The 57,671-nt window shown below is 32.4% G+C and carries 45 protein-coding genes and 1 pseudogene (1 of these 46 running past the window's edge); 38 read left to right on the top strand and 8 right to left on the bottom strand.

The annotated features are described in order from the left end of the window. Positions 1-689: the 3' portion of a M48 family metallopeptidase gene (locus QZZ53_RS03875; protein WP_296381682.1), read on the top strand. 544 nt of this gene lie to the left of the window's left edge; only the last 689 of its 1,233 coding nucleotides appear in the window; its start codon lies off the left edge, out of view; its stop codon occupies positions 687-689. A gap of 20 nt (positions 690-709) precedes the next feature. Here the strand turns inward: QZZ53_RS03875 and QZZ53_RS03870 are convergent, their stop codons facing one another. After that, positions 710-1,702 carry a hypothetical protein gene (locus tag QZZ53_RS03870; protein WP_296381679.1) on the bottom strand — a complete coding sequence of 331 codons (993 nt, stop codon included), beginning with the start codon at positions 1,700-1,702 and terminating at the stop codon, positions 710-712. A gap of 279 nt (positions 1,703-1,981) precedes the next feature. Here QZZ53_RS03870 and QZZ53_RS03865 point away from each other — a divergent pair, with 279 nt between their 5' ends. The 14 genes from QZZ53_RS03865 (at position 1,982) to QZZ53_RS03800 (ending at position 19,011) form a co-directional block, all read left to right on the top strand. Further along, positions 1,982-2,827: an SMP-30/gluconolactonase/LRE family protein gene (locus QZZ53_RS03865; RefSeq protein ID WP_296381677.1), complete on the top strand. Its 846-nt coding sequence runs from the start codon at positions 1,982-1,984 to the stop codon at positions 2,825-2,827. A 112-nt stretch (positions 2,828-2,939) separates the two neighbouring features. Then, a complete protein-coding gene (locus QZZ53_RS03860; protein WP_296381674.1) occupies positions 2,940-3,248 on the top strand; it encodes a phosphotyrosine protein phosphatase in 309 nt (102 codons plus the stop codon). A gap of 230 nt (positions 3,249-3,478) precedes the next feature. Further along, the gene (locus QZZ53_RS03855) at positions 3,479-4,471 is read left to right on the top strand and encodes a T9SS type A sorting domain-containing protein (RefSeq protein WP_296381672.1); all 993 of its coding nucleotides are present in this window, start codon (positions 3,479-3,481) and stop codon (positions 4,469-4,471) included. 188 nt (positions 4,472-4,659) lie between these two features. Then, on the top strand, positions 4,660-6,867 hold the full coding sequence (locus QZZ53_RS03850; RefSeq protein WP_296381670.1) for a RelA/SpoT family protein: 2,208 nt from the start codon (positions 4,660-4,662) through the stop codon (positions 6,865-6,867). A 114-nt stretch (positions 6,868-6,981) separates the two neighbouring features. Continuing rightward, positions 6,982-7,434, top strand: coding sequence for a transcriptional repressor (locus QZZ53_RS03845; protein WP_296381668.1), 453 nt, complete (start codon positions 6,982-6,984; stop codon positions 7,432-7,434). Between the two features lie 11 nt (positions 7,435-7,445). Beyond that, positions 7,446-8,726: an adenylosuccinate synthase gene (locus QZZ53_RS03840; protein ID WP_296381666.1), complete on the top strand. Its 1,281-nt coding sequence runs from the start codon at positions 7,446-7,448 to the stop codon at positions 8,724-8,726. 7 nt (positions 8,727-8,733) lie between these two features. Continuing rightward, positions 8,734-9,303: an outer membrane beta-barrel protein gene (locus QZZ53_RS03835; RefSeq protein ID WP_296381664.1), complete on the top strand. Its 570-nt coding sequence runs from the start codon at positions 8,734-8,736 to the stop codon at positions 9,301-9,303. A 76-nt stretch (positions 9,304-9,379) separates the two neighbouring features. Then, a complete protein-coding gene (locus QZZ53_RS03830; RefSeq protein WP_296381663.1) occupies positions 9,380-11,194 on the top strand; it encodes an OstA-like protein in 1,815 nt (604 codons plus the stop codon). Next, positions 11,195-12,370 (top strand): aspartate aminotransferase family protein, encoded by a 1,176-nt coding sequence (locus QZZ53_RS03825; protein WP_296381661.1) that lies wholly within the window; start codon positions 11,195-11,197, stop codon positions 12,368-12,370. Positions 12,371-12,691: 321 nt separating this feature from the next. Next, positions 12,692-14,098, top strand: a complete 1,407-nt coding sequence (locus tag QZZ53_RS03820; protein ID WP_296381659.1) for a tetratricopeptide repeat protein — start codon at positions 12,692-12,694, stop codon at positions 14,096-14,098. 38 nt (positions 14,099-14,136) lie between these two features. Next, on the top strand, positions 14,137-15,105 hold the full coding sequence (locus tag QZZ53_RS03815; RefSeq protein WP_296381655.1) for a DUF368 domain-containing protein: 969 nt from the start codon (positions 14,137-14,139) through the stop codon (positions 15,103-15,105). Next, entirely contained in the window at positions 15,105-16,124 is a 1,020-nt protein-coding gene (locus QZZ53_RS03810) for a DUF368 domain-containing protein (protein WP_296381653.1), read from the top strand. Before QZZ53_RS03815 ends, QZZ53_RS03810 begins: the two co-directional genes overlap by 1 nt. Next, positions 16,093-16,854, top strand: a complete 762-nt coding sequence (locus tag QZZ53_RS03805; RefSeq protein WP_296381651.1) for a shikimate dehydrogenase — start codon at positions 16,093-16,095, stop codon at positions 16,852-16,854. Before QZZ53_RS03810 ends, QZZ53_RS03805 begins: the two co-directional genes overlap by 32 nt. Positions 16,855-16,932: 78 nt before the next feature. Beyond that, complete coding sequence (locus QZZ53_RS03800; RefSeq protein ID WP_296381649.1) at positions 16,933-19,011, top strand: DUF349 domain-containing protein; 2,079 nt, start codon at positions 16,933-16,935, stop codon at positions 19,009-19,011. A gap of 388 nt (positions 19,012-19,399) precedes the next feature. Here QZZ53_RS03800 and mazG read toward each other — a convergent pair whose 3' ends face one another. The 4 genes from mazG to ruvX are packed head-to-tail and all read right to left on the bottom strand — an operon-like array spanning position 19,400 to position 21,660. Beyond that, the gene (gene mazG, locus QZZ53_RS03795) at positions 19,400-20,173 is read right to left on the bottom strand and encodes a nucleoside triphosphate pyrophosphohydrolase (protein ID WP_296381646.1); all 774 of its coding nucleotides are present in this window, start codon (positions 20,171-20,173) and stop codon (positions 19,400-19,402) included. 2 nt (positions 20,174-20,175) lie between these two features. Further along, positions 20,176-20,607 carry a DUF5606 domain-containing protein gene (locus tag QZZ53_RS03790; protein WP_296381644.1) on the bottom strand — a complete coding sequence of 144 codons (432 nt, stop codon included), beginning with the start codon at positions 20,605-20,607 and terminating at the stop codon, positions 20,176-20,178. A 10-nt stretch (positions 20,608-20,617) separates the two neighbouring features. Next, on the bottom strand, positions 20,618-21,208 hold the full coding sequence (gene def / locus QZZ53_RS03785) for a peptide deformylase (RefSeq protein ID WP_296381641.1): 591 nt from the start codon (positions 21,206-21,208) through the stop codon (positions 20,618-20,620). 38 nt (positions 21,209-21,246) lie between these two features. Further along, positions 21,247-21,660, bottom strand: a complete 414-nt coding sequence (gene ruvX, locus QZZ53_RS03780) for a Holliday junction resolvase RuvX (protein ID WP_296381708.1) — start codon at positions 21,658-21,660, stop codon at positions 21,247-21,249. 520 nt (positions 21,661-22,180) lie between these two features. Here ruvX and QZZ53_RS03775 point away from each other — a divergent pair. Together QZZ53_RS03775 and QZZ53_RS03770 are read left to right on the top strand one after the other, a co-directional pair. Then, entirely contained in the window at positions 22,181-22,996 is an 816-nt protein-coding gene (locus tag QZZ53_RS03775) for a 2,3,4,5-tetrahydropyridine-2,6-dicarboxylate N-succinyltransferase (protein WP_296381639.1), read from the top strand. A 102-nt stretch (positions 22,997-23,098) separates the two neighbouring features. Next, entirely contained in the window at positions 23,099-24,160 is a 1,062-nt protein-coding gene (locus QZZ53_RS03770; protein ID WP_296381637.1) for a glycosyltransferase family 9 protein, read from the top strand. On the opposite strand, the gene QZZ53_RS03765 is transcribed toward QZZ53_RS03770, so the two are convergent. Beyond that, complete coding sequence (locus QZZ53_RS03765) at positions 24,157-24,978, bottom strand: glycosyltransferase family 2 protein (protein WP_296381635.1); 822 nt, start codon at positions 24,976-24,978, stop codon at positions 24,157-24,159. The genes QZZ53_RS03770 and QZZ53_RS03765 overlap by 4 nt on opposite strands. Before the next feature lie 29 nt (positions 24,979-25,007). On the opposite strand from QZZ53_RS03765, the gene QZZ53_RS03760 reads away from it, so the two are divergent. Next, positions 25,008-25,784: a glycosyltransferase family 2 protein gene (locus tag QZZ53_RS03760; protein ID WP_296381633.1), complete on the top strand. Its 777-nt coding sequence runs from the start codon at positions 25,008-25,010 to the stop codon at positions 25,782-25,784. On the opposite strand, the gene QZZ53_RS03755 is transcribed toward QZZ53_RS03760, so the two are convergent. Both QZZ53_RS03755 and QZZ53_RS03750 read right to left on the bottom strand, forming a co-directional pair. Beyond that, a complete protein-coding gene (locus QZZ53_RS03755; protein ID WP_365940288.1) occupies positions 25,781-26,551 on the bottom strand; it encodes a lipopolysaccharide kinase InaA family protein in 771 nt (256 codons plus the stop codon). The genes QZZ53_RS03760 and QZZ53_RS03755 overlap by 4 nt on opposite strands. Next, a complete protein-coding gene (locus QZZ53_RS03750) occupies positions 26,544-27,341 on the bottom strand; it encodes a glycosyltransferase family 2 protein (protein WP_296381630.1) in 798 nt (265 codons plus the stop codon). The genes QZZ53_RS03755 and QZZ53_RS03750 overlap by 8 nt, the downstream gene beginning before the upstream one ends. Before the next feature lie 153 nt (positions 27,342-27,494). Here QZZ53_RS03750 and QZZ53_RS03745 point away from each other — a divergent pair, with 153 nt between their 5' ends. The 20 genes and pseudogenes from QZZ53_RS03745 to QZZ53_RS03650 form a co-directional block, all read left to right on the top strand. Next, positions 27,495-28,496, top strand: a complete 1,002-nt coding sequence (locus QZZ53_RS03745; protein ID WP_296381628.1) for a glycosyltransferase family 52 — start codon at positions 27,495-27,497, stop codon at positions 28,494-28,496. A 56-nt stretch (positions 28,497-28,552) separates the two neighbouring features. Next, positions 28,553-29,743, top strand: coding sequence for a UDP-N-acetylglucosamine 4,6-dehydratase (locus tag QZZ53_RS03740; protein ID WP_296381626.1), 1,191 nt, complete (start codon positions 28,553-28,555; stop codon positions 29,741-29,743). Positions 29,744-29,746: 3 nt separating this feature from the next. Beyond that, complete coding sequence (locus QZZ53_RS03735) at positions 29,747-30,886, top strand: LegC family aminotransferase (protein WP_296381624.1); 1,140 nt, start codon at positions 29,747-29,749, stop codon at positions 30,884-30,886. A gap of 10 nt (positions 30,887-30,896) precedes the next feature. After that, positions 30,897-31,547 (top strand): acetyltransferase, encoded by a 651-nt coding sequence (locus tag QZZ53_RS03730; RefSeq protein ID WP_296381622.1) that lies wholly within the window; start codon positions 30,897-30,899, stop codon positions 31,545-31,547. After that, the gene (gene neuB, locus QZZ53_RS03725) at positions 31,540-32,541 is read left to right on the top strand and encodes an N-acetylneuraminate synthase (RefSeq protein ID WP_296381620.1); all 1,002 of its coding nucleotides are present in this window, start codon (positions 31,540-31,542) and stop codon (positions 32,539-32,541) included. The genes QZZ53_RS03730 and neuB overlap by 8 nt, the downstream gene beginning before the upstream one ends. After that, positions 32,538-33,695, top strand: coding sequence for a UDP-N-acetylglucosamine 2-epimerase (neuC, locus tag QZZ53_RS03720; RefSeq protein WP_296381618.1), 1,158 nt, complete (start codon positions 32,538-32,540; stop codon positions 33,693-33,695). Before neuB ends, neuC begins: the two co-directional genes overlap by 4 nt. A gap of 5 nt (positions 33,696-33,700) precedes the next feature. Beyond that, entirely contained in the window at positions 33,701-34,738 is a 1,038-nt protein-coding gene (locus tag QZZ53_RS03715) for a nucleotidyltransferase family protein (protein ID WP_296381616.1), read from the top strand. A 1-nt stretch (position 34,739) separates the two neighbouring features. Beyond that, complete coding sequence (locus QZZ53_RS03710) at positions 34,740-35,423, top strand: acylneuraminate cytidylyltransferase family protein (protein WP_296381614.1); 684 nt, start codon at positions 34,740-34,742, stop codon at positions 35,421-35,423. 125 nt (positions 35,424-35,548) lie between these two features. Beyond that, positions 35,549-36,964: an HD domain-containing protein gene (locus QZZ53_RS03705; protein WP_296381612.1), complete on the top strand. Its 1,416-nt coding sequence runs from the start codon at positions 35,549-35,551 to the stop codon at positions 36,962-36,964. After that, positions 36,964-37,428, top strand: a complete 465-nt coding sequence (locus tag QZZ53_RS03700; RefSeq protein ID WP_296381608.1) for a GNAT family N-acetyltransferase — start codon at positions 36,964-36,966, stop codon at positions 37,426-37,428. Before QZZ53_RS03705 ends, QZZ53_RS03700 begins: the two co-directional genes overlap by 1 nt. Then, the gene (locus QZZ53_RS03695) at positions 37,415-38,428 is read left to right on the top strand and encodes a COX15/CtaA family protein (protein WP_296381606.1); all 1,014 of its coding nucleotides are present in this window, start codon (positions 37,415-37,417) and stop codon (positions 38,426-38,428) included. Before QZZ53_RS03700 ends, QZZ53_RS03695 begins: the two co-directional genes overlap by 14 nt. A 24-nt stretch (positions 38,429-38,452) precedes the next feature. After that, the gene (locus QZZ53_RS03690) at positions 38,453-38,971 is read left to right on the top strand and encodes a hypothetical protein (protein WP_296381604.1); all 519 of its coding nucleotides are present in this window, start codon (positions 38,453-38,455) and stop codon (positions 38,969-38,971) included. 154 nt (positions 38,972-39,125) lie between these two features. Beyond that, complete coding sequence (locus QZZ53_RS03685; RefSeq protein ID WP_296381602.1) at positions 39,126-40,043, top strand: ABC transporter ATP-binding protein; 918 nt, start codon at positions 39,126-39,128, stop codon at positions 40,041-40,043. Positions 40,044-40,078: 35 nt separating this feature from the next. Further along, the gene (locus QZZ53_RS03680; protein WP_296381600.1) at positions 40,079-40,906 is read left to right on the top strand and encodes an ABC transporter permease subunit; all 828 of its coding nucleotides are present in this window, start codon (positions 40,079-40,081) and stop codon (positions 40,904-40,906) included. A gap of 105 nt (positions 40,907-41,011) precedes the next feature. Further along, positions 41,012-44,398, top strand: a complete 3,387-nt coding sequence (locus QZZ53_RS03675) for a T9SS type B sorting domain-containing protein (protein WP_296381598.1) — start codon at positions 41,012-41,014, stop codon at positions 44,396-44,398. After that, positions 44,395-46,860: a T9SS type B sorting domain-containing protein gene (locus QZZ53_RS03670; RefSeq protein ID WP_296381596.1), complete on the top strand. Its 2,466-nt coding sequence runs from the start codon at positions 44,395-44,397 to the stop codon at positions 46,858-46,860. Before QZZ53_RS03675 ends, QZZ53_RS03670 begins: the two co-directional genes overlap by 4 nt. Positions 46,861-46,898: 38 nt before the next feature. Next, positions 46,899-48,737 (top strand): gliding motility-associated C-terminal domain-containing protein, encoded by a 1,839-nt coding sequence (locus QZZ53_RS03665; RefSeq protein WP_296381594.1) that lies wholly within the window; start codon positions 46,899-46,901, stop codon positions 48,735-48,737. Positions 48,738-49,186: 449 nt separating this feature from the next. Then, positions 49,187-53,977 carry a T9SS type B sorting domain-containing protein gene (locus QZZ53_RS03660; RefSeq protein ID WP_296381592.1) on the top strand — a complete coding sequence of 1,597 codons (4,791 nt, stop codon included), beginning with the start codon at positions 49,187-49,189 and terminating at the stop codon, positions 53,975-53,977. Between the two features lie 86 nt (positions 53,978-54,063). Continuing rightward, the gene (locus QZZ53_RS03655; RefSeq protein WP_296381591.1) at positions 54,064-56,412 is read left to right on the top strand and encodes a choice-of-anchor L domain-containing protein; all 2,349 of its coding nucleotides are present in this window, start codon (positions 54,064-54,066) and stop codon (positions 56,410-56,412) included. 179 nt (positions 56,413-56,591) lie between these two features. Beyond that, a pseudogene (locus QZZ53_RS03650) lies at positions 56,592-57,671 on the top strand (hypothetical protein); the annotation flags it as partial.

The following is a 57,671-nucleotide window of genomic DNA, read 5'->3' as shown; positions in this document are numbered from 1 at the left end:
TAACAGTTTTTACCATTTTTATGAATATGTTCTATTCTAAAATTGTTGTACCAATGTTTAACAAACAAACACCTCTTGAAGACGGAGATTTACGAAATAAAATATCGGACTATGCAAAATCTGTTGGTTTTAGCCTGAATAAGATCTTTATTATCGATGGTTCAAAACGAAGTACTAAAGCTAATGCCTATTTTTCTGGTTTTGGAAGCGAAAAGCGTGTCACTCTTTATGACACTTTAGTTGAAGATTTAGAAGATGAAGAAATTGTAGCAGTTTTAGCTCACGAAGTTGGGCATTACAAAAGAAAACATATCATTTTTAATCTCGTAACCTCTATCCTACTCACAGGATTGACGCTTTACATCTTATCCATTTTTATATCAAATCCTTTATTATCTAATGCGATTGGTGTGGAAATACCAGGTTTTCATGTTGGTTTAATCACTTTTGGATTGCTCTACTCACCTATTTCTGAACTCACAGGTTTAATAATGAATTACGTCTCACGCGTTTTTGAGTACCAAGCAGACGATTACGCCAAAAACACCTATAAAGCTGAACCTTTAATTACCTCTTTAAAGAAGTTATCTAAAAATAGTTTGAGTAATTTAACTCCACATAAAGCTTATGTGTTTATGCATTACTCACATCCTACGCTTTTAGAACGGATTCGGAATTTGAAGAAGTAGTATTTTAACCTAATTTGTTGTTAATTGGGTATTACTTTTATGACCTTCTTTTTGTTAGAGCTTTCGATAACAATAAATTGGAGTTCGTTTTTATTTAGTTCTAATTCAATAGGTACATTTTCTTGTATCTGATGATCTTCTCTATAAATTTTCCTTCCAAGAATATCATAAACACTTATTGTAGTTATTTCGTTAATTCCTTTTATAAATAACTGATCATTAAAATAATTTACAGTCACATTATCAAATGAATTACTAATCTCATTTAATGTTTCGCTACAACCAGGAAAAGAGAGGTACCCATTAAATGTTATATCATCAGAACCTTCTGTTCCACTTACAATTCCGCTACCATAAGCTTCATCAGAAGAGTAAGCTGTACTACTAACATAAACTCCTACAAAATTAAAACTGTCTGAATCCGTTAATCCAATATCTGCCCAATCAAAACTAAATTCATAAAACTCTTGTGTACTAGATGATAAAGTAGAATTAACGGAAGTTATAAAATCTAATTCTCCTACTCCAATAGAGCCAGTACTTGGTATAGACCATAGGCCTCCAAAACTCACATTTATAGCCACAGCGTAAGAAGCCTCAAAACCTGTTGGAAATTCTACAATACTACCATAACCAAAAGCATTACTATTAGTTATTGCAATTCTGTGGTCGTCTTGACTATCATCAACATTAGCATCAATCTCATTGCGTCCAGATGCTCCTGTATCTATATATAAAACTAAAATATCGTTCATATCATTCGAAGAAGTGGTCATCTGAAACCATACAATGCTATTAGGATCACTATACAAAAAATGACCTTCACCCACAGCTCCTCCAAATCCGGAATTCCCATTCGCATAACAAGGTGGTGGTGGAATCTGTGAAGCATTATCAGTCATTTGAGAAGACATATAATTAGACGTCAAAAGAGTTATTATTAATATTTTTTTTCCATTAATAAAATGATTGTATTGTAATAGTTGTCTAATACGGTCTAGTATTTTTTTCATAGTGAAATTAGTTAGTACATTAAAATTACAATTTTTTCTATAATTATAACTCATAAAAGAAATTATCCAAAAACAGTTTGAGTAATTTAACGCCTCACAAAGTTTATGTATTTATGCATTATTCGCATAATCCACATTTAGAACGGGTTCGGAATTTGAGAAAGTAAACGATTAACTCTACAAAATAAAAAAATCATTAACTCAAGATATCAGTTATCTTGCACTCACGACTTGATTGAGTATTGAACGAACTCATTTTACCAAATTAACTTTATAACAATGAAAAAAAACATAAGTTTAGCTCTATTATTTTTGTTGATGAACTCATGTAGTCAGCAATTACAAAGTAGTGATTTCACAATCGAAGGAAGTTTTACAGATGGAATTGAAGGGCCTGCAACTGATTATACAGGGAATATTTATGCTGTAAATTTTGAAGAACAAGGAACAATAGGAAAAATCACATCCAGCGGAGAAAGCTCTCTATTTATTAAACTACCTAATGGAAGTATCGGTAATGGCATACGGTTTGGAAAAAAGAATCAGATGTTTGTTGCAGATTATGTAAATCATAATATCCTTGAAATTGATTTAAAAAGTAAGAAGGTTGAAGTATTTGCGAATGAATTGAAAGCAAATCAGCCAAATGACATAGCCATTTCTCCAAATAAGACACTTTATGCAAGTGACCCAAATTGGTCAGACAACACAGGTAAACTATGGAAAATAACAAAAGAAAAAGGTTTTGAATTATTAGAAGACAAAATGGGAACAACCAATGGAATTGAAGTAAGTCATGATGGCAAAAAATTATATGTAAACGAATCAATCCAACGAAAAATATGGGTTTATGATATAGTTAAAAACGATTTATTAAAAAACAAGCAAGAATTTATTTCTTTTGAAGATTTTGGATTAGATGGAATGCGTTGTGATGAAAATGGAAACTTATATGTATGCCGATATGAAAAAGGAACAATTGCAGTAATATCACCAGAAGGGGTCTTATTAAAAGAGATAAAACTAAAAGGCAAGAAACCAACAAATATTACATTTAGTAATGATTATAAGAAATGTTATATCACAATTGCAGATAGAGGTTGCATTGAAGTTGTAAAATTGTGATTACAAAGAATAAAAATTCATCAATGCTTAACAATTCACTAAGCTTCTGTTTTAATGTATTACTCGCATTCTACGCTTTTAAAGAGTGTTAAGAATTTGTAGAAGTAACATCATGCAAAAAATTCTTTTTATTTGTTCGGCTAATAAGCAACGGTCAAAAACAGCTTCAGATTATTTTTCTGAAAAATATAATCATATAGAATTTGATTCTGCTGGTACCAATCACAAAATATGCAATAAAGAAGGGACGCAACCATTAACAGAAGAGCTAATGGATTGGGCAGACCTTGTTATTGTAATGGAAGAAAAACACAAGAGAGTAATTGTAGAAAACGGAGGTTTACATTTCAGAAAAAAGATAACTGTTTTGTCTATTCCAGATCGTTTTAAATATTATCAAAAGGAATTGATTAGGTGCTAAAACAGACTTATACCACCAAGTTATGGGTAATTATGAACATACCTTTAAAAGATAAATCAAAATCGATAAGGAGAAGCCGAAAACCGCATTTTGAAAGAATAGGTAAAAAAATATTATAAATATGAAATCAAATTTACTCTTATTTATTTTACTTTTTTCATTAAAAAGTATTGCTCAAGTTCCCCAAACATATACAACTTTTCAAGGTGAAGTTTTAAATCTATATAGGTATGAATAGTTGGGTGACTGCCACAGATGACACTTATACTTTTTATTACAGTTGTACTGAACAATATCCCATCTGTTATACAAATGTCACTTGTTTTGATAGTAAATCAACCATAGCGAGGGTTGATGCAACTTGTGGTGCCGGTTGCGCTTACCTTGGATGGACCGGTATTGAATTATTAAACACCTATTTTGACAATACATATACAAAAATACTAAATGATAATCAATACGATCAAGCATTTTTTCATGAATTTGGAAGGAATTTTTGGTTTTATGATAATAAATTAAAATATACTTCTAATGACCCAATTGTTACTGGATATGCAGTTTTTATGCGGTTTATGGCTATCGAAAGCTTAGGATTAAATGGTGCACCATTTAATGGATTAGATTTTAATACGTTTAAAAATCAAGTTTGGCATTTAAGAGTTACATATATGGCAGACAGTACTTTGAACTGGACAAATACATTAGGTATTGGTCAAGGTGTGCCTTCTTCTGGTTGGGGAGCAACAGATTTATTTGCTTCTTTTTGTTTCTATTTAAAGGAAAACTATGGTGGAATGAATTGGGTACAAAATGTATGGAAGAAAGCAGCTCTAAGACCTGCTGTAAATACAACTCAAGATGCTGTCGACAATTTTATTATTGCTTCTTCACAGGCAGCTAACGTAAATTTAGTTTCATTATTTAAATATTGGAAATGGACACCATCAGCTTCTGCAATTGATTACTTAAATTTAACTTTAGGTGTTTCAGAAATTAGCACTAACATCACTAAAACTATTATGTATCCAAATCCAGTTAAGGATAAGTTGAATTTTGAATATGAACTTAAAGATATTAAAATATATTCTCAAGAAGGTAAGCTCATAAAAAATTATAACTCAACAGATTCAATAGACATTAGTAACTTAAGTAATGGAATTTATTATGTCGTTGCATTAACAATGAACAATGAACAAATTCAGAATAAAATAATAAAAGAATAACCGTCTGCAACACACACTTTATTCAATAAGGGGTTGTGTAGCTCATCACCTGTATCTAGTTTTGTGTTGGAGGATAACTTCTAAGACCCACAAACCATTCTGGTTATGGTGTCAACCGCTAAAAAATCTTCTAAAATTTCTCTCAAAAAAACCATTGCCCATTAAATAGGTTTTACTACATTAGTTCTATGACTGAGGAAGCCATAGAAATAGAAAATAAAGCCATTGCAAAAGCTTACAAAGAATTACTGAAGGTAAGCTATCAGACGTTGGGTACTGACGATAAGAAATTAATCCGTCATGCTTTTGAGGTTGCTGTAGATGCACACAAAGATCAACGACGCAAGTCTGGCGAGGCTTATATTTTTCATCCTATTGCTGTTGCTAAAATTGTGGCACAAGAAATTGGGCTAGATGCTACATCTATTGCTGCGGCTTTACTTCATGATGTTGTTGAGGACAATCCAAATTACACCATTGCAGATATGGAGCAACTCTTTGGTGAAACGGTTGCCAGAATTGTAGATGGTCTTACCAAAATTTCATCTTTAAAGAAGGACATGGATGTATCTTTACAAGCTGAGAACTTCAGAAAGATGCTTCTCACACTCAATGATGATGTCCGAGTTATCATTATAAAAATTGCAGATCGTTTGCACAATATGCAAACCATGGATTCCATGCGTGCTGACAAACAAGTTAAGATTGCATCAGAAACCTTATATATTTATGCACCACTTGCACATAGAATTGGTCTCTATAATATTAAAACTGAGCTTGAAGATTTAGGTCTAAAATATACCGAACCAGAAGTCTATAATGACATCTCAGAAAAAATACAAGAAACCAAAGAAGATCAGGATGCTTATATTAAAGCCTTTTCTAAAGTCATTGAAAACTCGCTTAACAAAGAAGGTTTAAATTACGAAATTAAAGGGAGACCAAAATCAATTTTCAGCATTAGAAGGAAAATGGTAAAACAAGGAGTTTCCTTTGATGAAGTCTATGATAAGTTTGCGGTTCGGATTATATATAAATCCGATTTAGCCAATGAAAAATTTCTGGCTTGGAAAATATATTCTGTCGTTACAGATCATTTTACACCTAATCCTATTCGACTTAGAGATTGGATATCATCACCAAAATCAACAGGTTATGAAGCACTTCATATAACAGTTGTAGGCCCAAAAAGCCGTTGGGTAGAAGTTCAGATTCGTAGTGATCGTATGAATGAGATTGCAGAAAAAGGGTATGCTGCGCACTACAAATACAAAAATAAAAATGATAAGGAAGATAATCTCGATTTGTGGATTAATAGACTACAAGAGGCTTTAGAAAACAATGAAGCAGATGCTGTAGATTTTGTAGAACAATTTAAACTCAATTTATATTCTAAAGAGATTTTTGTATTCTCACCAAAAGGAGATTTAAAATCGTTACCTAAAGGTGCAACTCCACTCGATTTTGCATTCAGTATTCATACCGAAGTTGGTATGAAAACACGTGGAGCAAAAGTCAACGGAAAATTAGTACCTCTGAGTCATGAGTTAGAAAGTGGCGATCGAATAGAAATAATGACTTCCGAAAATGCCAAGCCTAATGCCAACTGGTTGGATTATGCGACTACCGCTAGAGCACGCAGCAAAATTAAATCGGTATTAAATGCTGATACTAAAGAGGTTGCGAAAGAAGGTAAAGAAATTTTAAGACGTAAATTAAAACAACTTAAGATTGCACTGAACGAAAAATCAGTTAATGAATTGGTGAGTTATTTTAAACTGAATACCTCATTAGATTTATTCTATCGTGTTGGTATTGGCACTATAGATAATCCAAAATTAAAAGCTTTTGCTGCGTCGCGAAGTAATGCTTTTGTTAGTTATTTTAAGAACAAAATATACAAACCAACAGTTCCAAAGGATATTCATAAGGAGGAAATAACCTCAAGTTATGATATGCTAGTTTTTGGAAAAGAAGAAGAAAAACTTAACTATACATTATCAAATTGCTGTAACCCAATTCCAGGCGATAAAGTGTTTGGTTTTGTAACAATTAATGATGGTATAAAAGTGCATAAAAAGAATTGCCCTAATGCTTTGAGCCTCCAATCTAATTATGCATATAGAATAATGCAAGCCAAATGGATAGATTCTTCTCAGCAAGTTTATACATCACAAATCACTTTGTCTGGTATTGATAACTTAGGACTAGTAAATGATATTACCAATCTCATTTCACAAAACATGCATGTTAATATGAAAAGCATCAGTTTTTCTAGTGATGATGGTGTATTTACAGGTAAAATAACGGTCCAAGTAAAGAATCAAACTATGCTTAAAAAGTTGATTGATAAACTCAAAAAAATTAATGGTATCGATAAGGTTACCAGAGTATAAGACTTTTCTAAACTTTCAAAAAAAGATATTAAGAACTTGTTAATTTCTTTTGTTTTTAATACCTGCTTTTATAATTCATATCCTATTAAATTTACTTAAATTTACGCCTTAATTATGAATGCAACTACAGAAGAAAGCAACCAAGAAATTGTAAAGCGTGTCTTTACCCAGTTTCTAGAAGACAAAGGTCATAGAAAAACACCTGAGCGTTACGCTATACTTCAAGAAATTTACGATAGTGAAGACCATTTTGATATAGAATCTTTGTATATTAAAATGAAAAACAAGAACTATCGTGTTAGTAGAGCTACACTTTATAATACTATAGAATTACTTTTAGAATGTGCATTGGTTCGCAAACATCAGTTTGGACAAAGTCAGGCACATTACGAAAAATCTTATTTCGATAAAAATCACGATCATGTTATTCTAACCGATACAGGAGAAGTAATCGAATTCTGCGATCCGCGGATTCAATCTATTAAAAAGACTATCGAAGAAGTTTTTGATATTCAGATAACTAATCATTCACTATATTTTTACGGTAATCGTAAAAAAGACGACTAACTAATTTTACAATGGCAGTAGATTTACTACTTGGATTACAATGGGGAGATGAAGGCAAAGGAAAAATTGTTGATGTATTCACCTCTAACTACGATATTATTGCACGCTTTCAAGGTGGCCCAAACGCAGGACACACTTTAGTTTTTAATGGCAGAAAACATGTGCTACATACGATTCCTTCTGGAATTTTTCATGAGAACAAAGTAAATCTTGTTGGTAATGGAGTGGTTATAGATCCTGTTATTTTCAAAAAAGAACTCGATAAATTAGAGGAACAAAATGTCGATTATAAAAAATCCCTTTGCATTTCGCGTAAAGCACATATCATTTTACCTACGCATCGCTTATTGGATGCTGCGAGTGAAGCTTCAAAAGGAAAAGCAAAAATAGGTTCTACTTTAAAAGGTATTGGCCCAACTTATATGGACAAAACTGGTAGAAACGGAATTAGAGTTGGTGATATTGAATTAGCCGATTGGAAAACAAAATACAGAGCTTTAGCCGATAAGCATGAAGCGATGATTGACTTCTACAATGTAGATATTCAATACGATTTAAAAGAGTTAGAAACTGAATTTTTCAATGCTATCGAGACTTTAAAGTTTTTGAAGTTTATAGATTCAGAAGAGTATATTCACAAGGCACAAACATCTGGCAAATCTATTTTAGCAGAAGGAGCTCAAGGTTCTTTATTAGATATAGATTTCGGAACATATCCATTTGTAACCTCTTCAAACACTACAGCTGCTGGTGCATGTACAGGTTTAGGTGTAGCTCCTAACCAAATAGGTGAAGTTTTCGGAATTTTTAAAGCCTACACAACACGTGTTGGTTCTGGTCCATTTCCAACAGAATTATTTGATGAAGATGGAGAAACTATGGGACGTGTTGGTAACGAATTTGGCGCAACAACAGGTCGTTCTAGACGTTGTGGTTGGTTAGACTTAGTAGCTTTACGTTATGCCTGTCAAGTTAATGGAGTAACTCAATTAATTATGATGAAAGGTGATGTGCTTTCAGGGTTTAAAACCTTAAAGGTATGTACGGCTTACAAATATAAAGATGAAGAAATCACACATCTACCTTACAATATAGAAGCAGAAAACGTAACTCCAATTTACACTGAAGTAAAAGGTTGGGCTGCAGATTTAACAGGTATGACGGAAGCATCTCAATTACCAGAAAATTTAAACGCTTATGTTGAGTTTTTAGAAAACGAGCTTAATATTCCTATTACTATTGTATCTGTAGGACCAGATCGCAAGCAGACCATTATTAGAAAGACGATATAAATCATATATGATACGTAGCTTATTTTTTTTAGTATTAATTTTTTCTACGTTTAATAGTTTTTCTCAAGATTCTAAATTTAATGTTGAGCTGAGTTATCCTTTACCTATAGACAATAATTTTATTGGAGACAATTACAATGGAATTATTGATGTTGGCTTCAAATTTCGTTTTGCTGAATTAAATATAGTAAACATAGGTGGCTCTCTTAATGCAGGCTATTTTAAAAATTCAAAATCAAAAATAGCTCAAACAATCGGTGTGAATTTGTATGCTATACAACCTAGAATTTTCGCAGAATTAAACATAGATAATATATCAAAACTTCATCCTTCAGTAGGACTAGGTTACAGTATCTTTCTTTTTAAAGCAGAACCCAATAATATTTTAATAGGTAATAAAACTTTAGATGAATCTGGTTTAAATTTAAATCTTGGATTAGCCTATGATGTTACAGATGCTGTTATAATCCAAGTTCAGTACGATTTTGTAAAGATTAATGTTGATGATAATATTCCGGATGTAAAATACAATACCAATATTAATATTCTTAAAGTTGGATTGGGTTATAGATTTTAAAATCGACACCAATCTGTTAAAAAAACTGTTAACCCATACTAAAGCAAATCTATAAGTGTTATTTTGTAAAAAACATATGGCTTTGAATCCTTTAAAAAATCTACTTTTTATTTTATGCTTTGTTTTTGTATCCTTTTGTTCTGCTCAAGAAAAACAGAAGATTACAATCGAATATGCTGGTACTGGTTATACAGATTCAAAAATCGAAGATGGAGCAAAAGTGTTTCTAAGAGATCCATCTCAACAAGTACATTTTATCCATAAAGGTGTAAACGTTTGGTGCGATAAAGCCATTTATTACGAAGATCAAGATTTTATTGAAGCATTTAGTGAAGCGTCTAGTAATGTAATAATGAAACAAGGCGACTCTATTAATATGGTTGCTAAATATGTAGAATACAGTGGTAAAACTCAACGAGCTTTTGCTAGAGGAGATGTAGTTTTAACCGAACCACAATCTACATTGACCACAGATAAGCTTTACTATGATAGAGTAAAACAACAAGCCTATTACAATACTAAAGGTAAGGTTGTAAGAGATTCATCAGGAACGATTACAAGTCAAGTTGGTCGCTATTATATGGATTCTCAAAAATATCAATTCACACAAGATGTAGTATTAGTAAATCCCGAATATACCTTAAACACAGAACGTCTCGATTTCTTTACAGAGAATGGTCATGCCCATCTCTTTGGTCCTTCAACTATTGAAGGAGAAACAAGCACTATTTATTGTGAACGTGGATTTTATAACACAAATAATGACACAGGTTATTTTCAGCGGAATGCTAAAATTGATTACGATAATAGAACCGTAATAGGTGATAGTCTATATTTTGACAGAAATCGAAGCTTCGCATCTGCTACCAACAATATTACTGTAACAGACACCATCAATAGAAGTGTTGTGAAAGGTCATTATGCTGAAGTTTGGCGTGCTAAAGATTCTATGTTTATTACTAAACGTGCTTTGGCTATAACTGTCCAAGAACAAGATTCTGTTTATATGCATGCAGATACTTTAATGGTAACTGGCAAGGCGGATAATCGCATTACCCGTGGCTATTACAATGCAAGGTTGTTTAAAAGTGATTTAGCCGGAAAATCAGATTCCATACACGTTAACCATAAAACTGGGCTAATGCAAATGCTCAATTTAAGTCGCTTTAGCTCCACAGACGCATTTGCTACAGCACGAAAACCAGTGCTTTGGAATATAGAAAACCAAATGACAGGAGATACCATTCATGTGATTTCTAATGTTAAAACCGAAAAATTAGATTCTTTAAAAGTATTTAATAATGCCTTCATTGTAAGTAAAGACACATTGAGTGACGATGGATTTAATCAAATAAAAGGACAACGACTCATCGGTCTTTTTAGAGACAACGAGCTCTATAATGTTGATATCATTAAAAATGCAGAAGTCATTTATTATTCTAGAAATGCTGAAAATGAATTAGTTGGTATTAATAAATCTAAATCTGGAAGTATTAATATTCAAATTGAAGAGCAGGCTATACAAGAAATAAGACTAATACAACAGATTGATGGAGAGCTATATCCAGAATCTATGTTTCCAAAAAGTGGAAGAAAACTGAGAGGTTTTGATTGGCGAGGCGAAGAACGACCAATGTCTGTTGAAGATTTATTTAAAGACGATCCTCCTTTGGTACTACCAAAGATTAAGGGCCTAGAAGATTATGTGCCACCAGAAGAATTTGTAGATGATAGTGTAAATGAACGTGTTGAAAAAGCTGGAGAGGATACACCAAATAAGCCAAATAAAGCAGCTCGAAACTTACCTAAAAAAACGAAACCCACACCTTTACAATCAAAATTAAAACAGGTTGAACCTCCAAAAGAAAAACTAAAAAAGAAAGGTCAATAATTGCAAGACGACTTTTTAAAATACCAAGCACAGACTACACCACATCCTTTGGCTATGGAAGTTAGCCATGCTAAAGGGTCTTATGTTTTTGATACCAAAGGTAAAGCATACTTGGACTTTGTAGCTGGAGTATCTGCATGCAGCTTAGGACATTCACACCCAAAAGTAGTCAATGCCGTAAAAAAACAATTAGATCAGTATCTTCATGTGATGGTTTACGGAGAATATATCCAAAAACCAGCCGTTGAATTATCTAAATTATTAGCCAAACACTTACCAAAACCTCTTGAAACAACGTATTTAGTCAACTCTGGTACAGAAGCTATAGAAGGTAGTATTAAATTAGCAAGACGTTTTACTGAACGCTCTGAAATAATTGCAGCAAAGAATGCCTACCATGGAAATACAATGGGTTCTTTGAGTCTTATGGATTACGAAGAACGTAAGCAGCCTTTTTACCCTCTTATTCCAGACATAAAACATATTGAGTTTAATCTTGAAAGTGATCTAAGTAAAATCACAGAAAAAACGGCAGCAGTAATTTTAGAAACAATACAAGGAGGTGCAGGCTTTATTGAAACCACCAATAATTACCTACAAAAAGTACAACAGCGATGTAATACTGTTGGTGCTATTTTTATATTAGATGAAATTCAATCTGGTATAGGTAGAACAGGAAAATTATTCGGATTCGAGAATTATAACTGCCAACCAGATATCGTAATTACAGGTAAAGGTTTAGGTGGCGGATTGCCAATTGGTGCCTTTACAGCATCCAAAAATATGATGGCATGTTTGAGTGATAATCCAAAACTTGGACACATTACAACCTTTGGAGGAAATCCTGTTATTGCAGCAGCAGCATTAGCGACATTAAAAGAAATTACAGAGTCAAATCTAATGGACTTAGCCATAGAAAAAGAACAATTAATTAGGCAACATTTACAGCATATGCACATCAAAGAAATAAGAGGTAGAGGTTTAATGTTAGCTGCTATTACTGAAAATGAAGACATCGCAAGTACCATTATTATGCGCTGTAAAGACCAAGGTTTGATTCTTTTTTGGTTACTTTTTGAGCCTAGAGCCATCAGAATTACACCTCCGCTAACGATATCAAATAAAGAAATCATTAAAGGTTGCCTGATTATAACTTCTGTTTTAGATTCCATATAATTTTATTTTCCCACATTTAAATTACTGATCATCAGCTTTTAATTCATTTTAAATGAAGCAACTATTTAATGTTAACTATTTTGTTAAAAACATTAAATCAAAAATCGATGAAGAACAAATGATAAGAGTAAATTTATTCAGTAGTATCAAATGAATTTCAGAATGATTGATAATAAATTTGAATTATATTTTCTTTAGATGAAAAAGAAAATATAAGCATAGCATTAGTTACGGTTCTATTCTATTTTGAAATAGAAAGTAAATAGAAACGAATTTAATCGGTCATTTTGAAGTTTATTTGATATAGTCATTAAACCGCTTATGAATTACAGTCACGACGACGAAAATTTTTCTCTTACTAGATTCGAATCCATGTTAAAGACAAATGATATTTTGTTTTTTGATTCAAGTGAATTCGAAAACATCATTCACCATTATCTCGAAAACGGTAAAATTGCTTTGGCTAAAAGAGCAATTAAATTAGGTTTAGAACAGCACCCAACATCAATTAATCTTAGACTATTTCAAGTTGAAATATTAGTGATTGAAAATAAATTCGTAGAAGCTGATAACGTTTTAGATATGCTTCATGATCTAGAACCAACAAACGAAGAAATTTTTATTCAAAAAGCAAATGTGTTATCTAAACAAGATGAACACGGAAAAGCAATAGACACACTTCTTATTGCAATTAGCATGTCTAAGACTCCAAATGATGATGCGGATTTGTATGCTTTAGTTGGCATGGAATACTTATTCTTAGATCAATTTGACAACGCCCTCATTTATTTTAAAAAGTGTTTGGAAACGGACACCTCAGATTATTCTGCATTACATAACATCGTGTACTGCTATGACTTCTTAAACAAAAACGAAGACGCTATACAATATCTTAATGAATTTTTAGATACCAACCCATATTGCGAAGTTGCTTGGCATCAACTAGGACGACAATATTTTACTATTAAAGAATATGAAAAAGCGAATGCAGCTTTCGATTTCGCGATAATTTCTGATGATACTTTTGTTGGTGCTTATATCGAAAAAGGTAAGGTCTTAGAAAAATTAAAACAATACGAAGAAGCTATTGAGAATTACAAAATCACTCTAGCTTTAGACGACCCAACATCATTTGCCTTATTACGAATTGGACATTGTTATGATAAACTCGATCATGGTGATTTGGCTATACAATTTTTCAAAAAAACCATAGATGAAGATCCATTACTAGATAAAGGTTGGGTAGCTATCACTAAGTTTTACATGAAACGCTTAAACTACCAAAAAGCTTTGTACTATGTACAGAAGGCAGTAAATACTGATGGAGACAATGCCTTGTATTGGAAGTTATATGCAACTGTAAATAAACGTCTTAATTTCCTTGAAGAAGCAGAACGTGGCTATAAGCGCACATTAGAATTAGGAAATTATGAACTTGACACTTGGTTAGAAAGAGGAGATATTTTAATCGCTTTAGGCGAATATGAAGCCTCTATTTTCAATTTAATACAAGCTGCAGAGTTTTACCCAGAAAATGCTGAAATAGAATACAGACTAGGAGGTTTACATTTTTCAATGCATCAAACCGAAGAAGGTCGTTTTCATCTTAAAAATGCAGTTCGCCTTAATATTGATTATAGTTTTATTATTACAGAGTTATTTCCAAAGCTAGAAGACAGACCAATGATTAAGGCTATAATTTCAGATTCAAAAAAGGCTTCCAACTAAAAAAAATCATACCTTAGCGATTCTTATTTCTTAGAAGAATGCACAGACGATTTTTAGATTACTTAGTTATAATTTTCAAAGGCATTGCTATGGGAGCAGCAGATGTTGTCCCAGGCGTTTCTGGTGGAACAATTGCCTTTATTTCTGGTATTTACGAAGAGCTTATTGAGAGCATAGACAAAGTTAGCTTAGGATTTTTCAAAGTATGGAAAAAAGATGGTTTTAAAGCCGCTTGGACATCCATAAACGGAAGCTTTTTATTGGCACTTTTTTCTGGTATTGCTATTAGTATTTTGTCCTTAGCAAAATTGATAAAATGGTTACTGCATAATGAACCTATTTTATTATGGTCCTTCTTTTTTGGGTTAGTTTTAGCGAGTATTTTATATATCGCTAAACAGATAAAAGCTTGGTCACCAAAAATTATATTGGCAATTATAATTACATCAATCTTATCTTATTTTATAACGCTTGCTGAACCTTTCGCATCACCAGACAGTTCAATATATCTATTATTTTGTGGATTCATTGCTATTATCGCAATGATTTTACCAGGTGTTTCTGGTGCATTTATATTATTAATTCTTGGAGCATATCAAACTGCAATTGACACAATAAATAATTTAATAGAAGGACTAACCACAGGGAATATGAACCTTTTTAAGGATGCATTTCTTAAATTTTGCCTTTTAGCGATTGGTGCTGTGATTGGATTAAAAGTGTTTTCAAAAGCTTTAAACTGGATGTTTAAACATCAAAAGAATTTAACCTTGGCTATCTTAACAGGATTTATGATTGGGTCTTTAAACAAAATCTGGCCGTGGAAGGAAATCTTAAAAACACGTATTAATTCTGAAGGAGAGGAAGTTACCTTATTAGACAAAAGTATTCTACCATCATCTTACGACGGAAATAACCAACTATTAATGGCACTTATATTTATTGTCATTGGTTTTGCCGTAATACTCATTTTAGAAAGCTTAGGTAAACAAAAAAACGAAGCCTAATGCAAAGTACTAGAACCCTTAAGGATCGCATATTTTTGGTCATTAAAGGTTTGTCCATGGGAGCTGCAAATAAAGTTCCAGGTGTTTCTGGTGGTGTTGTTGCATTTGTTGCTGGGTTTTATGAAGAGTTTATTTATTCCTTGCAACGCGTTAACAAAACCGCTTTTAAACTTCTATTTAATGGTCGTTTTAAAAGTTTCTATCGCTATATCAATGGTAAATTTTTAGGTTTATTATTCTTAGGAATGATTGTCAGTTATTTTAGTGTTTCTAAGATTCTCGATTACCTAATTGCAAACTACGAACTTTATGTTTGGAGTATATTCTTCGGAATGATTTTAGGGTCTATTTACTATATCAGTAAAGACTTTAACGCATGGAATAGAAAAACAATTATAGCTATAATTCTTGGTGCTGTGGCAGGAATAAGTATTAGTTTTCTAGATCCAGCAATGGAAAATGACAATTTGATTTTTGTTTTTTTCTGTGGAATTATAAGTGTGTCTGGTATGACACTTCCTGGGTTTTCAGGGTCTTTTATTTTAATTTTATTGGGTAATTATGTTCTACTTCTTGTTGATTCCGTCAATGCGCTTTATGATACCATTTTCGATGTTTTTAGTGGCAATTTTGAGTTTATTCATAATGAAGTTAGAATCAGAATGCTTAAAGTTTTAGCTGTGTTTACATTGGGTTCTGTAGCTGGTTTAGTTACCTTTTCTCATATTTTAAATTACATTTTAAAACATTACAAAAATATCACATTAGCTACCATAGCTGGATTTATTATTGGATCTCTTGGTGTCGTTTGGCCATGGAAAGAAACCATTTATAAAACAAATTTTGAAGGTGCATTTATTTTGGATTCCACTGGAAAACAAATCATTGCCAATTACCAACGTTTTTTCCCAGAATTCAATACCCAAACATATATTGCAATTGCTTATATTGCCCTAGGAATCCTCATAGTTTTAGGATTAGAATGGTATGGACAACGCACAAGACAACTCAAAGCTTAAATTCGGACTCGTAGGACGAGGCATATCCTACTCGTTTTCAAGAAATTATTTTGCTAATAAATTTCAATCAGAAAATTTACCGCACTCCTATGTGAATTTCGATTTACAATCTATTGATGAGCTAGATGACATCATTAAAAATGCACCAAATTTAAAAGGCCTCAATGTTACTATTCCCTATAAAGAGGAAGTAATACCAATGCTTGATGATTTAAATAAACGAGCACGGAAAATTGGTGCTGTTAATACCATAAGAATTACACGTTATCAAAAGTTAATTGGTTACAATACGGATTACTACGGTTTTAAAAATTCACTCAAACCACTTTTAGAAAAACATCATAAAACGGCTTTAATTTTAGGTACAGGTGGAGCTTCTAAAGCCATAGCTTATGCACTTAAAAAACTGAAAATTGATTATGACTATGTCTCTCGTTCTGAAAAGAAAGGTGTAAAGTTTTTGTATTCTGATTTAACGGATGAAATTATTTCGTCCTATTCCATAATTATTAACTGCACTCCGATTGGTACTTTCCCTGATGTGAATGTATGCCCAGATATTCCCTACGAAGCCATTACAGAAAAGCATATTCTCTATGACCTCATCTACAACCCAGAGCAAACAAAATTTTTAAGTTGTGGTGATATGAAAGGTGCTACAACAATTAATGGTTTAGAAATGTTACGATTGCAAGCAGAAAAGGCTTGGGACATTTGGAATAAATCTTAATACCAGCAATAGCCATATTTCCTTTGTAATTACCACACTTGTTAGTATCTTTAACATCCTATATAAAATATTTGACACATGTCTGAGACCGATAACCTGCAAGAAGCAGATGGAAAAAACGAAGTAGAATCTCAAGAGACTACTCCAACACAAGAAACAACTTCAACGATTGAAAATGAAGTTGAAAGCAATAACGTCGAAACTGAAGCAAAAATCAGCGAAGTTGAAACCGAAGTAGAAACTGAGGTTAATGCAGAAGCTGAAGAAACTGTAAAAACGGAAGTCATTGAAGAAAAACCTGAAGTTGAAGAAGAAGCAACAGCCGAAACTGAGGTTAAACCTGAAGTTGAAGTTACTACTGAAGATCATGTTGATGAGATTGAAGCTTCTAACGCTGAAGATGCTGAAGATGAATCTAATGCAGAGCGTCACGAGTTAGAAGATAAAGATTACCACGCCATGACAATGGATCAGTTGGCAACAGAATTCAACACGCTTTTAAAGCATCATAAAATTCAGACAATTTCTAAACATGTTAATGAAATTAAAGGTGAATTCAATTCGAAGTTTAACGCATTGCTTGATGAGAAAAAAGAAGAATTTGTCAATGATGGTGGCAATGAAATAGATTTTTATTACACTAACGACACTAAAAAACTATTCAACTCGTTATATAAAGAATACAAACAATCTATAAACGCGTATTACAAAGAGCGTGAGCAAAACCTCAAGCTAAACCTTGAAAATAGATTGCAAATTATTGAAGATATTAAGGGCTTACTTAATGTTGAAGAAAACATGGGTACTACCTATAAAACCTTCAAAGAACTACAAGAAAAATGGCGTAATGCTGGCCCTATTCCTAGAGACAAATACAATAACGCTTGGAACACCTATCATCACCATGTAGAACGTTTTTACGACTTCTTACACCTCAATAATGATTTGAGAGATATGGACTTTAAGCATAACTATGAGCAAAAATTAAAAATCATAGAACGCGCAGAAGAGTTAGCAAAAGATGAGAACACAAATCGTTCGTTTAGAGAGTTACAAGTACTACACAAACTTTGGAAGGAAGAATTAGGTCCTGTAGGTAAAGTGCATAGAGAGGAAATTTGGGAACGTTTTAGTAAGGCAACAAAAACCATACATGATAAGCGACAAGCTTATTATGCTGACATGGATAAAGCGCACGAAAAAAACCTTGAACTTAAAGAAGAAATCATAGCACAGATACTTGCTGTGAATGAAGACACTACAAGTTCTCATAGTGCTTGGCAGAAAAAGATAAAGACAATTGAGAAACTTCGCGAAGACTTTTTTAATGCTGGTAAAGTACCATTAAAAGTTAATGAAGCAACTTGGTCTAAATTTAAAGATGCAGTTAGAACCTTTAATCGCGGTAAGAATCATTTTTACAAAGATTTAAAGAAAGACCAATACGAAAATCTAACTAAGAAAAAGGATTTAATAAAGATTGCTGAAGACAATAAAGAAAGTGAAGACTTTACCACTGTAACTCCTTTGATGAAGAAAATTCAGAATGAATGGAAGAAAATTGGGCATGTACCAAGACGTGATAGTGATAAAATCTGGAAACAATTTAAAGGAGCTTGTAATCATTATTTTGATAGAATGCATGCTGAGCGTAAAGCTAAAGACCAACATTTGTATGATGCATTTGATAAAAAAGTAAAACTTCTTGATGGCTTAAAAGCTTTGGAGCTTACCGAAGATCCCAAAGCAGATATAAAAACACTTCAGGCTAAAATTTCTGAATGGAAAGACATCGGATATGTACCACAAAACAAACGTTACATTGATGGTAAATTCTACAAAGCCATTGATGATACTTTTGATAAGTTGAAAATGGATAAGTCTAAACTAGAGATGGTGAAATTTGAAAGCAAGCTCGAAAATCTAGCCAATCCAGATGACACAAGACTATTAGATAACGAACAGAACTTTATCCGCAAAAAAATTGACGAGATTAAATCTGAAATCAACCAATTAGAAAATAATTTACAGTTTTTCTCTAATGTAAAATCTGATAACCCATTGGTAAAAGATGTACATAAAAACATTGACAACCATAAAAAGTCATTAGACACTTGGAAGGCCAAGTTGACTAAGGTTCGTGGGATGTATTCTTAATACATTTATCTTATATAAAATCAAAACCCACTTGTGCTTTACAAGTGGGTTTTGCCCTAACTAAACTAAATTAACCTTAATTACAACCGCTTAAAATAATAATTAAGATATCCTACTAAGATTATAAAAACGCTTTTGTCTTTATATATATTATTTACGTAGGAAAATTACTTTTGGATGTTTCGCAATTAAATTTTTAGAAAACTTTAAGACTTAATTAATTCAACCACCTTACTATCATTCTGAACTTGATTCAGAATCTAAAATAGATATAAAGTATATAATGGATTCCGTGTCAAGCAAGGAATGACAATAGAAGCCATATATTATTGTTGACATTTCTAGCAACATATATTAAGATCTGCCTTCGCAAGAATGTTAGGAATGCTCAAAGCGACTTCGCCTCTTCCCAAAAGACATCCATCTCTGAAAGCGTCATATCTTTCAGAGATTTGTTTAAATCTTTAGCTTTACTTTCAAGATACTGAAAGCGCTTTATGAATTTCTTATTGGTACGTTCTAAAGCATTTTCAGGGCTAACGTTAAGAAATCTTGCATAATTTATCATAGAGAACAATACGTCACCAAATTCATTTTCAATAGCATCTTGGTCTCCTCTTGCAATTTCAACCTTAAGCTCCTCCAATTCCTCTTCCACCTTTTCAAAAACTTGCTCTGGGTGTTCCCAATCAAATCCAACTCCAGACACTTTATCTTGTATGCGATTAGCTTTTACCATAGCTGGCAAACTCTTTGGAACTCCTTCAAGTACACTTTTCTTTCCTTCTTTAAGCTTTAGTTGTTCCCAGTTACGTTTTACTTCTTCTTCATCTTTAACCACAACATCTCCATAAATATGTGGATGACGATCTATTAGCTTATCGCAAATACTATTACAAACATCTGCAATATCAAAATCGCTGGTTTCGCTTCCAATTTTAGCGTAAAATACAATGTGAAGTAACACATCACCCAATTCCTTTTTAACCTCATCCAAATCATTATCAAGTATTGCATCACCAAGTTCATAAACTTCTTCGATGGTTAAATGACGTAATGATTCTAGTGTTTGTTTTTTATCCCATGGACATTGCTCACGCAACTCATCCATGATAATTAACAAACGCTCAAAAGCTTTTAATTGGGCTGCTTTATTAGACATGTTTATTCTTCTTCGTCAGAAGTTTCAGTAGTATCTTCTTCAGCATCAAGTGCATCTAAAAGATTATTCTTTTGAAGTAAGTTATACCATTGCACTACCTTCTTAATATCCGAAGGATAGACACGATCTTCATCATAATCTGGTAAAACTTCGAAGAAAAACTCTTCTAAAGTATCTTTTCCATCTTTATGGCTAATTGATGTTGGTTTTCCTGCCTCTTTTTCCTTTACTTTTTTAAGAACCTCTCTTAAAGGTACTTCTTCAGTTAAGGTATAAATAGCAATTTCACTTAGAATACTAATGTTGCTATGCGCACCAACTGTAATTCGTTTTTTATCAATTAAAGATTCTACAACAGCACCTGTTCTTGTCTGTGTAACGATTTGGTATAATCCTGGTTTTCCAGAAACGGATAAAATTTTATCTAAACTCATATATATTGTATTAACGCTTTTTGCTCATAGCAGGAAAACGCATTCTGTAATCTATTTTAATCTTACCTTTAGATATATTGGCAAGTTTACCTTTTATTAAACGTTTTTTAAACGATGATAGTTTATCAGTAAATAAAATGCCTTCAATATGGTCGTATTCATGTTGAATAACTCTAGCAATTAGTCCATCGTACTCTTCAACATGTGTTTCAAAATTCTCATCTTGATATTGAATTTTAATCTTTGGTTGTCTAAAAACATCTTCTCTTACATCTGGAATACTTAAACAACCTTCATTAAAAGCCCATTCATCACCTTCTTCTTCTAAAATCTGAGCATTAATAAACGTCTTCTTAAAGTTTTTCATTTGCTCTCTGTCTTTTTCAGAAAGATCTTCATCTTCAGAAAACGGTTCTGTATCTACTAAAAACAAACGAATAGGTATACCTATTTGTGGAGCTGCCAAACCTACACCATACGCACCATACATAGTTTCGTACATGTTTTCGAGAAGCGCATCTAACTTAGGATAATCCTGGTCTATTTCCTTAGCTTTTTTCTTTAAAACAGCATCGCCATAAGCAACGATAGGTAAAATCATAATTTGTTTATTTTCGAGTGCAAAAATACAATTCTTATTTAAAAATTTGAAGCCAAATAACTTTGTAAAATAAGAGTAGCACTAATTTCGTCTACTAGTGCTTTATTTTGACGTTGTTTCTTCTTTAAACCACTATCAATCATAGTTTGAAATGCCATCTTAGAAGTAAAGCGTTCGTCTACACGTTCAACTGGGATATCTGGAATTGTTTTAGCTAGTTTTACCAAAAATTTCTGAATATAAACCTCGCTCTCAGAAGCAGTATTATCCATTTGTTTAGGCAAGCCAACAACAATTTTATCTACCTTTTCAGAAACAATATAATCTTTCAAAAACACAAGAAGATCCTTAGTATCAACCGTTGTAAGACCAGATGCAATAATTTGCATTTCGTCAGTCACAGCTAATCCTGTTCGCTTTGTTCCGTAGTCTATGGCTATAATTCTTCCCATTGTTGGCAAAGATACAATGAAGTTTTCTTCACTTCCTCTTTTATCTGAAAATTTCACATTTTGTACTTTAATTTTGTCTTTTTTGAGTATCATCGCTAAAACTATGCCACTAAAATTATTCATTACGGTACAAAAGCCAAAATTTTCGATTTAAAATAAAAAAAAACGCCTCTTACTAAAAAGAAGCGCTTTTAAATAATTAGCTATTAATTAAGTTAGATTTTATTACCCTCTATAATAAATAAATCATGTTAATTACTTTTAAGACACAACATTTTTATATTGGTCACATTTTTCTCACATTTTTTTATAAAAAAGAAAACTCCTCTATCTTAAGGGGAGAGGAGTTTTCGAAATTAGCTATTAATTAAATTCTCAGATATATTTATTAAAAATAAATTATCGTCGTTTAATTACTATTAAGACACCTCTTTTTTGAATAAGTCACAATTTTTTTAAAATATTTTTTGATGGCTAGTTATGAGCTTATCTTTGTGGCTAAATTATTTACCGTTTTAATATGACACAATTACAATCTATTATAGAAAATGCTTGGAACGATCGTTCGCAATTAAAAAATGAAGAAACTATTAATGCTATTCGTAGCGTTATTGACCTTATTGATTCCGGAAACTTAAGAGTTGCTGAGCCTATTGAAGGTGGTTGGCAAGTTAACGAATGGGTTAAAAAAGCTGTGGTTTTATATTTTCCTATTCAAAAGATGGAGACTTTTGAAGTTGGTATTTTTGAATATCATGATAAAATTCCTTTAAAACGTAATTATGCTGAAAAAGGAATAAGAGTCGTCCCTCATGCAGTTGCTAGACATGGAGCTTATATTTCTTCTGGTACGATTTTAATGCCAAGTTATGTAAATATTGGTGCATATGTAGATGAAGGCACAATGGTAGATACATGGGCAACGGTTGGAAGTTGTGCTCAGATTGGTAAAAACGTACATCTTTCTGGTGGTGTTGGTATTGGTGGTGTTTTAGAACCACTACAGGCTGCTCCAGTAATTATTGAAGATGGTGCTTTTATTGGTAGTCGCTGTATTGTTGTTGAAGGTGTACGTATTGAAAAAGAAGCAGTTTTGGGAGCGAATGTGGTTTTAACTATGAGTACAAAAATTATTGATGTTACTGGTGATGAACCGATTGAAACGAAAGGCTTAGTGCCTGCACGCTCTGTTGTAATTCCAGGAAGTTACACTAAAAAGTTTAAGGCAGGCGAATTTCAAGTCCCTTGTGCTTTAATTATAGGAAAACGTAAAGAAAGTACAGATAAAAAAACCTCTTTAAATGATGCTTTACGCGAATATGACGTAGCGGTTTAATTCACTTTACTTACGAATCTGAATAGTTTAAATACCAAATTCCAATATGAATTAATTTCTATTGAAATTTGGTGTTTTTTATTTGTATTTTGAATTTTCAATATGAAAGTTTTAATCATCCAACAAAAAATGATAGGTGATGTTTTAGCAACAAGCATTTTGTTTGAAGCTATAAAACACAAATATCCTGATGCCGAATTGCATTATGTGCTCAATTCGCATACCATTCCTGTTGTTGAGGGTAATCCTTTTATAGATCAATTTCATTTTTTCACTCCTGAGCACGAAAAGAACAAAAGAAAATTAATTCAGTTTGCCAAACAACTTCAAGATGAAAATTATGATGTAGTTATAGATGTGTATTCTAAATTTTCTAGTAATTTAATAAGCTATTATTCTAAAGCTAAAACGAAGATTTCTAAACACAAACATTATACTTCATTTATATATTCGCATACATTTAAAGATGCTAAAGTGGTTAAGACAAATGCTGGTTTAGCAATTGAGAATAGATTGCAGTTATTACAGCCTTTAAATATAGATAGTTCAAACATTATAAATCCAAAAATTTATCTCACCTCAACTGAAAAAACAAAAGCAAAACAATTTTTGGAATCAAACGGAATTGATTTAAAGAAACCGCTCTTTATGATTGGAGTTTTGGGAAGTGGACTCAATAAAACGTATCCTTCTGAGTATATGGCAAAAGTGATTGATACTATTGTAACTCAACAGCCCGAAAGTCAGGTTTTATTTAATTACATTCCTAATCAGGAAGCTGATGCTAGAGCAATTTTAGAGTTATGTGCTCCTGAAACTAAAAAACAAATTTTCTTTAAAGTCTTCGGAAAAAGTCTCAGAGACTTTTTAGCTATTACATCTCATTGCTCAGCTTTAATTGGTAATGAAGGTGGAGCAACAAATATGGCAAAGGCATTACAGATACCAACCTTTACTATTTTTTCTACTTGGATTAAAAAAGAAGCTTGGAACATGTTTGATGATGACAAGAAACATATTTCTGTTCACTTAAAAGATTTCAACCCAGATTTATATACAAATAAATCTAAAAAGGACATGAAACGCGATGCATTAAAATTGTATCAAGAATTTAAACCTGAGTTGTTGGTGTCTCAGTTAAAAAAGTACCTAAGTCAATTCTAAAGCTTTTCAATACCAAAAACTGTTTTAGTGAGTTTCTCACTTTTAGTAGTTGCTCTTATCATTAGATTCTTTTCTATCATTTCTGGTTTTACATAACCTCTTTCATGATCGAGATGCAAACAAATTGCGCTATATCTAATTTGTTTTGCTTTTAAACCTGCATTAAATAAACGTTCTCCTAATTCTCTATCTTCGCCTCCATATTGCATGCGTTCATCATAGCCATTTGCAGCAATGACATCTGTTTTATATCCAGATGCATTATGTCCATTCCAGGTTGCTGTAGTTGGTGTCAATGCATTTAAGAGTTTTTGTTTTAAGCCTTTAGCAGTAATCTTATTATTTTTAAATGAAGATTTAAGCCCTTGTTTTTTCAACCAATCAATATCAAAACATCGCTGTGTTTTTATGTCATCTTCGGATATAAGTTTACTAATGTTCATTGGTAATTTAAAATAACCACCAGATAAAAAATAACCAGCCTCACGTCTATTGATATGTACTTGTAAAAAATCATTTCTAGCCATACAGTCGCCATCTGTATAGACCAAGTAAGTGCCTTTACTTGCAACAGTTGCTTTATTTAGAATAATCGTTTTTTGAAATCCATTATCCTCATGCCAAATATGCTGGATAGGAAAACTCACTTTTAACCTTATAGAATCTATTAATTCTGCTGTTTCCTTATTTGAGCCATCGTCGGCAATAACAACTTCAAAGTTTTGATACGTTTGCACATCAAAACTCCACAGCACTTTCTCCAACCATTTCGGATTATTGTACGTACTAATAATTACTGAAGTATCTATAGGTTTCATTGGTTCAAAAATAGTTATTTTTACCAAATATGTCCGTACAAATGATTAAGCTTTCTGCTGTTATTATTACATACAATGAAGAGCGCAATATTGAAAACTGTCTTCAATCTTTGGTAAATGTTGCGGACGAGATTGTGGTTGTAGATTCCTTCTCTACTGATAAGACGAAATCTATTTGTCAGCAATACAATGTGAAACTAGTAGAGCAGAAATTCTTGGGTTATATAGAGCAAAAGAATTTTGCTTTAACACAAGCCAACTATGACCATGTGATATCTTTAGATGGTGATGAATCTTTGTCTGAGGCACTACAAAATTCAATATTAGAATTAAAAACCAATTGGGGATTTGATGGTTACTATTGTAATCGTCTTAATAATTTTTGCGGTCAATGGATAAAACATTCAGATTGGTATCCAAATAAAAAACTTCGCATTTTTAATAAAACTAAGGCTAATTGGACAGGTATTAACCCACATGATCATATCGAACTCAATCCTAATACTTCCAAAACAGGGCATTTAAAAGGAGATATTCTGCATAAAACGTATCAGAGTTATTCAGAGTTCAACCAAAAAACGGAGTATTTCTCTACTATAGCAGCAAAAGCCTACTTTGATAAAGGAAAAAAAGCACCTGTGTGGAAAATTATTTTTAACCCAACTTGGGCGTTTTTTAAAGCTTATTTTTCACGATTAGGATTCTTAGATGGTTTTAATGGTTTGGTAATTTGTATTCAAACTGCAAACATTACGTTTCTGAAGTATTCGAAATTAAGAGAACTATATAGAAATAGTAAAAACTAACTTTTAGATTTCCAAAATTTCAATTTGTTCTTTATGCGACGTCTTCTCCAGTAACGCTTTTGAAAATCTTGAGTATTATTCCACATTAAATTGAAAACAGTTTCATAAGATTCATTACTGCATTTAGCATATTCATCGCTCATCACTTCAACTAGAGCCTTTTTGGTTGTCAATTTTGCAAAGTTTTTAATTCGCTCTTCCAAATTCATAGGTTTAAATTCCATTCGATTTAAATCCACCAAATAAAATTCATACTCACCATCTACATTTTTAATCAAAGTATTACCTGGAGAGTGGTCTAAAAATTTCACCTGCTTTTCATGCAAGTCATAAGTGAATCTTGTGAATGCTCTTAAAATGGCTTCATGATTCGGATAAGTTAAATCAGTAGTTAACTCTCTATAAGTTAAATCACAATCTAACTGCTCACTGATATAATAACTTTTATTAAATAGAAACGGAGTCTTAAACTCATAATAAGCAATGGGTTGTGGAGTTCCAACATCTAAACTTTGGAGTTGTTTTGCGTATTCAAAAGAACGTTGTGCTTTACTTTTTCTTAAAAATCGATAAGCCAACTGATTAACAAAGTTCGGTACTCTAAACGACTTAACATTTAGTGTTTTATCTTCAAGTTTAAAAAGTTTTAGCGAATTACGATCTTGGTTTCCAAAATCCTCGCCTTTAGTATCATAGTTAGTTATGATATCATCAAGAAACGTTGCATGCTGCTTAAAACTATTATGTGTTTTTTTTATTCTATTCACTTAGATACTTATCAATACCGTTTTCGCACCAAACTAGTTTATTCGTCTGGGTATTTGCTTGAATTTCGTTATTTATATTCAATCCTGTTTTGGAAGCTAGTTTATGCCAAATATGATAAACAATTCCTCTAAATTTTAAGCGTTTCCCATAAATTTTATTATGCATCATTCTAAGAATAAGTTCTGTATCATCTCTTCCCCAACCTACCATATCTTCATTATAACCGTTAACGTCTATAAAGTCTTGTTTCCAAAAAGACAAATTACAACCTCTTAATTTCCTAGACATTAATGGTTCTCTTTTAAACCGTTTTGCTAATATCGGAATATGTAGTCCACGTGCACGTTTTATTAAGCCTTTGGATAAAAATGAAAACGTTACTTTCTTTTTTTTGAATATTTTAGGTATAACATAATCCTTTAAGTTAACTCTAGAGCCAAACAGATAAGTGTTTTCCTCAATAGCAGCAATATGGTCTTCAATAAATCTGCGATGCATAATACAATCGCCATCAATTTGAATAATATAGTCTCCTTTAGCTCTGGCAATAGCCTTATTTAAAATAACTTCTTTTGTAGACCCAATATCCTCATGCCAAACATGTATTAGTGGTGTTTTTAAATCTTTTTTAAACGCTTCTATTAATAACTTTGTTTCTTCTGTAGAACCATCATCCGCAATAATCACTTCATCTGGCAATTGTGTTTGGTTTTTCAAACTCAAAAGCACTAATTCTAAAGCTTCAACCCAATTATAAGTTGGTAGTACAAGCGTTGTGGTTATATTCATGTGGTATATGTAATGTCTTTTTATGGACACATGCTATTCGCTATTAATCATTTAATTTGATTACAAAAAATTGAAAATGCTCGTTTCATGTTTGCAATGCAAAGATTTAAAGCAAAAATAGTCATATTTTTGTATTCTAATCTGCAATCGTAAATGAAATCTAAAGGACTATTTGTAATCACTTCTGTTTATCATATCCTTTTATCTATCTTATTAATCGAAGAACGAAAACTTAAAAACAATATCCTTGTTATTGTTGAAATTACTCCAGACATTGAATCCTTAATTGAAGGCTTAAAAAAAACAACCTGGTTTGATGATGTCTTCTTAATGGCAGGTCGGAAATCACAAAAAGAATTAGCAGGTAAATTAACCTATACTTTAAATCGAAAAAAAATAGTTAAACTCGTAGATGCTAAAAATAAAAACTTAAAAGCCATTAAAAATGGTACATCTGAGCACGATATTTACATTTGTTCTCCAGATTCTGCCAAAAATTATTTCATTTACAAGTACAAAAATCATAATAAATTTATGATTGAAGATGGGCTAAAAACATATGTAACTTCTGCGCCAAATACATTAAAAAAAATGACAAGCGTTTTAGTAAATAGACCTTTAGTAAATGGTTTTGATAAACGAATTACTAAAGTTTTCGCTACTACACCAAAAGAACTTCCAGAAGAATTAAAAATAAAATCCGAACAACTTAATTGGAAAACTACACTTTCTAATTTAAGTCAAGAGAAACTCAATGCGTTGTCTTCAGCTTTTTTACCTTCTGTTGATCTTACAGAAGAAAGTTTATTTCCTAAAGACAAAACAAAAAGTATCATTATTACCCAAACTTTAAATGAGGATGGTGTTATAGAACACGAATCCGAAAAAATTGACATCTGTAAAAATTTTGTGAAGCAAGCTAATACCGAATTAATCTATATAAAACCACATCCTAGAGAAAAAACGGATTACGCATCTATCTTTAAAAACGATGAACTAATTATTGTTTTGCCAAAACTTTTTCCTGCAGAATTATTAAACATGCATCCTAATTTAAAATTCAAAAAAGCATTCACAGCGTTTTCGACTGCTATTGATCACTTAGAGCATGTTGAAGAAAAAATAAGTCTTGGTCGCGATTACTTTGTTAAATAATTTCTAGACTGTAATAGATTATAAAAACATTAAATTTACTGTAAATAAAACCATACATGCAGATATTAGATCTTATTGGTAGAAAAAACGAATTATTTGAACAGGATATCAAAACGTATAATAACGAATTGAAAGCCATCGTTTCATCTTCAAAATTTCTAGTTATTGGAGGTGCAGGTTCTATAGGCCAAGCCGTAACCAAAGAGATTTTTAAACGAAACCCTGTGAAGCTTCATGTGGTTGACATTAGTGAAAACAATTTAGTAGAATTGGTGAGAGATATAAGAAGCTCATTTGGGTATATAGATGGTGACTTTAAGACCTTTGCACTAGATATTGGTTCTATAGAATACGATGCTTTTATTGCTTCAGATGGAAATTACGATTATGTCTTAAATCTTTCTGCCTTAAAGCATGTACGCAGCGAAAAAGACCCTTTTACTCTAATGCGTATGATAGATGTCAACATTTTTAATACTGAAAAAACTATTCGGCAATCAATTGAAAATGGTGTAAAAAAGTATTTCTGTGTTTCTACGGATAAAGCTGCAAACCCTGTAAATATGATGGGAGCTTCTAAACGTATCATGGAAATGTTTTTAATGCGAAAAAGTAAGGACATTAACATTTCTACAGCACGTTTTGCAAATGTTGCCTTTTCAGATGGTTCACTCTTACATGGTTTTGATCAGCGGATTAAAAAGCAACAACCTATCGTTGCTCCAAACGATATTAAAAGATACTTTGTTATTCCGAAAGAATCAGGCGAGCTCTGCTTAATGTCTTGCATATTTGGTGAAAATAGAGATATCTTTTTTCCAAAGTTAAGTGAAGATTTACACTTAATTAGTTTTGCAGATATTGCTGTAAAATATGTAAAAACACTTGGTTACGAACCATATTTATGTGATAATGAAGATGAAGCAAGAGAACTAGTAAAAACCTTACCTCAAACAGGAAAATGGCCTTGCCTATTTACTAAAAGTGATACGACAGGCGAAAAAGATTTTGAAGAGTTTTTTACAGAAAATGAAACCTTAGACATGGAGCGTTTCAATGCTCTTGGTATAATTAAAAACGACTTAGATTCTAATAATGAAGATCAATTAGAATTGTTTTCAAATACTATAGAAAATCTCAAAGCAAAAAAGGCTTGGACTAAAGACGATATCACCAACTTATTTTTTAAAATGATTCCAGATTTTGGACATAAAGAAACTGGGAAATATCTAGACCATAAAATGTAACTGATGCACAAAGACATTATAAAATTTATTAGAGATATTTATAAGACTGAAGAGTTTATTCCACTTCACGAGCCAAGATTTAGAGGGAATGAAAAAAAATATATTAATGAATGTATTGACTCTACTTTTGTATCGAGCGTTGGTAAATTTGTAGATCAGTTTGAAGCTTCAGTCTCAGAATTCACAGGAGCAAAATATGCCATTGCAACAGTAAACGGAACAGCAGCTTTACATATTGGTTTATTACTCGCAGACGTGCAATCTAATGATGAAGTTATAACACAACCTTTAACTTTTGTTGCTACAGCAAATGCAATTAGTTACTGTAACGCACATTCTATTTTTGTTGATGTAGACATGGATACAATGGGTTTGTCTCCAGAAAAGCTCAGTGATTTTCTAAAACTAAATACTGAACTTATTAATGGTAATTGCGTAAACAAAACTACCAAACGTATTATTAAGGCAGTTGTACCAATGCATACTTTTGGCTTACCAACTCGTATTGATGAGATTGTAGACATTTGCAATAAACATCATATAAACGTTGTAGAGGATGCAGCCGAATCTTTAGGTAGTTATCACAAAAACCAACATACTGGTACATTCGGATTAGTTGGCACGTTGAGTTTTAATGGAAATAAAACAATTACAACAGGAGGAGGAGGAATGCTAATCACCAACGATGAAGCTTTAGCAAAAAAAGCTAAATACATTACAACAACTGCAAAAGTGCCACATCAATGGGATTATAATCACGATTTGATTGCATACAACTATAGATTACCAAACCTCAATGCAGCTTTAGGTTGTGCCCAAATGGAATCGCTTCCAGAGTTTTTAAAAAGCAAACAGAAACTAGCTAAAATATATAGCAATTTCTTTAGTAAAAATTCATCTATTGATTTTATAGAACCAACTGTTAATAGCATATCTAACTTTTGGTTAAATGCCATTAAACTTGAATCACTCGAAGCCAGAAACGAATTTCTTAAGGTTACAAACGAAAATGGCGTGATGACCAGACCTATATGGAAACTGATGAATTCATTGCCAATGTTCGCTTCTGCTCAATGTGGTAATTTAGATAATGCTTCTGCGTTAGAAAATAGAATTGTAAATTTACCAAGCAGTGTTATTTAAATAGAAGAGAATGAAAGCCACTTATATCGTTGGTGCTTGTGGAGCAGCGAAAGAAATTTACTATTTAATCAAAAGGATTAATCAAGCTAAACCAACGTTTAACTTTAAAGGTTTTCTCGATTTAAATCCAGAACATCATGAACTGAAGATTGGTTCAGAAACGTTTTCTGTTTTTGATGAATCTCAATTTATCCAAAATCAAAAAGAGGATTGTAATATTATATTCGGAATTGCTTTTCCTGATAGATTAAAGCCTATCATAGAAAAATACACACCACACTCCATATTTCACTTTCCGAATGTTATTCATCCGAACATTCAATTAGACGAATCCGTTACATTAGGAAAAGGGAATATTATTGCTGAAGCAGCTATTTTTACCGTTGACATTACACTTGGTGATTTCAATTTTATTAATAGAGGAATTCATATTGGTCATGATGTAACCATTGGAAATGCCAACGTTATTAATCCTTGTACAGTAGTTTCTGGAGGAATTAACATTAAAAATAACAATCTTATTGGTACCAATGCGACCATTATTCAGTACTTAAATATTGACTCTGGTAATACCATTGGTGCTGGAGCTGTGGTTACAAAATCTATTTCTAATAACACTACTGTAATTGGTGTACCAGCAAAACCAGTAAAAAATGACTAAAACATTAATCATAGCAGAAGCTGGTGTTAACCATAATGGAGATATTCAACTCGCAAAAAAATTGATAGATGCAGCTGCGGAAGCTGGAGTTGATTATGTAAAATTTCAAACATTTAAATCTAAAAAATTAGTCAGTAAAAATGCCGAAAAGGCAAGTTATCAAAAAGAAAATACAGGCGATTCTAGTGAGTCTCAACTAAAAATGCTCCAAAAGTTAGAATTGAGTGAAGCAGACCATTTAGATTTAATTTCATATTGCAAAACCAAAAATATTAAGTTTTTGTCTACAGCATTCGATTTAGAAAGTATTGATTTTCTGAATAAATTAAATATCGATTTATTTAAAGTACCTTCAGGAGAGCTTACCAATTACCCTTATTTAGAAAAAATTGGAAGTTTAGGGAAACCTATCATTATTTCTACAGGAATGGCAACTATGGAAGACATCGAAAGTGCCATCAATGTTGTTACTAAAAATGGTGCTTCACTAAACGATATTACTATTTTACATTGCAATACTGAATATCCAACACCAATGCACGATGTAAATTTAAAAGCGATGCAAACTATTGCGAAAAAATTTAATGTACCTATTGGTTATTCAGATCATACACTTGGTATTGAGATCCCAACTGCGGCAGTTGCTTTAGGCGCAATCGTTATTGAAAAACATTTTACCTTAGATAAAACCTTAACAGGTCCAGACCATAAAGCTTCATTAGAACCAGATGAACTTAAAAATATGGTAACTGCCATTAGACATATTGAAAAAGCACTTGGTCATGGTAGAAAAGAACCAACACAAAGCGAATTAAAGAATAAAGACATTGCCAGAAAAAGTATTGTTGCAAGTAAAACCATTTCAAAAGGAGATATATTGACTGAAGATAATATCACAACAAAAAGACCTGGAAACGGAATTTCAGCCATGGAATGGCCAAACATTATCGGCACAACTGCAAAAAAAGATTATCTTGAAGATGATTTAATATGAAGAAAACAATTGCAATAGTAACTGGTACACGAGCTGAATATGGCCTTTTAAAACCATTGATAAAAGCATTGCATGATGATGATAAATTCAACATGCAACTATTAGTTACTGGCATGCATCTTTCTGAAAAATATGGTAACACCATTAATGAAATTGAAGCTGATGATTTTCCTATTACAGCAAAAATAAATAGTTGTTTAAAAGAAGATTCTGCGATTTCTGTTTCTAACTCAGTAGCAGAAACAACACGTGGATTTGCGAAAGCATTAGAAGAATTGAATCCTGAATTAATGATAGTTCTTGGAGATCGTTCTGAGATTTTTGCTGCCGCAACTGCCGCAACCATTAAAGGAATTCCTATTGCTCATATCCATGGAGGAGAAACCACAGAAGGCGCTTATGATGAAGCGTTTAGACATGCTATTACTAAAATGAGTCATTGGCACTTCACTTCTACCGAAGTTTATAGAAAACGCGTCATTCAGTTGGGAGAACAACCAGAACATGTATTTAATGTTGGTGCTATTGGTGTTGACAGCATTATTAATCTTCCATTAATGGAAAGAGAAGAATTTGAAGCTTCTATTGATTTTAAACTAAATAAGAGAAATGTTCTAATTACATTTCATCCTGTTACTTTAGAAAATAATACTTCTGAAGCACAGTTTAACGAATTACTATCAGCATTAGATCAACTACAAGACACCACATTGATTTTCACAAAACCTAACTCTGATAAAGATGGAACAATCATAAGCAATCAGATTGATAATTACGTAGCAACTCATTCTGAAAAGGCTGTCGAATTTACTTCCTTAGGTCAAAAACGCTATCTTTCTGCTTTGCAATATATGGATATGGTTGTTGGCAATTCATCTAGCGGAATTATTGAAGTTCCTCTATTTAAAATTCCGACAATAAATATTGGCGATCGCCAAAAAGGGCGTTTAATGCCTAAAAGTGTGATTAATTGTTTGCCTTCAAAATCTGAAATTAGTACGGCTTTAAACCAAGCTTTGTCTCCAGAATTTCTAGAAACTATTTCAAATTTAAAAAGTGATTATGGAAACGGAACTGCAACAAAACAAATTATGGATATTTTAGCTTCAAAACCATTACCAAATATTAAGAAATCATTCTTTGACTTAAACTAAAACAGATGTCTAGCCAATATTTAATTCATCATAATTCAACTATAAAAGAAGCTCTTGTTAAGCTCGATATATCTTTAGGAAAAGCATTATTTATAGTTGACGATAACAATAGAGTACTCGCAAGTATATCTGATGGTGATATTAGACGTGCATTAATAAAAGGTCATTCGATTACTGAACTTGCTATTGACGTTGCTCATAAAACTTTTAAGTTCATTCAGCAAAACACTACCAAGAAGGAAGAATTAGAGCAATTTAAAGCGAATAAAATTACGTTAATTCCAATTCTGAATTCTAATATGGAATTGGTTAAGATCGTGGATATTTCTAAAATAAAAGCGATGTTACCTTTAGACGCAGTCATAATGGCTGGTGGAAAAGGTGCGCGACTATTACCTCTTACGAAACAAACACCAAAACCGCTTTTAAAGGTTGGTAATAAACCAATCATAGAATATAATACTGACCGATTAGCGTCTTATGGTATAAGAAACATAAACATTACGGTCAATTATTTAGGAGAACAGATTGTTGATTATTTTAAAGACAACAACAAATATCAAATTGACTTCAATTACATCAAAGAAGACAGGCCTTTAGGTACTATTGGTGCCTTAAAACTGATAAAGAATTTCAACAACGATTATATATTATTAATGAATTCTGATCTGCTTACTAATGCAGATTTCGAAGATATTTTTAATAATTTTCTATTGAAAGAAGGTGATGCGTTGGTTGCTACTATCCCTTATAAAGTTAATATTCCTTATGGTGTGGTAGAAACAAAAGCTGGTTATGTAACAAATATTAAAGAGAAACCTTCTTATACCTACTACTCCAACGCTGGTATTTATATTTTCAAAAAAGAATGTCTAGATTTTGTGCCAAAAGACACCTTTTTTAATGCTACGGATTTAATTGAAACCTTATTAGCTAAGAACAAAAAAATCATCAATTATCCGATACTAACCTATTGGTTAGATATTGGTAAACACGAAGATTTTGAAAAAGCACAAGAAGACATTAAACACATAAAATTGTAGTATGAATTTTTTAGTCGTAATTACAGCTCGAGGCGGAAGTAAAGGTATTCCTAAAAAAAACATTAAGCTTTTAAATGGCAAACCTTTAATTCAATACAGTATCGATATTGCCAAAGCGATTGCTGATAAAAAAGATATTTGTTTCACAACAGATAGTGAAGAAATAATTACTGTTGCTGAGAATCTTGGATTAGACATTCCATTTAAACGACCAGATAATTTAGCGACTGATACAGCAAACTCTCGAGATGTGATTTTACATGCCTTAGAAAATTATGAAGAATTAAATAACAAAACTTATGATGCTGTTGTGCTATTGCAACCAACATCGCCTTTTAGAACTTTAAAACAAGTAAATGATTGTATGTCCTTGTATGATAATTCTATGGACATGGTTGTTTCTGCTAAACTAGCATCTGCAAATCCTTACTATAATTTATACGAAGAAGATAATGGATTTTTAAAGCCTTCTAAGGAAGGTAACTATACAAGACGACAAGATTGTCCAGAGGTTTGGGAATTTAATGGTGCTATATACGTGATTAACTCAGATTCTTTGAGAGCACAAAAAATGAAAGCTTTCCGTAAAGTAAAAAAGTATATGATGTCTGAAGAAACCTCTATTGATATAGACACACCTCTCGATTGGAAAATTGCTGAATTTCATCTACAAAATTCAAATTAGTTATTACACTTCAAAAAGCATCATATACATTTTAAAACATTAGCTATCTGTCGTATCTTTGCACAGCTAAAAATGCAGTTGTTTTTTCTTTTATATTTTAAGACATATACAGCTTTAATTGCTTTATGAATCACAAACAAGCCATAAAACACGATATATTCGATATCATTTCACAATCTGCCGAAGAATTAAAAGTAGACTCTTATGTCATTGGCGGTTTTGTACGCGATTATTTATTAGAGCGTGGTGACGCAAAAGATATTGATGTTGTTGCAGTAGGTAGTGGCATTGAACTAGCAAAACAAGTTTCTAAAAACATACCCAACCAACCAAAAGTTCAGATCTTTAAAACTTACGGAACAGCAATGTTGCGTTATGATGATATTGAAATTGAATTTGTTGGTGCACGCAAAGAAAGTTATAATGAAGATAGTCGAAATCCGGTTGTAGAAGATGGAACTCTTGAAGATGACCAAAACCGACGAGATTTTACAATCAACGCTTTAGCGCTTAGCTTAAATAAAAACAATTTTGGAGATTTATTAGATCCTTTTGATGGTATTAGCGACTTAGACAAAGGTATTATTCGCACACCTCAAAATCCCGATATTACATACAGCGACGATCCCTTACGAATGATGCGAGCGATTCGTTTTGCTACACAATTGAACTTTAAGATTGAAGAAGCTTCCCTTAAAGCCATTGCAGATAATAAAGACCGAATTAAGATTATAACTAAAGAGCGTATTGTTGTAGAGCTAAATAAAATATTAGAAAGTAAAACGCCTTCAATCGGATTTATTCATTTAGAAAAAACTGGATTGTTAGATTATATTCTTCCAGAATTAACTGCACTAAAAGGTATTGATGAAATTGAAGGACAACGTCATAAAGATAATTTCTACCACACTTTAGAAGTGGTTGACAACATTGCAAAAACTACGGATAACTTATGGTTACGTTGGGCTGCATTATTACACGATATTGGTAAAGCACCAACAAAGAAGTTTCAAAAAAAAATTGGTTGGACTTTCCATGCACATGAATTTGTAGGCTCAAAGATGGTTTACAAATTATTTAAACGTCTTAAAATGCCATTGAATGATAAAATGAAATTTGTTCAAAAAATGGTATTTATGAGTTCTCGACCAATCGTTTTAGCAACTGATGTTACTGATGCTGCAGTAAGACGTTTAGTATTTGATGCTGGAGATTATGTTGACGATTTAATGACGTTATGTGAAGCTGACATTACAACTAAGAATCCTAAGAAATTCAAAAGATATCACAATAATTTTAAAACAGTAAGAGATAAAATTATTGAAGTAGAGGAACGTGATCAGGTTCGTAATTTTCAACCACCAGTCACAGGTGAAGAGATTATGAAAACCTTTAACCTCAAACCTTCAAGAGAAATAGGACTAATTAAAGAAGCAATTAAAGAAGCAATTTTAGAAGGCGAGATTCCGAATGAACATGATGCTGCTTTTCAATTAATGTTAGAAAAAGGCAAAAGTTTAGGATTAAAAACAAGTGAGTAATGATAAAACTTGTTAGAACAAACTCAGAAAACTTAGACTTTATTTATTTAGTTAAACAACTCGATGCTTATTTAAAAATAACAGATGGTGATGAGCACGATTTTTATCATCAGTTTAATTCCATAGATACTTTAAAGCATATTATTATTGCTTATTTAAACAATAAACCTGTTGGCTGTGGTGCTTTTAAAGAGTATAACACAAATAGTGTAGAAATTAAACGAATGTTTACTTCAACAGAAACTCGTGGAAAAGGAATTGCAACTCTAATCTTAAAAGCACTTGAAAATTGGGCTACTGAATTAAACTATTCATCTTGTATCTTAGAAACAGGAATTCGTCAATTAGAAGCTGTTCAGTTTTACAAAAAGAATTCGTATAAAATCATTCCAAATTATGGTCAGTACATTGGTATTGAAAATAGTTCATGTTTTGAAAAAACATTGAAAAATGAAGAAGAATAAAGCCGTAATTTACTGGCTACTAACAGGTTGTATCCTAATTTTTATAATGATTGTTGTTGGTGGCATTACTAGACTTACACACTCTGGTTTATCAATTTCTAATTATAAATTAATTTCTGGCACTATTCCACCAATGAATGATTTGGAATGGAATGAAGCCTTTGATTTATACAAACAATATCCAGAGTACCAAAAGTTAAATAACAGCTTCACACTTCAAGAATTCAAAGATATTTATTTTTGGGAATGGATTCACAGAGTTATTGGTCGTTTTATTGGTGTGGTTTTCATTATTCCATTCATCTATTTTTTAATTCGGAAACAACTTTCTAAATCAACTATAAAAAAAGCTGTTATTCTCTTAGTATTGGGTGGGTTTCAAGGTTTTTTGGGTTGGTATATGGTAAAAAGTGGTTTAGTAGACAGACCAGATGTAAGTCATTATAGACTTGCAGCACATTTAACAACAGCATTCTTAACTTTTGCTTACACGTTTTGGGTGGCTTTAGATTTAATGTTTCCAAACAAAAAAGAGGTTGATAAAAAACTTAGGAATTTTATAAGAATTGGTTTAGCTGTTTTAATTCTTCAGATTATTTATGGTGCTTTTGTTGCTGGTTTAGATGCAGGTTGGATTCATAACCATTGGCCATTAATGAATGAAGGGAAACTTATTCATGAAACCGTTTATATAGAACAAAATCCTACATACCTTAACTTTCTTGAAGGTAAAAGTGGTGTGCAATTTGTGCATAGAACTTTAGCTTATATTGTCGTAATTCTGATATTGGCTATATGGTACAAAGCAAAACGAATGACACTAACATCATTTCAGACTAAAGGTATTAATGGGCTATTGATAATGGTTGGTGTTCAATTTTTACTAGGCGTGTTAACTTTGGTTTACGCAGTTCCTGTTTGGCTTGGTGTATTGCATCAGGTCGGAGCATTTATTTTACTCAGTACCATGATATTTACCTTACATCGTTTTAGCAAATAGCCATAATTATTTTAACTTTGCAGCATGATTTATAGATTTAGAGTTATCCTAGATAACAATACAGAAGATGATGTGTTCCGCGATTTAGAAATACGCGAAGGAAGCACAATGGAAGATTTGCACAATACCATCACCCAATCATTTGGTTTTGACGGCATGGAAATGGCGTCTTTTTATGTTAGCGATGATCAATGGAATCAAGGTGAAGAAATTGCCATGATGGATATGAGCGAAGCTGGCAATCAAGTAAAGATGATGAACGAAACAATCATCAATTCTGTTATTCACGAAGCCTCTACACGATTAATTTATGTGTATGACTTTATGAATATGTGGACTTTCTATGTAGAACTTGGTGAAATTGTTGAAGAAGCTCAAGGCACAGATTATCCAAATTTAATGTATGTACACGGTCAGATACCAGATGAGGCACCAGAAAAAGTTTTTGAAGCTGAGGAAGATAAAGACGACTATAACGAATTTGTAGATGACGTTGATATAGATGACTACAGTGATTTAGATTTTGATGAGAATTGGAATTAACCCAATATAAATAATAATTAAAAGCATCTTTACGATGCTTTTTTTATTTTAGTGTAACAAATAAAGAAGAGAATCGTCTTACCTACATAACCAACCTGTGCTGAATTTATTTCAGTATCTTGTTAAACCAATCAACCATTTAAAATCAATCACTTTGGAGCCAATCCTTACAATCAACAATCTCACGAAGAAGTTCGGCTATCTTACAGCTGTTAAAGACTTAAGTTTCACAATCAATAAAGGCAATGTTTACGGCATTTTAGGACCTAATGGAAGTGGTAAATCCACAACCTTAGGCATTGTATTAAATGTGGTCAACAAAACTAATGGAGACTTCCATTGGTTTGATGGGAATATAACAACACATGATGCCTTAAAACAAGTTGGTGCTATTATAGAACGACCAAATTTCTATCCTTACATGACTGCTGAGCAGAACTTAAAGTTAGTATGTAGAATAAAAACGGTAGATCAAAGTAAAATTTTAGAAAAATTAGAGCTTGTAGGACTTTTAGATAGAAAAGATCATAAATTTAGAACATATTCTTTAGGTATGAAACAGCGTTTAGCTATTGCTTCAGCGTTACTCAATGATCCTGAGATTCTAATTTTAGATGAGCCAACAAACGGTTTAGACCCTCAAGGCATTCATCAAATTAGACAGATTATTAAAGACATTGCTGCTAATGGTACAACAATTCTTTTAGCTTCTCACCTATTAGATGAAGTTGAAAAAGTATGTTCACACGTGGTAGTATTGCGTAAAGGTGAGAAATTATATTCTGGCCGTGTTGATGAAATGATTAATAGTCACGGCTTTTTTGAATTAAAAGCTGAAAATCATAAAGAACTTTTAAATGCTTTAGAAGCACATTCAAACATAGGAAATATTAAAGTTGAAGACGAGTTAATCACTGCTTTTTTAAACGAACCAATGTCAGCTTCAGATTTTAATAAATTAATGTTCGACAAAGGCATTCTACTTTCACATCTTGTAAAACGAAAAGAAAGCCTAGAAGAGCAATTCTTGCAATTAACTGACACTATAGAAATCAATCAAAAAACAGCATAATTCCTATTTAAGAATTAAGCACAACCAATCAACATATGTTACGTCTTATAAAATTAGAACTACAAAAACTTTGGCTTAATAAAGTAAGTCGTATATTAATTTTTGTATCCTTTATATTACCTTTTACGGTTTTAGTTCTGTCATCAATAAAGATTAATTTCTTTGGTTTTTTTACTCTAGAATTAGGTGAACTTGGTATTTTTAACTTTCCAATAATTTGGCATATTACCACATTTTTCGCATCGTATTTTAAATTTTTCTTTGCTATTGTTGTAGTAAGCATGATAGGTAATGAATATAGCAACAAAACTTTAAAACAAAATCTAATAGATGGGCTTAGCAAAAAGGAATTCATCTTATCAAAATTCTATACAATTATATTCTTTTCCGCATGTGCTACAGTCTTAATAGGTTTAGCTACATTCTTAATTGGACTTTATTACTCGAGTTATACTGAGGCTTCTATAATCTTTAGAGAAATAGAATTTTTACTCGCATATTTTGTTAAACTTGTTGGTTTTTTCAGTCTATGTTTATTCTTTGGTATGTTAGTAAAGCGTTCTGCATTCGCTTTAGGTTTCTTAGTTATTCTTTACATTTTTGAGTGGTTGGTATTTTGGGGAGCCTACGAAGCTTTTGGAAGCGCAGACACTGCATTTAAAGTCAAGAACTTTATGCCTTTAGAATCTATGTATAAACTTATTGATCAGCCAGCACAACGTATTGTAATGACAAAGTTTCCAGAAAAAGGAGACTTAGCCTACGACTATGCATTGCATTGGTATGAGATTGCTGTCGTACTAGGTTGGACTGCACTTTTTATCTTTTTATCGTATCGATTATTAAAAAAGAGAGATTTGTAATATCTTTGATAGCTATTGCTATGTAGTTTTCAATACTAAAACTAGGACTTTTTGAGTTCTAGTTGTTATATGGTATTGACTAGTGTGTAATACATCAAAGTTACTATGAAAAAGATAGGTTTAATTTTTCTATTACTTTTTGCGTGTGCTTCAGTATTTGGGCAGAACGAGGCATCTTTTTGGTATTTTGGACAAAATGCTGGACTTCGTTTTGATGCAGAAACAGGAACTGTAAACGGTGTTATTGATGGTCAATTGAGTACATTAGAAGGCTGCACCTCCATATCTGATGCTGATGGAAACTTACTGTTTTATTCAGATGGTAGTACTGTTTGGAATAGAAATCATCAGGTAATGCTCAATGGATTTGGTCTTAAAGGAGATGATTCGAGCACTTCTTCAGGACTCATTGTACCAAAACCTCAAGACTCAGATTTTTATTACATATTTACTGTTGATGAACCACATCACAACAATTCTTCTAATTTCCCGAATGAAACTGCTAATGATGGTGTTAATGATGGTTTAATGTATTCGCGTGTTAATATTTTAGATGCAAATGGACTGGGAGGTATTGATACTCTTGAAAAAAACATACCATTAATAACATACGACACATCTAACCCTTTAGAAGTAGATTTTAAATGTTCTGAAAAAATAACTGCCGTAAAAGCAGATGATTGTACTTCTTTTTGGGTAATTACACATTTCACAAACAGATTCTTTGCATTTAAAATAGATGAAGATGGTGTAAACTCAACGCCAGTTATTTCTACAGTTGGACCAAATATTCCAATACAAGGTTACAGACGAAATGCTTTAGGTTATTTGAAAGCTTCACCAGATGGCAGTAAACTTATTTCTGCTAATTTTGGAGAATCAACAGTACCAGCTGGAGATGCAGGTGGAGGCATTTATTTATTTGATTTTGATAATGATACAGGAATAGTATCTAACAGTATAGAATTATATAGCGTACAAAATAATAATAGCCCTTATGGTGTTGAATTCTCAGCAGAGAATCGAAAAGTATATGCTACAGTTGGCATTGGTGCATCTGGTAATGGTGCAAGTCAAGTATTACAATGGAATTTAGAAAGTATAGATATTCCTAATTCACTTCAAGTTATTCATACTTCAAATAGTATAAGTGCAGGTGCATTACAATTAGGTATAGACCGACGTATCTATAGGGCACAATTCAGTTTTACAGGAAACACAAATGCTGCCAGATATTTGGGTGTTATTAATAATCCCGAAGCTGATGGTTTGGCTACCAATTATGTAGAACAAGGTGTTCTTTTGGACGTCACTGGTTTTGGAGGAAATACAAGTCGTATTGGCTTACCTCCATTCATTCAATCGTTATTTAATTCTGAAATTGATATTATTCAAAATGGCATAAGCACCACAGATTTGAAATTATGTACTAACGAAACATACACATTACAAGCAGAAGATATTACTGGAGCGGATTACATTTGGTCTTTTGAAGGTGCGCCTTTAGCCGAAACCTCTGCTCAATTATTTATCGATACTCCTGGTTTTTATGAAGTCTATATAGAGCCTAATAATGGAGATTGCCCAATTGAAGGAAGTGCTGTGGTTGGTGTTTTTGAAATTCCTATAGCAAATCCATTATCCGATGTTATAGTTTGTGACAACATTGGTAACGACGGATTATTTGCTTTTGATTTTACCTATAAAGACTCTGAAGTCTTATTAGCACAAAACTCGACTGAAAATACAGTTCGCTATTTCGAAACTTTAGATAATGCCAATACTCGTGAAAATGAAATTACTTTTCCATATACAAACATCAGCAATCCCCAGACAATTTTTGTACGAGTAGATAATAATAACAATACTAATTGCTTTGATATTAACTCTTTTCAATTAGAAGTCTTTAATACACCACAGATTGTACAATTAAACACTATTGAATTTTGTGATAATACTGGTGATATAATGGATGGTATTGTTAATATAGAATTAGGAAATTTAATACCTACAATTCGTGGAACTCAAGATGAAACACAAACAAGTATTACATTTCATTCAACCCAAGACGATGCAGATGACAACATCTCTCCTCTGCCACTAAGCTACACTAATACGAATGCTTTTAACGAAGCTATTTTTGTTAGAATTGAAAACACAAGCAATACAACATGTTACAGTACTGGGAGTTTTGAGTTAATTATAAACGATGCACCAATAGCAAATGATATATCCATTTTACAATGTGATGAAGATGGTATCCCTGAAGGTTTCACAGTTTTTAATATCAATCAAATTGTAGAAGATGTCACAGAAGGTATAAGCGACAGAACAATTGAATTCTATACATCTCTAACTGATGCGGAAAATCAAGAAAATGCTATTAATCCAGATGCTTTCGAAAATTATTTTAATCCTCAAATCATAATTGCCAGAGTCACCAACACCAATTCAGGTTGTGTTAATTTTAGTGAAGTTTCATTAGAAGTTAGCACAACTTCATCTAACAATGCAAACTTACTATTATGTGATACTGATGGCACTGAGGATGGCTTTATGAGCTTTAATCTTTCTGACACTAATGCTGTTGTTTTGGCTGGTGCTCCTGTAGGTTTAGATTTGCAATATTTTGAAACCTATGAAGATGCATTATTAGAAACCAATGCACTTGGTACAATGTTTACCAATACAATTCCATATAACCAGACCATATATGCACGTGTTGAAAATGCTAATGCCTGCTTCGGAATTAGCGAAATTGAACTCACCGTTTTAGAATTGCCAAATATAGAAACTGAATTCGAAACCCTTTACTGTCTCAACTTTTCACCTCAAACCATAGTTTTAGATGGTGGTGTAATTAATGATTCACCTAGTAATTATACCTACGAATGGTCTACAGGGGAAGATACAGCTACAATAGAAGTTGATGCACCAGGGAATTATTCTGTAAGAGTTTTTAATACTGATGGGTGTTTTAAAGACAGAACTATTAGTGTTTTACCTTCTAATATTGCGACTATAACAGACATACAAATTGTAGATGCTTCGCAGAATAATTCTATATCTGTGTTTGTAAGTGGTGAAGGAGATTACGAATATGCTTTAGATGATATTAATGGGCCTTACCATGACAGTAACACCTTTGATAATGTACAACCAGGTTTATATACCATTTATGTACGTGATAAAAACAACTGTGGTGTCATAGAAGATTTAGTTTCTGTTATTGGTTTTCCTAAATTTTTTACACCAAATGATGATACTGACAACGATTTTTGGCAAGTCAAAGGCATAAATAATCAATTTCAAACGAATTCTGCAATTCTAATTTTTGATCGCTACGGAAAGCTTTTAAAAGAACTCGACCCTCTTGGTCCTGGTTGGGATGGCATCTACAATGGCGCTAAATTACCTACCAGTGATTATTGGTTTAAAGTTAAACTACAAGATGGTAGAGTATTCACAAGTCATTTTACACTCAAACGATGAACATAAACCCTAATCTTATTTCTAAACCTATAATACTATTATGCATCCTATTTTGCATTTCCTTCATAAGTAATGCGCAAGCACCAAATGATTGTCAGAACTCTGTAACGGTTTGTGGTAATTCTAATTTTAGCTTAGATGTAAGTGGAATTGGTGTACAAGAATTAAGTAATTCTAATACATGTGCTAGTCAAGAAAATAATAGTATCTGGCTTGAGATAAGCATTGCTACTTCTGGCACTTTAGGTTTTATTTTAACTCCAGAAAGCACAAGTATTAGTGAAGATTATGATTTCTTTATTTTTGGACCAAATGTAGCCTGTGGAAATATAGGTCAAGCGATTAGATGTTCTACAACAAATCCATCTGCGGCTAACCAAGGAAATAACCTTACTGGATTAAATTCTACAGAGACAGAAACTAACGAAGGACCTGGGAATGATGGTAATAGTTTTGTGAGACAATTAGATGTTTTGGCAGGTGAGAGTTATTTTATAGTCATCGATAGACCAATTGGTGTTAGTCCTTTTTCTATAGAATGGACTGGTACTGCTTCCTTTCCCGATAACCCATCAAACCCTTTAATTACTAATCCTACATCATCAAGTTTACCAGATATAGATATTTGCGATAATCTTGCTCCATTTAATGATAGTATAACTGAAATTAATCTTACTGATTTAACTCAAGATATTATTAATGGTGAATCTGATGTTGCTATAACCTATCATAATTCTGAAAGTGATGCAAATATTAACGCAAACCCTTTAGGAGAAGTTTTCAATAATACTTCACCTAATCAAACCGTTTATATTAGAGTTGAAAATACAACCACAAATTGTTTCATCTTAAATGACTTTAACATTAATATCAATGCTTTAACAAATTTCAATATTCCAACAAACTATGAAATTTGTGATGACGATACAGATGGTGATGATCAAAACGGTATGACTACATTCGATTTTGATATTAAAACACAAGAGATTGTTAATGGTATTCTTGGAACTAATTATAATATTTCATACCATTTGAGTCAAGCTGATGCAGAAACGCCTACTTCTTCTCTACCTACTGATTATATAAATACTACACCTACACCTACAGAAATATTTGTTAGGATTGAAGATATAAATTTAGATTGTGTCGCTTTTACATCATTTAATATTATTGTTCAAGGTAAACCTGTTGCAAATGATATATCTCTTATACAATGTGATGAAGATGGTATTCCTGAAGGCTTCACAACATTTAATATAACTGAAGCATTTAATGATATTACTGATAATGATCCAGATGCCTCTGTGGAATATTATCTTTCACAAGTTAATGCTGAAAACCAAGTAGATGCAATTGATGGTAATTCATTCGACAACTTCTTTAACCCACAAATTGTATATGCCAGAGTCACCAACACCAATTCAGGTTGTGTTAATTTTAGTGAAGTTTCATTAGAAGTTAGCACAACTTCATCTAACAATGCAAACTTACTATTATGTGATACTGATGGCACTGAGGATGGCTTTATGAGCTTTAATCTTTCTGACACTAATGCTGTTGTTTTGGCTGGTGCTCCTGTAGGTTTAGATTTGCAATATTTTGAAACCTATGAAGATGCATTATTAGAAACCAATGCACTTGGTACAATGTTTACCAATACAATTCCATATAACCAGACCATATATGCACGTGTTGAAAATGCTAATGCCTGCTTCGGAATTAGCGAAATTGAACTCACCGTTTTAGAATTGCCAAATATAGAAACTGAATTCGAAACCCTTTACTGTCTCAACTTTTCACCTCAAACCATAGTTTTAGATGGTGGTGTAATTAATGATTCACCTAGTAATTATACCTACGAATGGTCTACAGGGGAAGATACAGCTACAATAGAAGTTGATGCACCAGGGAATTATTCTGTAAGAGTTTTTAATACTGATGGGTGTTTTAAAGACAGAACTATTAGTGTTTTACCTTCTAATATTGCGACTATAACAGACATACAAATTGTAGATGCTTCGCAGAATAATTCTATATCTGTGTTTGTAAGTGGTGAAGGAGATTACGAATATGCTTTAGATGATATTAATGGGCCTTACCATGACAGTAACACCTTTGATAATGTACAACCAGGTTTATATACCATTTATGTACGTGATAAAAACAACTGTGGTGTCATAGAAGATTTAGTTTCTGTTATTGGTTTTCCTAAATTTTTTACACCAAATGATGATACTGACAACGATTTTTGGCAAGTCAAAGGCATAAATAATCAATTTCAAACGAATTCTGCAATTCTAATTTTTGATCGCTACGGAAAGCTTTTAAAAGAACTCGACCCTCTTGGTCCTGGTTGGGATGGCATCTACAATGGCGCTAAATTACCTACCAGTGATTATTGGTTTAAAGTTAAACTACAAGATGGTAGAACCTTTACCAATCACTTTACATTGAAGCGGTAACTTAAAAAACCTTAAATTAGTTCTACCAAACTAAAACTTTGAAAAGAGCACAGTACATATTATGTTTTCTCTTGTTTGGTGTAACTATCTCTTTATTTGCACAAGACGTTTCTTTATTTCAACAATTCAATGGAAGGTATGATTATACAGCTATTGGTAATACTTTAAATCCAGGTGAAAATAATGTTTCCGATTTTTGTACTATTCTAGAAACTTCTGAAGCAACATTATCCTTAGACCCAAGCCTTACAGTTGTTAAAGCTTATCTATATTGGGCAGGATCTGGTCTAGGAGATAATGAAGTCACATTAAATGGTATAGAGATTACTGCAGCGGAAACTTATAATGTATTTTATGACGACGGAATTTTTGGTGAGTTAAGTTATTTTTCGTGCTACGCTGATATAACCGAACAAATTATTAGTGAAGGAAACGTTAATTATCAATTTGCAGACGCAGATATAAACCCTTCCATTTTATCAAATCAAGGTTATTGCTCAAGAAAAACCAATTTTGGAGGATGGAGTATCTATGTAATTTACGAAGACAATACGCTTCCTTTAAATCAAATAAACCTATACCAAGGTTTAGAAATTATTAATCGAAATATACCTGAAATAAATATTACATTAACAGATGTTAATGTTTTAGATACTGAAGGTGCAAAAATTGGTTTCTTGGCTTGGGAAGGAGATAATGCGCTCAATTTTGGTGAATCACTTTCAATTAATAACAATATTATATCCAATCCTCCTTTGAATTTAGCCGATAATGCATTCAATGGTACTAATACCTTCACTAATTCAAACACTTTTTTTAATGGAGATTTAGATGTCTATAACATTGAAAATAACATTGCTATTGGTGATACAGAGGTTTCCATCAAACTAACCACAGGAGGATTAGATAGTGATGGAAATTATAGAGCTGATCTCATTATTATCAACAATATCATTACAGTTTTAAATAGTCAGCTACCAGATGCAACCATTGTAATAGATGATAATATTGTAAACTGCGGTGATAATAGCATCGAACTCTTTTATACCGTCAATAATTTTAATAGTACTGCGATTCTTCCTGCAAATACTCAAATTGCATTTTATTTAGATGGTCTTTTAATTGGTCAAAGCCAGACAATAAATAACATTGCTATTAACGCTAGTGAGAGTAATTCTGCAATTGTAACAGTTCCAGAAAATACAGTTGCTAATATAACTGTTATTGCGATAGTTGATGATGACGGAACTATGACTGGAAACGTTACAGAAACCAATGAAGATAACAATATCATTTTTGAGGATATTGAATTATTAATAATTCCTGACATTACAATCCTCAATAACCTTATTGGTTGTAATGAAGGTTTCGAAACTTCAACATATAATTTATTTGACACACTAGAATCTTTAAATTATAATGAAGCCAATATCTCTTTTTATCTTTCTCTTGAAGATTTAGAAACACAGTCAAATGAAATTTTAATTCCGAGTAGTTATAATAATTCATCAAATCCTGAAACAATTTTTGTGAGACTTGTCAGTCCTCCATGTTATGAGATTTTTCAATTTAATTTGATTGTAGAAAATTGTCCACCATATGTTCCACAAGGGTTTTCGCCAAATGATGATCGCTACAATGATTGGTTTAACATTCAAGGTTTGTATGATATTTTTACCGAACACGAATTACAAATTTACAACCGTTATGGAGACATCGTTTTTGAAGGAAATAATGACAAACCTTGGTTTGGCATCATTAATAGAGGGTTAAACAACCATGGAAATATTGTACCTGTAGGAACATATTTTTACATTCTCAACCTGAATGACCCAAATTATCAACCATTGGTTGGTTGGGTCTATGTAAATTATTAAACTGTTAAAATTTTAGTCCATTCGTCTTATTTTTTTGTAGTTATATATTTCTTGTCATAACTTTAACCATATTAACATTTATCATTGTTAATTCCCTCCACATTTTTAAGCTAATTTCCCTCAACATATTATAACGATTTTGAGTTTAAGGTTAAGTCACATTTACACTAAAATGTAAATGTCTTATAAATTCAATTTGGGAAAAAAGGCCTCTTTTGAGGTCTTTTTTATACTAGAATGTGGCATATCTCATTTCAAATGTTAACGTTTAGTGTATTTCATCGTATTTATTTGTATTTCGTCTTTAATAACTCTACTTTTCCGAGCACAATAAAGTATGAGTTAGAGTTAGCCCCAAATCTATCCTAGTCTTAGACTTTTAACCTTAACCTAAACTTATGGATTGTATTCATCGCTCCCTCAATCTAATTCTCTGCCTTATTTGTAGCATGAGTTTTGCTCAACAGATTACTGTAGATAATACGATATTACCTCAACAACTTGTTGAAAACACACTTATTCAAGGTTGTGTAGATGTGTCTAACATTTCTTCATCTTCAAATGGAAGTTCGATAGGATTAGGCAGTTTTGGATACTTTGAACGTGGTACATCTAATTTTCCATTTCAAAATGGTGTCGTACTAACCACAGGAAATGCAAATTCAGCAGGAAATGGGCAAAACAACACCATCTTAAACGATGGAGATAATTCTTGGACAACAGATGGCGATTTAGAATCTGCCTTGGGAATCACAGGAACCTTAAATGCCACATCAATAGAATTCGACTTTATTTCTATTTCTAACCAAATACAGTTTAATTACATACTCGCATCAGAAGAATACTTTGGTAACTTTCCATGTGAATATTCAGATGGTTTTGCTTTTTTAATTCGCGAAGCTGGTGCTGGTAATCCTTATAATAATATTGCCTTAGTTCCAGGAACTACAACTCCTGTTAACACTAATACAGTCCATGATGAAATTGTTGGATTCTGTGATGCTTCTAACGAACAATATTTTGAAGGTTATAATGTTGGTGATACCAACTATAATGGAAGAACTACTGTGCTTTCTGCAACAGCTACAATTCTACCAAATGTACAATATCAAATTAAATTAGTTATTGCAGATCAGACGGATGAAAACTATGACTCTGCTGTATTTATTGAAGGTAATAGTTTTAATGCTACTGTAGATTTAGGTGAAGATCTATCTACTTGTGCAAGCAATGTTCTTTTAGATGGAAATATTCAAAACGCAAATGCCACTTACCAATGGTATCTTAATGGTGTACTTGTTCCATCTGCAGATCAACCTACATTTGATGCTGTACAATCTGGAAACTATCGTGTAGAAATTGATATTCCATTATCTGGTAGTAGTTGTATTATTGAAGATGATGTTAATATTACATTGAGTTCAACACAATCTTCAAATCCAATTTCAGATTACGAATTATGTGACGACCTAAGTAATGATGGTGTAGAAACTTTTAATTTATCGACTAAAGATGGAGAAGTTTTAGCTTCTGTACCAGCTTCAAACTATACGATTTCTTATCACTATACAGATGTAGAAGCTCAAACTGGTTTAAATGCAATTACTAATTCAATTCAAAATACATCAAATCCACAAGTCATTTATACAAGAATTGAAGATACCAATAATGGGTGTTTAGCATTTTCAACTATAAATTTAACTGTAAACCCATTACCTACACTTGTAGATCCAAGTCCATTAGTAGTTTGCGATGATCAAACAGCAGACGGATTTACAGCGATAAATTTAAACGTTAAGGATGATGAAATAACAAATGGGCAAACTAACCTTGTAGTAACTTATCATAGTTCTGCAGCAGATGCAGCATCTGGCAGCAATGCTTTACCAATGCCTTATGTAAACACCAATATTAACGAGCAAGTTTATGTAAGTGTTAGGAATCCACAAACAGATTGTATTAGTACAACGACTTTAGATATTACTGTTTTAGACAATCCGGTTATAAATACTGAAAATCATTATATAGATGCATGTGATACAGATCATGATGGATTTGCAGAATTTGATTTAACCTCAATTATTCCTGAAGTATTAGAAGGCATAACAGGTGTTACAGTTACATTTCATGAAACCAATGAAGATGCACTTTCTGGTGCCAATCCAATTGCAGATGACACCAATTATGCTAATAGTATTAGTAATGAGCAAATTGTTTTTATTAGAGTAGAAAATAATACGACAGGTTGTGCATCTGTTACACCAATAGAACTTCATACCAATTTATTATTAACAGCTACATCTATTAGAGATTTTACTGCATGTGATATAGATAATGATGGTACAGAAGATTTTAGTTTTGATAGTATTGCTACAAGTATTTTTCATGAATTAGAGGATATTACGATTACGTTTTACGAAACGGAAACAGAAAGGGATAATCAAACAAACCCTATTGATCCAATGGTTACTTACGCTTCACAAAGCAATCCACAAACGATTTACATAACGCTAGAGAGCCCAACATGTTCTGACCAAGCAGAATTCGACTTAATTTTATTTCCAATTGTAGAGTTTCAATCTGTAGTAAGTTTAAGTGTTTGTGATGAAGACCAAGATGGGTTAACCACAACCGATTTATCTTCTTTAGACACAGACGTCACGTTTAACGAAGATGGTTATAGTGTTACCTATTTTTTAACTGAACTAGACGCAATTAACAATACTAATGCGCTCCCAAACTTTTATACCAATGTTTCAAATCCGTTTACATTATATCCTAGAATAAGTTTTGATGAAACTGGCTGTTCTTCTACAAACTCATTTGAAGTTGAAGTATTACCAGCTCCTGAAAGCAGCACACCAGAAGAAATTATAATTTGTGATGCAGATAGAGATGGTTTATTTATTATTGATTTAACGAATAGTACACCAGAGATAGTGACCTCAACTATTGATAGAACAATAACATTTCATAACAGTTTAAATGATGCTAATTTAAATGAGAACGTAATTTTAGCGCCATCAAATTACGAAGCGCAAACTGAAGTTGTTTTTATTCGCATTGAGAATAATTCAACAGGATGTCATTCGGTTGAAGAATTAAATATCATAGTAAATACCTTACCTTACATTGGTGACTTAACAAACTATATCAATGAATATAATATTTGTGAAGATGAAACTGATGGTGTTGGAGAGTATCTTTTTGAGACTAAGGATTCTGAAGCCTTAGATATACAAACTGGTAAGGAAGTTTCATATTACCTCAACCAAGCAGATGCTACTAATAAAGTAAATGCTATAGACAAAACAACTACATATCAAAATATTAGTAACCCACAAATCATTTTTGTACGTGTTGAAAATATTACTGATGAAACATGCTATACCACATCTTCATTTATTATAGAAGTAGGTACAAATCCGCAATACAACGAACCATCAGATTGGTTTGTTTGTGATGATATTTCTAATGACGGTTCAGAGGTTTTTGATTTTTCAACTAGAGTTACAGAAGTTTCTGCTGGTATTTCAGATATTCAAAACGTTACCTTTTATACGTCTGAAACTGATGCACAAAATAGCACAAACCCACTTCCACTTCAGTACGCAAATACCGTAAATCCACAAGAAATATTTGTACAAATAGATAATGGAACGATATGTAATTCAATTACATCATTCATATTGAATGTTATTCAAGTTCCTGAAGTTAATCCTAGTGTACCACCAATAATACAATGTGATGATGATTATGATGGCGTTGTAAGCTTTGATCTTACACAAGCAGAATTAGACTTCTTAGATGTGAGACAAGATGATATTGTAATTAATTATTATGAAACTTTTGAAGATTCAGAGTTAAATGCTAATCCAATAACTGATCCAGAAAATTACATCAACACAACAAGTAATGAAACGGTTTATGTAAAAGTGACAAACACAATTTCTAATTGTTATGTAACACTTCCATTAGACTTAATTGTTTACCTACCTCCTGTCATCAACGATTTTATGATTTATGATATCTGTGCTAATACTACTAGTAGTGTTGACTTAACAGATATTAATCTGGTAGCAGTAGATGTTAACTTTAATGTTTTGTTCAGTTATTTCACAAACGAAGCTGATGCTATCGCAAATACAAATGCTTTAGATACAAATTACACCTATCAAACAAATTTTGATACATTATTTGTAAGAGCTCAGTTTAGCACTACACATTGTTATAATTATTATCAATTTAACCTAAATATCAATCCTTTACCAATAGCCAATCAACCAAATGATTTAATGACATGTGATGATGATTTTGATGGACTCTTAGAATTTGATTTAACACAACAAAATTCTAGTATATTAAATGGTCAAAGTCCTGCTCTATTCACTGTAACTTATCATAACGCAGAATTACAGGCACAAGAAGGAAATTCGGCATTAGAAACCAACTACATGGCTTTTGATAGTGAAATTATCTATGCTCGCGTTGAAAATAATAGTACTGGTTGCTATAGTACCACTGATTTTTCAATAATTATAAATCCTTTACCCATTATTGATATTGATGATCAAGTAATTTGTTTAGACAATTTGCCATTACTAGTTTCTGCCAACACTAATAATCCTACAGATCAGTATGTATGGTCAACTGGTGAAATGACACCAGAAATTGAAATCACAGACATAGGAAGTTATTGGGTAACAGTAACATCAGAATTTGGTTGTGAAAATACGCGTGTTTTTGGAGTCTCAGAATCTGAAGCTGCAACAATTGAAGTTACTGAAGTTGTAGATTTCTCTGACCCAAATAATATAACAGTTACAATAAGTGGTATAGGTGACTACCTATATCAACTAGATGATTTTGAACCACAAGAATCTAACTTTTTTGAAAACGTAGCTATGGGTTACCATACAGTTACTATTATAGATTTAAATGGTTGTGCAAATGTAACTAAAGAGGTACTTGTAATTGATATACCAAAATTCTTTACTCCTAATGCAGACGGTAATTTTGACACTTGGCATATCGTTGGTGTAGAAACACTACCTGGTACTATCATTTATATTTTTGATCGCTATGGTAAACTCCTAAAACAAATAGGCTCTAATACATCTGGTTGGGACGGCTATTATAATGGTAAGGAAATGCCAACAAGCGATTATTGGTTTGTTGCCGATGTTAGACGTGGCAATATTTCTTTTGAAGTTAAAGGGCATTTTACTTTAAAGCGCTAGTTTTAGAGGTCGTAAGCTAATATTAACATCTTTTATAAATTCTAATAAAGGTTTGGTGCTTATCTTTGCTTTCCCTAAAACTAGAAATGAAGCAAATAGTTGTATTAATTGCCTTGTTACTTTCGCTATGTACGTATTCGCAGAATATTACAGTAGATAGCCAAACTTATACTCCACAACAACTTATTGAAGATATTTTAATTGATAGCGATTGCATTACAAATATCACTGTAACAAATACTGTTGGCGGTGATTTTAACGGAACAGATCAGAGTTATGGTTTTTTTGATGCGACTGGCACTGTATTTCCTTTCGAAAGTGGAATTGTTTTAAGTACTGGGCGACTTATAAATGTTCCTGGTCCAAATAATAGCCTCAGTGATGATGATGCTACAAACTGGCAAGGAGATACAGATTTAGAATCAGCCTTAAACGAAACTAATACAATCAATGCAACAATTCTAGAATTCGATTTTACTTCTGTAGCATCACAAGTGAGTTTTAGATACATTTTTGCTTCAGAAGAATACCAAGAAAACAATCCTAATAGTTGCCAATTTTCAGATTTATTTGGGTTTTTAATTCGACCTACCGCTGGACAAAATCAATACGAAAACATTGCGCTAGTACCAGATACAAATACACCTGTAAAAGCAACGACAGTGACACCTGGAGTTCCTGGAAGCTGTCCACCAGAAAATGAGACTTATTTTGGAAGTTATAATGGAGTCAACTCACCAATTAACTTCAATGGACAAACGGCTATTTTAACTGCTACTGCTAATGTAACACCTAACCAATCCTATCATGTAAAACTAGTGATTGCAGATGAGCAGAACTACAGATACGATTCGGCTGTATTTTTAGAAGCAGGAAGTTTTCAGCTATCCACAGATTTGGGTCCAAGTAGACTTATTGCAACAGGAAATTCGTTATGCGAAGATGAAACATTAGACCTTATTGTTGATGAAGCTGGATTACCTTCTATTGATTGGTATAGAGACGGTGTTTTAGTACAATCAACGCCTGCTAATTGTCTTAATTGTGGCATTTATACAGTAACAGAACCAGGAACATATACTGTTGAAGTTGGTTTGGCTGACGGTTGTATCTCTTATGGTGAAGTGGTTATTGAATATGCTCCTTTGCCAATCGTAATGGATTCTATTTTAATCGAATGCGATATTAATCAAGATGGGTTTACAACTTATAATTTATTTGATGCTTCAAATGATTTAACTAATAATGATAGTTCTCTTACTGTTCTAGGCTTTTTTTTAAATGAAGCTGATGCGGTAGATAATACAAATTCAATTTTAAATCCAACAAGTTTTCCGAATACAACACTTTTGCAAACTGTCTTTGCAAGAATAATTAATGCCGCAAATTGTTTTGATATTGCTGAATTAGAATTGCAAATTTCTAATAACGTTTTAAACATTCCAGATTTAGGCACTTGTGATGGAGACATTATGGATGGTTTTGCTAATTTTAATTTGAACGACATTTCCGCATCGATTATAACTCAAATTCCAACAAATGCCCAAGTCACATATTATGAAACTGAAGCTGATGCATTTAGTGAAACAAATGCACTTACTAATACATATGAAAATATAATTATAGATTCTCAGACTTTATTTGTAAAAGTTAAAAATAATAATCAATGTTTTAGTATATCTACAGTAAACCTTAATGTATTATATACTCCATTTTTAGAGGCTGATGAAACATTAATTTATTGTCTCAATACATTCCCAGAAATCATTACTATTTTTGGAGGTGTGCTTAACGACTTACCAAATAACTATTACTACGAATGGTTCTTTAATGGTACGTTAACTAATGTAACTACACTATTTAATGATATTAACGAAGCTGGTACTTACACAGTTATTGTAACGGATCCGAATGGTTGCTCGTCTAGTAGAGCAATAACTGTTTTTCCATCTGAAATGGCAACCATTGAAAGTGTTTCTATAGAAGGCATAGATCCTACAAACACAGTTACTATAAATATTTCTGGCAATGGTGTGTATGAATTTGCAATAGATAACAGTAATGGGTTCTATCAAGAAAGTAATGTGTTTACAAATATTTCTGAAGGGTTTCATACAGTTTATATTAGAGATCGAAACGGTTGTGGCACTATAGAAGAAGAAATATCAGTTTTAGGTTTCCCTAAATTCTTTACACCAAATGGTGATACCAAAAATGAAACTTGGAGAGTTATTGGCACCAATACACAATTCAATCAGATTGAAACTGTTCAGATTTTTAACCGTTACGGAAAATTGATTACTGAGCAAACTACACTCAGCGGAGGTTGGGACGGAACTCTAAATGGAAACCCATTACCAAGTGATGATTATTGGTTCATTGCAAAATTTTTAGACGGTAAAATTTATACTGGCCATTTTGCTTTGAGGCGATAATACCCCTTATTTATTTGATGTATTTGCGCATCACAACTACAAATCACTCTTTTTTAATAGACTAAAGACCACTAATCACAGTGGTTTAAGAGCAATGTTACATATGTTGCAATCTTTGTTACAATGGTCATAGTCGCTATTCTTTCTTCATTCTACTTTTGAACAAAACATTAGGATAGATGAAAGTAAAAATTACAGCAATTATTATTGTACTACTAGGCTGCATTGGCTTTGCTCAACAAGGCATTAATTATAAAGCCATTTTAAAAGACACCAATGGTAATGTACTTGCCAATACATTAATGACAGTACAATTTAGCATACATCAAAGTACAAATAACGGCACTATTGTTTATCAAGAAGACCATGTTATCACTACAGATTCTAATGGTTTAGTATTACTAAATATTGGTACAGATACAACACCGCTTTCTGGGACATTTGCAACTATAGATTGGAGTGCAAACCAACATTTTCTTCAAACTTCTATCGGTTATAGTGGTGGCAATATATTTTTTGATGCAACTGAATTTATGGCAGTACCTTATGCAAAGCATGCAGAAAGAGCAACAGTTGCAGATAACGTAACAACTAAAATAAATGATCTAACAGATGGGAAATCTGAAACAAATGGTTCTTCATTATTTATAGGTATTGATGCTGGACGGATAGATAATGGAAATAATGAAAATGTTGGCATAGGCTTTAACGCATTGTATTCAAACTCGGCTGGTTCAAGTAATACTGCGGTTGGTTCCGAAACATTATATTCAAATATATCTGGGCAAAATAATACTGCAATGGGGCGTGAAGCATTAAAATCAAACTTAACGCCAAGCGGCAATACTGCCATTGGTGCTAGTGCATTAAGAGATAATGAAACAGGAGCTATAAATACTGGTCTTGGACTTACAGCATTGGGTAACAATACTACAGGAGCCAGTAATACAGCTACTGGTGGCTTCGCGATGAGAGATAATACTGTAGGAAGTAATAACACAGCGAATGGAAGATCTGCATTGTTTTCAAATATCACAGGTAATAACAATAATGCCATTGGACACTCTACACTATATTCAAATACAGATGGAGATAACAATACCGCTAATGGACATTTGGCACTTAATAGAAATACTACAGGAAATGGTAATCTTGCCAACAGCTATAGAGCACTCTATAATAATATTAATGGTAATTTTAATGTAGGTATCGGAGTAGAAACACTTTTTTTAAATACATCTGGAGATAATAATACAGCT

The sequence above is a fragment of the Winogradskyella sp. genome (assembly GCF_016744625.1).
GTDB lineage: Bacteria > Bacteroidota > Bacteroidia > Flavobacteriales > Flavobacteriaceae > Winogradskyella.
The sequence above is the reverse complement of the archived record's forward strand: the minus strand, read 5'-3'. Positions and strand labels throughout refer to the sequence as shown.

Excerpts from the sequence above, each read along its gene's own strand:
- QZZ53_RS03870 (WP_296381679.1), bottom strand. The coding sequence starts at position 1,702 with ATGAAAAAAATACTAGACCGTATTAGACAACTATTACAATACAATCAT.
- QZZ53_RS03745 (WP_296381628.1), top strand. The coding sequence starts at position 27,495 with ATGAAATCTAAAGGACTATTTGTAATCACTTCTGTTTATCATATCCTT.
- QZZ53_RS03730 (WP_296381622.1), top strand. The coding sequence starts at position 30,897 with ATGAAAGCCACTTATATCGTTGGTGCTTGTGGAGCAGCGAAAGAAATT.
- QZZ53_RS03675 (WP_296381598.1), top strand. The coding sequence starts at position 41,012 with ATGAAAAAGATAGGTTTAATTTTTCTATTACTTTTTGCGTGTGCTTCA.
- QZZ53_RS03820 (WP_296381659.1), top strand. The coding sequence starts at position 12,692 with ATGAATTACAGTCACGACGACGAAAATTTTTCTCTTACTAGATTCGAA.
- QZZ53_RS03735 (WP_296381624.1), top strand. The coding sequence starts at position 29,747 with ATGCACAAAGACATTATAAAATTTATTAGAGATATTTATAAGACTGAA.
- QZZ53_RS03800 (WP_296381649.1), top strand. The coding sequence starts at position 16,933 with ATGTCTGAGACCGATAACCTGCAAGAAGCAGATGGAAAAAACGAAGTA.
- QZZ53_RS03765 (WP_296381635.1), bottom strand. The coding sequence starts at position 24,978 with ATGAAACCTATAGATACTTCAGTAATTATTAGTACGTACAATAATCCG.
- QZZ53_RS03855 (WP_296381672.1), top strand. The coding sequence starts at position 3,479 with ATGAATAGTTGGGTGACTGCCACAGATGACACTTATACTTTTTATTAC.
- QZZ53_RS03655 (WP_296381591.1), top strand. The coding sequence starts at position 54,064 with ATGAAGCAAATAGTTGTATTAATTGCCTTGTTACTTTCGCTATGTACG.
- QZZ53_RS03715 (WP_296381616.1), top strand. The coding sequence starts at position 33,701 with ATGTCTAGCCAATATTTAATTCATCATAATTCAACTATAAAAGAAGCT.
- QZZ53_RS03660 (WP_296381592.1), top strand. The coding sequence starts at position 49,187 with ATGAGTTTTGCTCAACAGATTACTGTAGATAATACGATATTACCTCAA.
- QZZ53_RS03805 (WP_296381651.1), top strand. The coding sequence starts at position 16,093 with ATGGACAACGCACAAGACAACTCAAAGCTTAAATTCGGACTCGTAGGA.
- def (WP_296381641.1), bottom strand. The coding sequence starts at position 21,208 with ATGATTTTACCTATCGTTGCTTATGGCGATGCTGTTTTAAAGAAAAAA.
- QZZ53_RS03845 (WP_296381668.1), top strand. The coding sequence starts at position 6,982 with ATGAATGCAACTACAGAAGAAAGCAACCAAGAAATTGTAAAGCGTGTC.
- mazG (WP_296381646.1), bottom strand. The coding sequence starts at position 20,173 with ATGTCTAATAAAGCAGCCCAATTAAAAGCTTTTGAGCGTTTGTTAATT.
- ruvX (WP_296381708.1), bottom strand. The coding sequence starts at position 21,660 with ATGGGAAGAATTATAGCCATAGACTACGGAACAAAGCGAACAGGATTA.
- QZZ53_RS03770 (WP_296381637.1), top strand. The coding sequence starts at position 23,099 with ATGAAAGTTTTAATCATCCAACAAAAAATGATAGGTGATGTTTTAGCA.
- QZZ53_RS03815 (WP_296381655.1), top strand. The coding sequence starts at position 14,137 with ATGCACAGACGATTTTTAGATTACTTAGTTATAATTTTCAAAGGCATT.
- QZZ53_RS03840 (WP_296381666.1), top strand. The coding sequence starts at position 7,446 with ATGGCAGTAGATTTACTACTTGGATTACAATGGGGAGATGAAGGCAAA.
- QZZ53_RS03700 (WP_296381608.1), top strand. The coding sequence starts at position 36,964 with ATGATAAAACTTGTTAGAACAAACTCAGAAAACTTAGACTTTATTTAT.
- QZZ53_RS03835 (WP_296381664.1), top strand. The coding sequence starts at position 8,734 with ATGATACGTAGCTTATTTTTTTTAGTATTAATTTTTTCTACGTTTAAT.
- QZZ53_RS03680 (WP_296381600.1), top strand. The coding sequence starts at position 40,079 with ATGTTACGTCTTATAAAATTAGAACTACAAAAACTTTGGCTTAATAAA.
- QZZ53_RS03860 (WP_296381674.1), top strand. The coding sequence starts at position 2,940 with ATGCAAAAAATTCTTTTTATTTGTTCGGCTAATAAGCAACGGTCAAAA.
- QZZ53_RS03830 (WP_296381663.1), top strand. The coding sequence starts at position 9,380 with ATGGCTTTGAATCCTTTAAAAAATCTACTTTTTATTTTATGCTTTGTT.
- QZZ53_RS03695 (WP_296381606.1), top strand. The coding sequence starts at position 37,415 with ATGAAGAAGAATAAAGCCGTAATTTACTGGCTACTAACAGGTTGTATC.
- QZZ53_RS03850 (WP_296381670.1), top strand. The coding sequence starts at position 4,660 with ATGACTGAGGAAGCCATAGAAATAGAAAATAAAGCCATTGCAAAAGCT.
- neuB (WP_296381620.1), top strand. The coding sequence starts at position 31,540 with ATGACTAAAACATTAATCATAGCAGAAGCTGGTGTTAACCATAATGGA.
- QZZ53_RS03790 (WP_296381644.1), bottom strand. The coding sequence starts at position 20,607 with ATGAGTTTAGATAAAATTTTATCCGTTTCTGGAAAACCAGGATTATAC.
- QZZ53_RS03690 (WP_296381604.1), top strand. The coding sequence starts at position 38,453 with ATGATTTATAGATTTAGAGTTATCCTAGATAACAATACAGAAGATGAT.
- QZZ53_RS03750 (WP_296381630.1), bottom strand. The coding sequence starts at position 27,341 with ATGAATATAACCACAACGCTTGTACTACCAACTTATAATTGGGTTGAA.
- QZZ53_RS03865 (WP_296381677.1), top strand. The coding sequence starts at position 1,982 with ATGAAAAAAAACATAAGTTTAGCTCTATTATTTTTGTTGATGAACTCA.
- QZZ53_RS03810 (WP_296381653.1), top strand. The coding sequence starts at position 15,105 with ATGCAAAGTACTAGAACCCTTAAGGATCGCATATTTTTGGTCATTAAA.
- QZZ53_RS03710 (WP_296381614.1), top strand. The coding sequence starts at position 34,740 with ATGAATTTTTTAGTCGTAATTACAGCTCGAGGCGGAAGTAAAGGTATT.
- QZZ53_RS03705 (WP_296381612.1), top strand. The coding sequence starts at position 35,549 with ATGAATCACAAACAAGCCATAAAACACGATATATTCGATATCATTTCA.
- QZZ53_RS03740 (WP_296381626.1), top strand. The coding sequence starts at position 28,553 with ATGCAGATATTAGATCTTATTGGTAGAAAAAACGAATTATTTGAACAG.
- QZZ53_RS03775 (WP_296381639.1), top strand. The coding sequence starts at position 22,181 with ATGACACAATTACAATCTATTATAGAAAATGCTTGGAACGATCGTTCG.
- QZZ53_RS03670 (WP_296381596.1), top strand. The coding sequence starts at position 44,395 with ATGAACATAAACCCTAATCTTATTTCTAAACCTATAATACTATTATGC.
- neuC (WP_296381618.1), top strand. The coding sequence starts at position 32,538 with ATGAAGAAAACAATTGCAATAGTAACTGGTACACGAGCTGAATATGGC.
- QZZ53_RS03760 (WP_296381633.1), top strand. The coding sequence starts at position 25,008 with ATGTCCGTACAAATGATTAAGCTTTCTGCTGTTATTATTACATACAAT.